The 57671-nt window shown below is 75.1% G+C and carries 28 protein-coding genes (2 of these 28 cut by a window edge); 8 read left to right on the plus strand and 20 right to left on the minus strand.

From position 1 onward, the window contains the following. The 15 genes from ACQP2H_RS19210 to eccD all read right to left on the minus strand — a co-directional run. Positions 1-1963, minus strand: partial view of an AAA family ATPase gene (locus ACQP2H_RS19210; RefSeq protein WP_433228324.1) — the 5' portion only. Its footprint begins 1406 nt before the window's first position; the window shows 1963 of its 3369 coding nt (coding positions 1-1963); its start codon is at positions 1961-1963; its stop codon lies beyond the left edge, outside the window. A gap of 109 nt (positions 1964-2072) precedes the next feature. Next, positions 2073-4643, minus strand: a complete 2571-nt coding sequence (locus tag ACQP2H_RS19215) for a hypothetical protein (RefSeq protein WP_433228326.1) — start codon at positions 4641-4643, stop codon at positions 2073-2075. 6 nt (positions 4644-4649) lie between these two features. Then, the gene (locus ACQP2H_RS19220) at positions 4650-5732 is read right to left on the minus strand and encodes a hypothetical protein (protein WP_433228328.1); all 1083 of its coding nucleotides are present in this window, start codon (positions 5730-5732) and stop codon (positions 4650-4652) included. Further along, a complete protein-coding gene (locus ACQP2H_RS19225; protein WP_433228331.1) occupies positions 5729-6817 on the minus strand; it encodes a hypothetical protein in 1089 nt (362 codons plus the stop codon). Before ACQP2H_RS19225 ends, ACQP2H_RS19220 begins: the two co-directional genes overlap by 4 nt. Positions 6818-6848: 31 nt before the next feature. Next, a complete protein-coding gene (locus ACQP2H_RS19230; protein WP_433228334.1) occupies positions 6849-30500 on the minus strand; it encodes a toxin glutamine deamidase domain-containing protein in 23652 nt (7883 codons plus the stop codon). Positions 30501-30889: 389 nt separating this feature from the next. Continuing rightward, the gene (locus ACQP2H_RS19235) at positions 30890-32293 is read right to left on the minus strand and encodes a hypothetical protein (protein ID WP_433228337.1); all 1404 of its coding nucleotides are present in this window, start codon (positions 32291-32293) and stop codon (positions 30890-30892) included. A 151-nt stretch (positions 32294-32444) separates the two neighbouring features. Further along, a complete protein-coding gene (locus tag ACQP2H_RS19240) occupies positions 32445-32777 on the minus strand; it encodes a hypothetical protein (RefSeq protein ID WP_357534114.1) in 333 nt (110 codons plus the stop codon). Continuing rightward, positions 32777-33223, minus strand: coding sequence for a YbaB/EbfC family nucleoid-associated protein (locus tag ACQP2H_RS19245; protein ID WP_219463178.1), 447 nt, complete (start codon positions 33221-33223; stop codon positions 32777-32779). The genes ACQP2H_RS19240 and ACQP2H_RS19245 overlap by 1 nt, the downstream gene beginning before the upstream one ends. Positions 33224-33305: 82 nt before the next feature. Then, positions 33306-35393 (minus strand): hypothetical protein, encoded by a 2088-nt coding sequence (locus ACQP2H_RS19250; RefSeq protein WP_433228340.1) that lies wholly within the window; start codon positions 35391-35393, stop codon positions 33306-33308. Between the two features lie 24 nt (positions 35394-35417). Further along, the gene (locus tag ACQP2H_RS19255; protein ID WP_433228342.1) at positions 35418-37553 is read right to left on the minus strand and encodes a hypothetical protein; all 2136 of its coding nucleotides are present in this window, start codon (positions 37551-37553) and stop codon (positions 35418-35420) included. 4 nt (positions 37554-37557) lie between these two features. Continuing rightward, positions 37558-37944 carry a hypothetical protein gene (locus ACQP2H_RS19260; protein WP_433228344.1) on the minus strand — a complete coding sequence of 129 codons (387 nt, stop codon included), beginning with the start codon at positions 37942-37944 and terminating at the stop codon, positions 37558-37560. 61 nt (positions 37945-38005) lie between these two features. Then, positions 38006-38302 carry a WXG100 family type VII secretion target gene (locus ACQP2H_RS19265; protein ID WP_208567484.1) on the minus strand — a complete coding sequence of 99 codons (297 nt, stop codon included), beginning with the start codon at positions 38300-38302 and terminating at the stop codon, positions 38006-38008. Between the two features lie 31 nt (positions 38303-38333). After that, positions 38334-38630, minus strand: coding sequence for a WXG100 family type VII secretion target (locus ACQP2H_RS19270; RefSeq protein ID WP_204923310.1), 297 nt, complete (start codon positions 38628-38630; stop codon positions 38334-38336). Between the two features lie 66 nt (positions 38631-38696). Beyond that, on the minus strand, positions 38697-40091 hold the full coding sequence (eccB, locus tag ACQP2H_RS19275) for a type VII secretion protein EccB (protein WP_219463187.1): 1395 nt from the start codon (positions 40089-40091) through the stop codon (positions 38697-38699). Between the two features lie 4 nt (positions 40092-40095). Continuing rightward, complete coding sequence (gene eccD, locus ACQP2H_RS19280) at positions 40096-41487, minus strand: type VII secretion integral membrane protein EccD (RefSeq protein ID WP_433228347.1); 1392 nt, start codon at positions 41485-41487, stop codon at positions 40096-40098. A gap of 148 nt (positions 41488-41635) precedes the next feature. Between eccD and eccCa the strand changes: the two genes are divergently transcribed. Then, entirely contained in the window at positions 41636-45643 is a 4008-nt protein-coding gene (gene eccCa, locus ACQP2H_RS19285; RefSeq protein WP_433228350.1) for a type VII secretion protein EccCa, read from the plus strand. On the opposite strand, the gene ACQP2H_RS19290 is transcribed toward eccCa, so the two are convergent. Continuing rightward, positions 45609-47024, minus strand: a complete 1416-nt coding sequence (locus tag ACQP2H_RS19290; RefSeq protein WP_357534100.1) for a S8 family serine peptidase — start codon at positions 47022-47024, stop codon at positions 45609-45611. The genes eccCa and ACQP2H_RS19290 overlap by 35 nt on opposite strands. A 252-nt stretch (positions 47025-47276) precedes the next feature. Between ACQP2H_RS19290 and ACQP2H_RS19295 the strand changes: the two genes are divergently transcribed. From ACQP2H_RS19295 to ACQP2H_RS19320, 6 genes are all read left to right on the plus strand, one after another. Further along, positions 47277-48128, plus strand: coding sequence for a LysM peptidoglycan-binding domain-containing protein (locus ACQP2H_RS19295; protein ID WP_433228353.1), 852 nt, complete (start codon positions 47277-47279; stop codon positions 48126-48128). Continuing rightward, positions 48125-48775 carry a hypothetical protein gene (locus ACQP2H_RS19300; protein WP_433228355.1) on the plus strand — a complete coding sequence of 217 codons (651 nt, stop codon included), beginning with the start codon at positions 48125-48127 and terminating at the stop codon, positions 48773-48775. The genes ACQP2H_RS19295 and ACQP2H_RS19300 overlap by 4 nt, the downstream gene beginning before the upstream one ends. 100 nt (positions 48776-48875) lie before the next feature. Beyond that, positions 48876-50537 (plus strand): S8 family serine peptidase, encoded by a 1662-nt coding sequence (locus ACQP2H_RS19305; RefSeq protein ID WP_363820782.1) that lies wholly within the window; start codon positions 48876-48878, stop codon positions 50535-50537. A gap of 32 nt (positions 50538-50569) precedes the next feature. Continuing rightward, a complete protein-coding gene (locus ACQP2H_RS19310) occupies positions 50570-51721 on the plus strand; it encodes a S8 family serine peptidase (RefSeq protein ID WP_363820785.1) in 1152 nt (383 codons plus the stop codon). Between the two features lie 162 nt (positions 51722-51883). Next, complete coding sequence (locus tag ACQP2H_RS19315) at positions 51884-52828, plus strand: acyltransferase domain-containing protein (protein ID WP_363820788.1); 945 nt, start codon at positions 51884-51886, stop codon at positions 52826-52828. Positions 52829-52957: 129 nt separating this feature from the next. Then, positions 52958-53434, plus strand: a complete 477-nt coding sequence (locus ACQP2H_RS19320) for a hypothetical protein (protein WP_219463203.1) — start codon at positions 52958-52960, stop codon at positions 53432-53434. A gap of 69 nt (positions 53435-53503) precedes the next feature. Here the strand turns inward: ACQP2H_RS19320 and ACQP2H_RS19325 are convergent, their stop codons facing one another. After that, a complete protein-coding gene (locus ACQP2H_RS19325; RefSeq protein WP_363820794.1) occupies positions 53504-54010 on the minus strand; it encodes a MarR family winged helix-turn-helix transcriptional regulator in 507 nt (168 codons plus the stop codon). Positions 54011-54041: 31 nt separating this feature from the next. On the opposite strand from ACQP2H_RS19325, the gene ACQP2H_RS19330 reads away from it, so the two are divergent. After that, complete coding sequence (locus ACQP2H_RS19330) at positions 54042-55106, plus strand: bifunctional NAD(P)H-dependent oxidoreductase/GNAT family N-acetyltransferase (RefSeq protein ID WP_363820797.1); 1065 nt, start codon at positions 54042-54044, stop codon at positions 55104-55106. On the opposite strand, the gene ACQP2H_RS19335 is transcribed toward ACQP2H_RS19330, so the two are convergent. The 3 genes from ACQP2H_RS19335 to ACQP2H_RS19345 form a co-directional block, all read right to left on the minus strand. Beyond that, complete coding sequence (locus tag ACQP2H_RS19335; protein ID WP_363820800.1) at positions 55107-55817, minus strand: VOC family protein; 711 nt, start codon at positions 55815-55817, stop codon at positions 55107-55109. It lies immediately after the preceding gene. A gap of 99 nt (positions 55818-55916) precedes the next feature. Then, the gene (locus tag ACQP2H_RS19340) at positions 55917-57053 is read right to left on the minus strand and encodes a Gfo/Idh/MocA family protein (RefSeq protein WP_219463210.1); all 1137 of its coding nucleotides are present in this window, start codon (positions 57051-57053) and stop codon (positions 55917-55919) included. After that, a protein-coding gene (locus tag ACQP2H_RS19345) for a ThuA domain-containing protein (RefSeq protein WP_219463212.1) crosses the window boundary here: on the minus strand, positions 57023-57671 show its 3' portion. 62 nt of this gene lie beyond the right edge of the window; only the last 649 of its 711 coding nucleotides appear in the window; the start codon falls outside the window, past its right edge; it ends in the stop codon at positions 57023-57025. Before ACQP2H_RS19345 ends, ACQP2H_RS19340 begins: the two co-directional genes overlap by 31 nt.

Raw genomic sequence — 57671 nt, forward strand, 5'->3', positions numbered from 1 at the left:
GGGCCACCTCGACCAGTTGCCCGCCGGGCAACACGCCGAGGGCGGCCAGGATGCGGCCGTAGAGCCGGGCCACGGTGGTCTTCCCGGTGCCCGGCGCACCCGCGAAGATCATGTGCCGGGACATGGGTGGGGCGGGCAGCCCGGCGGCGGCCCGCCGCCGGCTGATCCGGTGCAGCCCGACCAGGGTCGCCACCTCCCGCTTCACCCCGGCCAGACCGACCAGCGCGTCCAGTTCGGCCAGCAACGGCGCGGCCGGGTCGTCGGCGGGCGAGCCGGCGGGTGGTGTCGCCGACACCACCGGGGCGGGGTCGGCGACCCGCACCGGGCCGGTCGGGTCGGGGCGTGCCGCGGGTGGCGGCGACGGGGACACCGGCGTCGCCCCGGTCCCGTCCGCTGCCGGGCCCGGCGGCGTCTGCCCACCGTCGGTACCGACGAGTTCGACCGCGGTGGCGTCGACCGTGGTACGCAGCCGACCACCCCCGTTGCCCCGTAGCTCGGTCTCGACCAGCCGCACCGGCCGGCGCGTCTGCACCAGCACCCCCGGGCCGGTGTTGCCGAACACCTCGCACCCGGTCACCTCGCCCTGCGACTCCCCGGCCAGCCACACACCCGGCCCGTCGCTACCCCGCACCCGGCTGCGCCGCAGCTGCACCGTCGCCCCGCGCTGGGCGGTCAGCCCGGCACCCCGGCTGCCGAGCACGTCCACGCCGGTGGCCCGCAGCCGCCCGGCCGACACGACGAGACCGGTGCCGCAGTCGCGCAGGGTCATGCCCTCCACGGTCAGCTCCCCGTCGGTCACCGACACACCGGCCGACCCGGCGTCGGTCACCGCTCCCCCTCGCGCCCGCAGCCGGGCCGACTCGGCGACCCGCAGCCCCTCCTGCGTCGGCGCGGTGACGGTCAGGTCGTCGACCTCGGGCCGGGAGGTGCCCCGGGCCAGCAGCCCGGACCGGGCCCGGACGACCGTCACCTCCCGGGCGCTGCCGGTCGCCGCGTCGGCGAAGAGCAGGCCGACCCCGTCGGTGGCGCTCAGCGTGCCGCCCTCGATCCGGGGCGCCGCCGTACCGCTGACCACCACCGCCGCCCCGGTCTCCACCTCGACCCGTAACCCCAGGTAGCTGCCGGTGGCGGCGGCCTGGACACTCAGCCCGTGCCCGCTGCCGGCCCCGACGACGCAGTCGCGCAACGTCGGGTCGGCCGTCCCGTCGACCAGCACCGCCGGGCCGGTCGCCGTGCGGATCTCGCAGCCGGTCAGCTCGGGGCTGCCCCCGGTCACCAGCACCGGGGTGCCACCGGTGTCCACGATCCGGGTGTCGACCAGCCGGATCGTGCCGTCCTCGACCACCACGCCGGGGCCGTCGACGGCGGAGATCACACACTGCTCCACCAGCCCCCGGCCGCCGCCGGTGCACAACAGCCCGCTGCCGCGTACGTCGGTGATCGTGCAGCCGCGCAGCACCGGGTCACCGCCGGTGACGGCCACCGCCACGGTGCCGATCCCGGCGACCGTGGTGCGGACGACCTCACCGGTGCCGGCGCGTTCGAACAGCAGACCCGCCCCGGCGGGGTTGCCCACCCGGCAGTCCCGCATGGTCAGCTCCCCCCGGGGCACGTGCACCGCGACGACACCACCGGCCCGTACGCCACACCGGGTGAGGTCCAACCGACCGCCGCCGACCTGAACGGCCGGCATGTGCCCGCCGCCACCGAGCAGCTCGATCCCGTGCAGCGTCACCTCTCCCGCGCCGACGTGCAACGCCACCCCGTCGCCCCCGTCGATGGTGACCGTGCCCGGCCCCTCCTCGGCGATCAGCGTGACGTCGCCGCCGAGCTGGAGCTGTTCCCGGTACACCCCCGGCTGCACGACGACGGTGGCGCCGAACGGGGCGACGGCCAACGCGCCGGCGATCGTCGGCGGGCACCCCGGTTCCGTCTGGGAGACCGCCATCACGGTGCTGTTCACCCCTCACCACCCTCTCGTCTGGTTGATCCCCCGCCCACCGCACCCCGCGCGCCGCCGCCCGGCCGACGGTGGGCGGGTTTCGTCGTACCGGCCCGCCCCGCCACCGGCATCACCCCGACGGCGGGGCGAACAGCCGCCCCGCCCCGTCGACGCCGACCCCCACCGGCAACGGCGGGGTGCCGCCGCCCGGCACGTCCCCCACCCCGGCGACCGCCCGCAACCGCTGCAGCGTCTTCTCGCCGCCCGGGGCCGGCCGGCCGGCCGGCAACTCCCGCAGGAACACCTGCCGCAGCTCGCGGTCACCCACCGGCTCGTCCGCCAACACCTGGAAACAGGTCCCGGCGGGGAAGACCGCCGTACCGTCGGTCCGGGGTCCGGTGTGGACGCCGGCGGATGTGGTGCGGGCCCCGGTGCCGGCCGTGCCGAGACCACCCAGCCGGCGGGCGCCGACGGACCAGATCACGAACTGCACCCCGGCGTCCGGCACCGGCGCGGGCGTCGGGTCGACGTCGAGGAAGGCCGGCTCCACCAGCAGTGTGCCGGGCGGGTAGCCGCCCGGCGGTGCGACGGCCGCGGCGCGGAAGACCGGACCGAAGACCACCGGCAGGCGACGCAGCCCGTACCCCACCCAGCGGGCCAGCACCGCCGCATCGTCGGCCGGCACGGCGTCGCCCCGCAGGACCGCGTTCACCGTCTGCCGTTCCCCGACGCAGTAGGCGCGGACGGCGACCAGGCCCGCCGGCAGGTCCGGCGCGCTCACCGCAGCCACCCGCAGGCCGGGTTCCTCCGCCAGGGTCCGGGTCACCACCTGCGTGTACGAGTCGTAGCGGCCGGCGAGGATCCGCCGCAGCGCCGTCCGGTCCCCGGCGGTGGGCGCACTCCCGTCCAGCCGGAACGTCACCGGGACCCGCGTCGGGCCCTGCGGGGCCGGTCGCGGTCCGGGGACGGCGGCCGGCGGCACGCCGGGGCCGCCGGGTGCCGGTTCCGGTCGGCCGGGTGCCGCGTCGGGGGTCCCGACCGGGGTGTCCGGACGACCGGGGGTCAGGGCCGGTCGGTCGTGGGCTGCGGCGGGTGGCACGGTCGGGTCGGGAGGCGGGTCGGGGCGGGGGCCTTCCGGGCCGGGCGGGGGCGGGTCCGTCGGCTCCGGGGCCGGCGGACGACCGTCCCCGGTCACCTCCGGCGACCCGACCCGGATCAGGTCCAGCCGGGGAGCGGCGAGGTGCCGCCACCGGTCCGCACCGTCCGCCGGCACGGCTGCCGGGTCGACGGCCGATGCGGACACGCCGACCAGGAGCACGCCCGGGGTGTCGCGGGCCGTACCGGAACCGTCCGACGGCGCGGCGACCGGCCCGACCGGGCGGGCGGTGGTCACGACGGGCCCGGCACGGGTCATGGCGGGCGCGGCACCGGTCGTGGCCTGCGCGTCGTCAGGTGGTTCGGAGGTGGCGGGCGCGACGGGTGGCGTGGGGGACGCGGCGGGCAGGTCCGCCGGGGCGGGGAGCACCGGGCCGAGGTCGGTCACCGTGCGGGCGGTGCCCGCCGCCGGCCGGGGACGCCACCGGCGGAACGTGCCCGTGGTGGTCAGCAGCCCCGTGGCGGTGACCTCGACCCGGGCGTCACCGGCGACGACCGGAGCGCCGAGGGCGTCGGCGAGAGCCCCGAACAGCATCCCGGCCGTGGCTGGGTACGGTGCGTCACCGCAGAGCACCACGGGTCGCCCGGCACTCCGCAGGGCGGCCAGGTGACCGGCGAGCACCCCGGGTGGCACCGGCCGCCCGTCCACCTGGAAGCCGCCCGCGCCGAGCGCCACCTCGACCAGGTAGACGTCGAGCGGCACCGGAGCCTGCCGGCCCGGGCCCGCGACGTCGTCCCGCCCCACCGGCGTGCCGGCGGTCGGCGGGCCGACGGGGTCGGGCAGGAAGGACCAGCCACCGGGGACCGGTCGTCCCGGCGGGCGGCCCCGGTCACCGGACGGCTGCCCGCCGGGAGCACCCGGACCGCCATCACCCGTCGGTTCCGGCCGTCCCGCGTCCTCAACGGACCGGGCGGGCCCGACGGACCGGGCGGGCAGGGTGGGTTCAGCGGACAGCGCGGGCACGGCAGGCAGGGCGGGTTCGGCGACACCGGGGCGGCGCGGCGCGGCGGGCGGCGGCGGCCAGGCGGCGGGCAGCCACGTGTAGCCGTCCCCGACCGGGGCGACCAGCCAGCCCTCGGGGCCGCCGACCGGCCGGGACGGCCCGGCAGGCGGCGGGCACCAGGCGGCGGGCGGGTGCTCCGGTCGGGCGGTGCCGCCGTCGGCGACGATCCACCGGCGGGCCGCCGGCACCCCCCGGGTGGACACGGCCGGGGCGTCCAGCGGAACCGCCCCGTCGATCCCGAGATCCGTGGCGAGCCCGGCCGCCAGGTCCGGCACCGCCACCGGGTCGGCGTAACCGCCGAGCGGGGCCAGCCGGAACCCGGCGGCCGACCCGCCGAGCTGGCGGGGCAGCAGGTCGGCCAGGAGCCCGAACAGGTCCGGTCGGGCCGACACGGCCGCCGAGCAGAGCACCACGGTACGGTCCGGGTCGGTCGGCAGCCGGGCGGCCACCCCGGCCAGGGCGGCGTACGGCTCCGCGGCGGCGTGGACGAGGAGCACGGCACCGACGACGGCGGCGTGTACGGGTTCGGGCGGGTCGGTCATCGTCGGTCAGCCCGCCGTCCGTCGGACCACGCCGGTGGCCTCGACCAGCGCCGCCCGGGACCGGTGCACCGCCACCGCGTCCACGTCGGGGGGCGCGTAGCCGGCCGCCCGGATCGCCGCCAGCAGGCCCTCGTCCGGGGCGATCCGGTACCGGGTGAGGTAGTGCGCGGTGGCGGCGGACCAGATCCACCGGCCGTCGCCGAGCAGGTCCACCGGCACCGTGCGGCCCGGGGTGACCACGTCGGGCACCCCGGCCGGGCCGGTCAGCAGGGGGAACCCGGCGGCGAGGTAGCCGGCGACCCGGTTCGCCTCCGCGGTCGACAGTCGGGCCCGGTCGGAGCCGAACGTCGGGTTCCCGGTCGCGTCGAGGGTGTCGAAGGTCGCCGCGACGCGTACCCGCTCGGCCGGTCGGGCGGCCCAGAGCAGGACGGCCTCCGCGAGCGCCCGCCGGTGGTACGCCGGCAGCCCGGCGAGGTGCCCGAAGACCTCGACCAGCGGTTCGGTCTCGCCCACCGCCGCCAGGGCGGCCTGGAGCCGCGCGGTGAGCGCGACCGCCCCGGTACGGGCCTGGACCAGATAGACCCGGGTGGCCGACGGGTACGGCGTGGCCGACGCCGGGCGTCGCCAGACCCGCCACAGCCCGGCGGGCTGTGCCGCCCCGCCACCGAGGGCGTCGACGGCGGCCCGGTCGACCTCGTCCACGCCGTCGGACGCGACGTCCCCGACGGGCGGGTGCACAGCGGAGCTGGCCGACCCGGGCGGGCCGGCGGCGGGACCGTTGCCGGGCTGTTCCGGGTCGGCGGGTGGGTCGGGTGTCCAGAGGTAGGGCGGGGTGCGGTCGTCCCCGGCGCGGGGCAGGTCGGCGAGCAGGTCGTCGGGCGCACCGGCGGCGACGAGCACCCCGCTGAGCAGCAGCACGTCGGGGTCGGTCAGCCGGATCTGCCGGGCGACGGCGGCGAAGGCCACCATCCGGGCCACCTCGGTCACCGCACCGTCGGCCAGCCGGGCGCGGGCGGTGCCGAGCAGCGCGGCGGGGGCCTGCCCGGCGATCCGCAGCAGGAGCCGGTGCATCGCCGACGGCACGCTCATGCCTCCACAACGGGGGGCCCGCCGTGATGGTTCACCCCGGTCCGGTCGGGGTCGCACATCGCCGCGAAGAGGTACGACAGCGAACGGTGCACCGCCACCGCGTCGAGGGTCGGGGCGGTGTAGTCGGCGGCCCGGATCGCCGCGAGCAGGTCCGGTTCGGGGGCGAACCCGTACTGGTCGGCGTAGTAGGTGACCGCCTCCGACCACAGCCACCGCCCGTCGCCCCGGACACCCGTGGGCACCGGGTCGACGGCCGACGCCGGATCGAAGCCGTCGGCCGACCGGTGCGGGCTGGTCAGCAGCGGCACCCCCGCGCCGAGGTAGGCGACGACCCGTTCCGCCTCGTCGTCGCTGAGGGTGCCGGGTGGGTCGGCGGGGTCCGGTGGGGTGGCCGTCCGCAGCGGCCCGGCGGGGCGGTCGGCCCAGAGCAGCGCCGAGTAGGCCAACGCCCGCCGCTGGTACTCCGGCAGCTCCACCGGCTCACCGAACGCCTCCACCAGCGGATGCTGTTCCCCGGCGGCCTCCAGGGTGGACCCGATCCGGGCGGCGAGGGCGACCGGTTGCGCGCCCTGCACGAGGTAGAGCCGCTTCGGCACCGGATACGGCGTGTCCACGGCCGGGTACCGCCAGGCCCGCCAGAGCCCCACCGGCCCAGGCGAGGCAGCCACCGTGGCGATGGCGGCCCGGTCGAGGTCGTCGGGCCCGCCCGGGCCGTCCCCACCCACGGTCAGGTCCATGCTGTACGGCACCCGCCCACCGACCCCGGCCAGCACCTGCGGGCCCACCGGGGCCATCCCGTACGCCACCGGCGGGGCTTCACCGGTGGACAACCCGGCGAGCACGTCGCCGTCCGCACCGGCGTCGGCCAGGAGCCCGGCGAGCAGTACGTGCTCGGGCGCGGTGAGCCCGACGCCCCCGGTCAGGCAGGTGAACACCACCGCCTGGGCCACCTCGGCCAGCTGATCCGCCGCGAGCCACTGCCGGGCCGCGCTGACCACCTCGTCCGGGGCCTGCCCGGCGAGGCGCAGCAGCAGCCGGTGCACGGCGGTACGCCGATCGGTGGTCGGCCCGGTCGTCGTGGTCATGCCCCCACAACGGCCCCCGGGGCGTGCCGGTTCACCCCCGATCGGCCGCCGGTCGCGGGGTGCGCCGTCGGCGGCGTGGCGGGCTGCCGGGGCGGTCCGGTACCGGGGCGGGTGTGGTCGACCGCGCGCCGGGCGGGTACACCGGCAGTCCGGGGAGTCCGGTGACCAGGATGTCACCGAGTCCCGGCACGACGACGGTGTCCGGCAGGGCCATCCCCGCCAGGACCATCCCCGCCAGGACCACGCCCGGGGGCACCGTGCCCGGCGGGACCGGACCGGCCGGCACCGTGCCCGGCGGGACGGCGGCAGCCGGACCGGCGTTCCGACGGACGACCGGGGGGACGGCGGTGCCGGCAGGTCGGTCGCCGGTGGCGACCGGGGCCGGGTCCGGGCGCGATCGGTGTCGGGCGTTCGGCTCCCGCGTCGGCAGCATCCGGCTGGCCTCGTCGACGGTGACGACCGGGGTGTCAGCGGGGGCGAGCGCGTCCAGGGCACGGGTGGTGTCGTCGACCGCTTCCGGGTCGGTCGCGTAGCTGTCCAGCGAGCCGGGTTCGGCCCGGCCGACCAGGGCCGCGAAGTCACGGGCCGGGAAGACGTACACCTGCGCGTCGTCCGGGGCGGTGAACGCGTCGGCGTCGACCACGAACCGGCGTACCACCGGGCCGTCGCCGGAGAGCAGACCCACCTGCGCGAGGTGGTCGGCCATCCCCCGGGCCACCCCGTACGCGGTCTCCGGCCGGGTGAACACGGCGACGGGGGCGTACGGGTCACCGGTCGCGACCTGTACCCGTCCGGTGGCCGGGTCCTGGTACAGGTCGGTCGACACCGGCTCCGTGGACCCGCTCTGCTGCCCCCGGGGCACCTCGACGACCAGATGCAGCAGGACCTGACCGGGGCCCGGCCGCACCGTCCCGGGTCCGGTCACGCCCGTGGCAGACCGGACCGGGGTGGCCGGACGGCGGGCCCCGGCAGCCGGCGCGTCGAGCACCCGGTCCGACACCGCACGCGGGTCGCCACCGGGATCCTCCCGGTTGGCCAGTCGGACGAAGTCGGCCCGACCGGCCGCGATGCCGTCGCGGACCTGTCCGGCGAGGCCGTGCATGGCACGCAGCCGGGGCCGGTCCGGCTCCCCGCCGTTCCAGAGGGCGCTCATCTGTTGCAGGGTGCGCAGCAGCGTCATCCAGTCGGCGAGCGGGCCCGGCGCCCCGGGGATCCCGGCGAGAGCGCCACGGCCGGGGTCGCGGCTGATCCGGAACGTGTCCAGGGCGGCGGTCGCCGCGTCGAGGAGCCCGTCGAGCATCGCCTCCCGGGTGTCCAGGGCGAGCCGGTCGAGCTGCGCGTCGGTGCGCAGACCCACCACCGCCAGCGCGTCGTCGAGCCGGGCGAGCTCCCGGTCCGTCGCCGCCTGGTCGGGGTGGGGACGCAGCCAGCCTGCCAGCACCCCGACGGCCCCGGCGGCCCGGTCGAACGCCGCGAGATCGGCGGTGCCGGCACCGAGCCCGCCGACCACCTCGTGGTACGCGTCGAGCGCCGCAGCGGCAGCCCCGAGGGCGCGTGAATCCGCGACCGGTCCGGGACCCTCGGTCACGCCGAACCACAGCGCCCCGAGTGCCTGGGTCAGCAGTTGCCAGCCGTAGACCTGCATGATCGGCCCGTCCAGCGCGATCCCGGTGGCGTCGCGCAGCCGGGCCAGCTCGGCACGGAACCGGGCCAGCGCCGCGACGTGGTCCGCGTCGTCCGCCTGGTGGCCGTCGACCAGCGGTGTCAGGTCGAGGTCGCGATGGGCGGCCGGGGCCAGCTCGATCAGCGGCGTCAGGTCGACGATCGCGTCGAGCGTCCCGGTCGCGCGGGTGACCAGCTCGGCGACCTCGACGTCGCCGGTGCGCCACTGCTGCGCCCACCGGCCCACCAGCCACCGGAAGTCGTCCAGCACGCCGCGCACCCGTACGGCGTGGGCCGCGAAGGGGACGGCCAGGGCCGGCGTGACGAGCACCGGCAGCAGCCGGACCAGGACGCTGCCGAGCTGGTGGACGACGACCGCCGCCGCGGTCTCCGGTTCCCCGGCGGGCAGCCCTTCGAGGGCCTGCCGCGCCTCGGTGACGCGCAGCAGCACGTCGTTGCGGAGGTCCCGACCGTCGTGGACTCCGCCGACCGCGCTGCCGGACGTCGGGTCGTCGGCGTACACCGGGCCGGGGAGCACCCGGCGCAGGGACAACTCGACCTGCATCCGGATCTGGTCGCGGACCCCGTCGACGACCCCGTCGAAGTCGGTGACCTCGACGAGGACCCGTACCGGGAGCATCCCGACGGGGAGCCGGGCGTCGAGCTGGCCCCGGAGGAAGTCGGCAGCGGCGTCGGCGAGGACGCGGGCCACGGCGTTGTCCCGGGAATCGGCAAGCAGCTCCGGGGGCACCCCCAGCACCAGCCCGAACTCCACCGCCGTGCCGGCTGTCGCCGGCTGCGGCAGGCCGGCCAACCAGGAGGTGACCAGCGCGGCCCGCCGGGCGATCGCGTCGCGGGTCGGTCCGGTCAACACCGCCCAGTCGGCTACCGGTTCAGCCGGGGTGAGCCGCTGGTGGTCCCCAGCGGCCGCCGACGGCAGGTTGTCGCCGAGCAGTTCCAGGTCCCACGGCCGGCGGAGCAGCTCCACCCGGTCGAGAACCGCCCGGACGGCGTGGTCCGCGGCGATCCGGACCGGGGCCTCGACGTCGAGGCGCTCGGGCCGGGTGCGCCAGGTGCGTTCCAGCTGGGCCGCCCTGACCGGCGGCACCGTCGGATCGGCTGCCGGAGGCTGCTGCCCCGGCTGGTCCGTCGTGGTCTGCGGTGCGAAGGGCGCGACACCGATCGGTCGGAGCACCGGGTCCACCGCCCGGTACTCCCCATCGGTGTCCGGTTCGCCGACCAGCGCCGCCAGCAGGTGGAGGTGACGCGAGCGCAGCCCGGCCCACCGCATGCCGCGCAGCTGGGCCTTCTCCTCGTCGGACAGCGCCGCCCGTTCCTCGTCGGACAGGGCGTCGGTGGGACGACCCGCGAGGTCGCCGAGCAGGCTGCCCGGCACGTGCGGGCGGTGCGGTGCGGTGTCGTCGCGGTACTCCTCGCGCAGGCCGAGCTGGTGGGCGAACTCGTGTACCAGGTCCTCCTCCAGGGCGTCGCGACGCCAGTGGAACTGGTCGGTCGGCCCCTCGTCGATCACCTGGACCCGCAGGTGGGCGTCGTGCGGGGCGGCGGCCCGCTCCACGGTCACGTGCAGCAGGTCGCCGAACCGGTTGGGCAGCCGGTACGCCGTCGCATCGGCGCTGCTGTTGAACACCCGGTCCACCCCCCGCTTGAGGGCGGCGAACATCGCCCGACCGGTGTCGTCGTCGAGCCACACCCGCACGGTCAGGTCGGTCACCGGCTGGCCGCCGTAGTGGAACCGGCGGGCCTCGAACCGCGACACGACCTCGTAGCGGTCGTCCCGGGCGGGTCCGGGCCGGCTGACCGGGTCGACCCAGTGGTGCTCGCGGACCGCGACCTGTGCCATCGCGCGCCGGATCGTCCACTCCAACGGCTCGTCCTCCCCGCGCGGCACCGTGCGGGGTTCATTGCGGGGCGGGGCCGGCTCCGCCCCGTCGGGCCCCAGCGGGTCCGCGGTGTCCTGCGGCTGTTCCGGTGCCACGGTCGGGGTGGTGATCACCGCGCGCAGGTCGTCGGGGACGGCACTCGTGCGGCCCTTCTGGTCCGGCCGGAACACCCGCCATCCGCCGAGGCCGTCGTCGGTGGACACCATCCGGGCCGCGCCGGCGCGCGTCGTGATGTCGATGTCCGCCCCGTGGGTCAGGACCACCGGTGTGACGAGAAGTCCCGGCTGCTCGGCCACCGCCTGTCCGAGCACGTCGACCAGGGTCTGCGCCGCCGCGTGCGGCAGCGGGTGCCCGACGAGGACGAGACCCTCGACCGGTGTCGACTGGGCGATGACCGTCTCGACGACGGTCGTCGCCCAGCCGGGCAGGTACGTCGGTGCGTCGGGACCGGCGAAGATCAGCTGGCGGCTGTCGGACGCCTGGATCAGTGGCACCAGGTCGAGCACGTCGGGGTCCTCGGTGCCGAAGAGGGGCGGCAGGACGTGCGCCACGTCCGGCGGATACAGGTTCAGGTGGACCGTCGTCGGCTCCAGCAGGTCGACCCGGTCGTCCAGCGGGACGAGCACCCCGTCGGGGTCGACACCCCGCCGGATTCCCCGGTCGCTGTCGGCGTCGTACAACGCCGGCAGGAACTCCAGCCAGGGCCGCGTGCCGTCGGGCCAGTCGACCCGCAGCTCCCCCGCATCCGGATCCCACCTCGGCGTCGCCTCCCCGGCCAACGCGTAGACGGGCCGGCCGGTGAGGTCCGCGAGGCGTTGCAGGAAGACGTAGTGCTCGGAGAGGCTCACGTGTTGGACGACCCGGATCGCCGTCACGTCGTCGGCAACCGGCAACAGGGGGCGTAGCGACCAGTTCGGCGCGTACAGCGGCAACTCGACGGTGAGCAGGCCGGGCGGGCCGGCGTGCCGCCACATCGGCCAGAGTTCCCGGTCGGGCAGGGCCAGCTGGAGGCCCCCCGGACGCTCCACCGCCACGCCGGTGACCTGCAGCGCCTCGTCGAAGGCCGCCCCGGCCTCCCGGCGCAGGACCGCTGCCTCCACCTGGGCGGTGGCGCCGTCGACGTGCTGCGCGCCGAAGTACCGGACCTCCAGCACCATCAGCGGCAGCGCACCGTTCGACGTGTCGAAACCGTTGATCACGGTCATTCCGCCGTACCCGAGATGCTGCCGCACGTCTCCGCGGAGGTAGTCGATGATCGACTGCTGCTTGTTGTTGTTCTTCTTGTCGACGAAGGCGCCGTTCTGGAAGAAGTCACCGGCCAGCTTGACCCCGGTCCTCAGCTCGAAGCGCTCTTCGAGATCCGGGAACCGGTCCGTGAACATCCCGCGGAACAACTGCGCGATCTCCGTGAAGTTGGCCTGGAAATAGGCCTGTGCCGCCGGTGACAACGCGTCGAGCAGCATCCGCATGTCCTGCCGGGACAACGCCGCGACGTTCTCCTTGACCAGACCCCGGTGGAGCCAGGCTCCGGCGACGCCTGCGGTGTTGGAGTACAGCACGGTGGCGAACCCGCGTAGCTCCGCGACGTCCCGAGGGCTGCCGCCCCCGTCGGCGAAGTGGTCGGCCACGGTGTCGGCGAAGGACAACGCGTCCTCCAGGTGGGGGCGGGCGTAGGAGGGAGACACACTCGTCGGGCTGCGCCAGGTGTGCCGGGCGACGTAGCTCAGGAACGAGTGGGCACCGGCGAGCGGGACCCCGATGCTGTGGTGCACCCGGGCGCCGGGCTCGCTGTCCGACGGGCGCGGGCCGACGTTCGCCTTGCGACCGAGCGGTGTCAGCACCACCTGGGGGAGGTGACCGGCGGCCTGCACCGTGCCCAGGAGCTGGGCGAACGGGACGGGCCCGGTGAGCGCAGACAGGGCCTGACCCAACGCGGTCATCGCCGGGTACAACGACTCGCCGCCGTGGTGGGCGTCCATCTCGGCGTCGGTGTCGGGCACGACGCCGACGATGACCTCCAGGATGGCGACGGCCTCCTTGGTCCGTTTCGGGGCCGGTCGCCGGTAGAGCTGGCCGTCGCCGCTGTCGCGGAAGTAGGTCTTGGTCTCCACCTCGATGACTGTCGTTCCCGCGGGGTCCCTGGCGAGCGCTCTCGTCCGGGCCAGATCGGGCAGCGTCTCGGCGGTGGCTCCCGTGAACATGTCGGCGGCCGCGCTGAGGTCGAGCATCTCGAAGAACTCGAACTCCGTGCCATGGCCCAGGAAGGTCCGGTTCACCGGCGCGTCCACGATCGCCCGCGCCACCGAGGTCGAGGCGACGGGCGCGAACGTCCCGGCGTCGACAAGCGCCGCCGGATCGACAGTGCCCTCGGGATCCACCAGGACCGCACGGGCGGCGACCTCCGGGCCGAGGGCGTTGAGCCGGGGCAGCCGGTTGTCCGCTGCGGCCCGGGGCAGCAGCACCGCGCCCCGGTCGCCGCCGAACTGCACCCACCGCACCGGATCGGTCTCCCGGTCCAACCGGTACCCCGCGAAGGCGTGCCCAGGGGCGCTGCCCGGACGTTCCAGCAGGACGAAGACGGCGGTCCCGGGCACGGCGGCGACGAGTGCCCGCTCGACCTGCGCCCAGGAATCCACCACCGCCCAGTCGGACCGGTCACCGGCGAAGTCGCCGGCCCACCGGGCACCGATCGCAGCGTCGTCCCGGGTCCGACCGACCCGCAGGCCCGGCCGGACGAACCCGTCGATGCCCGGATGCAGGACGACCGCGAACCGACGGGCCAGAGCCAGACACGACAACGGATCCTCGGGCGGGCGCCAATCCGTCACCGAGCCGGCCGGACGGACGGCGGCCTGAACGTCCTGGGTCTCCTGCACGGCCGTCTCCAACCCCGCCAGCGTCAACGGGTGCCGTCCCCGGCCGGTCGACCGGGGTACGCCGGGGTGACCGCCCGGATGGCCGAGGACGGCACCGTCGGACCCGGCACCGCTCTCGGCGTCGCTGTCCGTGTCGCTGAGCACGACGTCGCTGTCCGCAGCGCCGTACCCGGGATCGCTCCCGGTCGTCGTGGGTCGGCGGGTCGCCGGATCGGTGCTCTCGCGCCAGAGGTCGACCGTCGGGCGGGGCAGTTCGAGCGCCTCCTCCCGGGCCCGGGCCAGATCGAGCACGTCCGGTTCCGGGAGCCACGCCCGGTAGTGGCCGTTCGCCAGGTAGAGCAGCACCGGTCCCTCGCTGATCCGGGCCTCGGCACCGTCGAAGCGCGGGTTGTAGACCGTCCGGATCGACCAGCCTCCGACGTTCGCCTGCACGTCGTCGGCGGCCTGATCACGGACCGCCGTCGCCGTGTCGCCGGTCGACCGGGAGCCAGCGGCCGGACGGGCCGACGGGACGGGGGTGGCCAGCACCACCGGCCGGCGCAGCGCCGCTCCGACCAACAGGACGAGGTAGTCGCCGGTGTCGGCCGCCCAGTCCGCCTGCCACCTGTTGACCGTCCGCGCGAGTTGGACGCGTACCCGCCGCTGTGCCCTGACGCCCCGGCCCAATAGTCCGCCGTCGGCGATCACCTGTTCCACCTCGGCGAGCCGGCCGTCGACGAGCAGGGCATGGATCTGGGCGCGCAGGCCGTCGGCAACCCGTAGGACCAGGGGGCGCAGGCGGGAGGGCAGGGTCACGTCGACGGGCCCACGGGCGTCCCGCCATGCCTGGATCTCGTCGAGCTGCCCGTGGTACCCGTCGGGCAACAGGCCGCGCACCTCGGGCAACGCGCTGACGACCACGGATTCGAGCAGGCAGAGGCCGTTGCGGTTGACGTCGACGACCTCCCCGACGGCGGGGGGAGGAAGTGCGGTGAACTGGTTGTCGGTGCCCGCACGGACCATCGACGGTGACGGTGACGGTGACGGCCCGGCCGGGGCTGCCGCTACGACCGACCCGGCCGGCGCACGGTCGTCGACGACCGGGTCGACGGGGGCAACCGGGTCAACCGGGTCGACGGGGGCAACCGGGTCAACCGGGTCAACCGGGTCGACCGGGTCGCGCCGCCCGGCCGCTGGCGGGGCGGGTCGCCCACCGGGCGACGTCGGATCGGTGCCGTCGGTCGGGGGAAGCAGCACCGGGTCGGCTGCGGAACCCCGGCCGAGGTGTCCGGCGGCCAACGCCACCAGTCGTTCGACCTCGGCTCGGGCCTCCCACCAGCGGCGACGGGCCGACGCCTCCGCCTCGGCCCGTTCCGCCGCGTTCTCGGCGGCGGCCCTGGCGAGCGTGTCGGCGGTGCTGCCGGCGTCCCCGGGGAACTCGGCGACCAGGGCGATCCGTTCCAGCTCCCGCCAGGACTTCAGCGCCTTCTGCGCCTGCTTCGCGGCGTGGACCGCCTGCTCCAGGAGCGCGGCCACGACCACCCGGTCGACGGGCGCGCTCCCGGGGGCGTCACCGGCCAGCAGGTGGTCCAGGGCCTCGGCCTGATCGACCAGCACCGGCTGCGAGTCGGGCATGGTCACCTGCAGCGCGGTACGGCGGGTGCCGGTGAGGTCGGTGTGCTCGGCGACGACGACCGTCTCGGTGCTCCACCACACCTTCGCCCGCGCGCCCTCGTCGTCCAGTCCCAGCCGCAGCACGTCGGTCCGGTGCGCGGCGGCCTCCTGGTGGCTGGAGTTGCCCGGCACCGAGACGCCGAGCGCCGGCACGACCCCGACCGAGGTGCCGAGGGTGTCCGGCAGGGCGGCGTCGGCGCGGGCCACCAGGCGGGCGTCGCCGTGCCGGCCGGCCCCACCGACACCGGAGTTTCCCTCGGCGGGCACGAGCACGGTGTCCAGCCGTACCGCGGTGACCCGGGTGTGCAGGACGAGCCGGTACCCGTCGGCGAGGGTGATCTCGTAGGGGCCGGCCATCCGGTGTGGGGTGGCGGCCCACAGGTGGGTTCGTCCCAGCAGGGTCATCAGCTGGTAGTTGAGTGTCGTTCCGGGCATCCCGATCGTCGCTGCGGTGCCGACGATCCGCAGCGCCCGCAGCGCGGTGGCCTGGAGGGCGGCGGCGCCGTTGAAGCCGAGCGCCGCATAGCGGTCGGGCACCGGCACGGCGTCGCCCCGCCAGGCCAGCCAGTTGTCGGCCGGGATCGGCACCAGCCGCAGCGGCCCGTCCGTTCCACCCAGGGTCAACGGGGCGTCGGTCACCGCGGCCGGGTCGGGCAGCACGGCGGCCGGGCCGGTCGGCCGGTAGGTGAGGTTGAGGTGTTCGGCGGCGGTCTCGGTGCGCAGCGGCACGGTGATCTCGTGCCGGCCGATCTCCTGCCGGCGACGGTGGGCGGTGAAGACCAGCCGTTGTGGCCCGTAGTCGACCGGCAGCCAGGGGCCGGTGGTCTCGACGGCGCTGACCGCCCGGCCGAGGGTGACGTCGCTGGAGCGGCCGGCGGCGGTACGCCCCAGCGCCCCGAGCGCGTTGAGCGCCGCCCGCTCTCCGACGTGCGCCACCGGGACCACCTCGTCGGTGACGGCCTCGCCCGACTGGCGTCCGCCGCCGACCTCGCTGACGGTACTCAACTCGAGGTTGCTGGTGCCCGCCCGCAGCTCACCCACCTGTGGCGGGTCGGTGGCCGGTACCGCCCGGACGATGATCTGCACCGCCGGACGGCTGAGCAGTCCGGGGTAGCGCAGCACGAAGCTCAGGCCACCGTCGAAGAGGTCGCCCAGGTGCGCGGCCACGGTGACCGGGTCGGTGTGGTGCAGGACGGTGCTGATGTTCATGCCGGTGTTCCGGTCGTGGCCGACCAGTTCCATTCCCTCGTCGCCGCCGAGGCGCAGCGAACGCAGCCAGCCCAGCATGGCCTGACCGATGGCCGGGACGTCCACCAGCCGGCTGGTCTGGTGCATCACCTGCGCCGCCGGCGGGGTGACCTCGCGCGGCAGCCGCCAGCCACCGGGGGTCAGGCCGAGGGCCTGCCGGTACTCCTCGGCCGACATCTGACCCAGCAGGGACACGTCACCCACCTGCCGGTAGCGGGTGAAGGACCGGTCGGGCAGCACCCACTTGGGTTCGGTGAGCACCACGGCGAGGTGGACCCGCAGCCGACCGTGCACACCCAGCAGGACGGTCCGGGACTCGGAGTGCTTGACGGTCCGTTCGACCTCGGCGACGGCGAGGACCGTCTCGCCGTTGGTCCACTCGATCTGCCGCCGGCCGAACAGCCGCAGCGCCAGGGTCGCGGGCGGCTGGGTGGGGGTGCGGGCGGCCGGCTGGGTGGGGTTCGGGGCGGGTGCCTGACCGCCGGGCGTTCCCCCACCCGCGTCACCGGGCTGGGCGGGGGCGCTGGGCTCGTCCGCCCGCCACGCCGCGCCGCCCCCGCCGACCTCCAGCCGGAACTGTCCACCCCGGTCCGCGGCCGAGCGGCGGACCGCGTACCCGGCGACCGCGCTCTCGTACCCGTCGCCGGTGACCGCGCCGGTCGGCGTCTGGTCGTGGCCGATCACCTCGGCGAAGACGAAGACCGTGACCGGCACGTCGTCGCCGACGACCACGCTGGGGGCGTGCACCGGCTGGGGTTGCTGGGTCGCCGGTGCCAGCAGCGCCGCCAGGTGGCCCTGGTCGACGAAGGCGTTGAGCCACTGGTGCAGGGGGGTGCCGGGGATGTCGCCGCTGAACGCCGTGCCCCGCCGACGACCGCCGGTGCCGGACGGCAGGTGCCCGGCGTCCATGTAGTCCGCGGTGGCGCCCCGCAACGCGTCCAGCAGTTGCTCGCGCAGCTCGGGCAGGCCGTGGACATGGTGGGCGACGGTGTGCTGGGCCAGTGCCGCGCCGAGGTGGCGTAGCCGTTGCCGCTGCGGGGTCACGGCTGCGGGCAGGAGTTCACCGAGCGCCTCGCGCAGCACGATGCCCGCACTCGGGGCGCCGGCCGGCGTGGGCAGCACGACCGGCTGCGGCTGCCCGACCGCGATGGTCTGGGTGAACGGCACCGAGAAACCGAGTTCGAGGTCGATGGTGGCGTCGCCGGCGAAGCGCAGTGGCTGCGCCTGCACGGGGTGGTCGGCCAGCCACCGCCAGGCGTCGGCGAGGAACCCGCGGTACTCGACGATGACCGACGCCGACAGTTCCAACCGGACGTCGTCGGCGAACACGGCGACCGCGCCGCCGCCGACGCCGACGACGCCCGCCTGGCTGCCCTGGGTCACCTCGATGACGTCCCGCCAGACGCCCTGGAGTCGCAACCCGATGCCGGCGGCACCACCGAGCGCGTCGCTGCCCACCGACGCGCCCGCCTGCACGCCCGACGCGACGCTGCGGACGGCCCGGTTCGTCGCCGCCTGTGCCCGGCCCTGGCTGGTGCGCAGCTTCACCGTCGGCTCGTCGTCCTCCGACTCGCTCGACCCGCTGTCGCTGGGCTCGGGGAGGTCGGCGGTGACCGGGTCCGGGTGGGTGCCCCGCCGGCCGAGGTACCGGGGTGCGGTGTCCGGGTGGCGACGCCGGACCCCGATCCGCACCTCCAGCGTGCGGCCGGAGAAGATGTCCCGCACCCGCAGCTCGATCAGCAGTTCCCCGTCGGCGGTGGCCAACAGGCGTGCCGAGTAGCGGCTCGGGCTGTTCTGCGCCGCGAGGCGTTCCTCGTTGCCGAGCCGGTCCAGGGCCCGCCGGATCCGGTCGGTCTGCACCCGCGGGTTGTCCCAGTCGGGCAGGTACTGCCGGTACACCGCGTTGCGATCGTCGTCGAGCAGTCGCCGCAGCCGGTCGGCGACCAGGCCGGCGACCAGGTCCCCGCCGTGCAGGAAGCCGCGTCCGATCCGCAGCCGGTCACCCTGCCACAGGTAGTCGGGCAGGGTACGCGGGTCGTCCGGGTCGTCCTCGACGGTGCCGGCGAGCAGGGCCACCAGGTCGCGGTCGGGCCGCGCCGACGGGGTGACCCCGGAGAGCGCCGCCGCGTGCTGTTGCGGCACGACCAGCAGTGTCCGCACCGACACCGGCTGCGACCCGCGCCGCAGCCCCCGGTACGCCAGCGACCGGGTGACCGACCGGTGCATGCTCCACTGCACCGTGCCGGTGTACTCGGCCAGGTAGAGCCCCAGGACGTGGTCGCCCGTCTCCTGCCCGGCGGTGGTCTCGACCTGCGGGGCGAGGGCCTGCGCCCGGCGGTCGACGACCGAGACGGTCGGTCCGGCGGAGAGCCGGAACAGGCCGAACGCCCGACCGATCAGCACCGCGAGGAAGCCACCCCGGTCCGAGGCGGACTGCACCGACTGACCGGTGGTGACCGAGGCCGCCGCGCGCAGCAGCGCCGATTCGGGCAGCTCACCGATCGGGGTCAGCCGGGTGAGCCGCAGGGCGGGCCGGACCCCCTGGGCGTAGGCGGGTCGGCGCAGCCACGACGAGCTGGTCGCGGTCAGGCCGGTCGCCCCGGGCTGCACCGCGTCGAGTGCCCGCTGGCCGCCCCAGAGCCGCCAGACCCGCAGGTTGCTCCCCCGGCGGACCACGTCGGGAATGCCGGACTGCACGGTGGTCGCCAGGGCGCCGTCGTCGACGACCTCCACCGGGTAGCTCGCGTCCCGCAGGAGCGCCGCCCCGGCGCGACTCACCGTCAGCGCGGTGCCGTCGCTGATCGGCCGCATCGTGGCCAACACCTCGGGGGTACGGAACCAGAGGCGGTCGCCGTCGCCGGGCACCCAGGTGGCCGGGACGTCGGCCCAGGCCGGTGGGGCGGGCCGCTCGGTGATCTCGACCTGGACGAACACCGCGCTGCGGGTGAGGAACGAGTCGGGCACCCCGATCACCATGCCGTTGTCACCGGTGGTGAGGGACTGCCCGATCGTGCGGACCGCCCGACTGCTCAGCACGCCACCCAGGACGGCCACCCCGACACCCCCGGCGGGGATCGGCACCACGACCCGGGCGGTGGTGGCCTGTGGCTGCGCCCACGTCGACGCCGACACACCTGCGGTCCGCCGGTCCTCGATACCACCCAGGCCGGGGGCGAGCCGCACCTCGTCGGTGTCGCTCGGCCGGGGTACGAGGCGCACCCAGGCGAACCGCCTGTCCCGGCCCACCCGGACCGGGTGGCCGGCGCCGTGGTGCAGGAACCCGGTGGGGTCGGTGGCCAGCGCGTGCAGCAGGGGCCGGGCGCTGGCCATGGTCACGCCCAGTGTGCCCAGTCGCCGGGTCACCTGGGCGGTGAGCCTGTCGCTCCAGGCCGGGTGGCCGGTGTGCGGCACCCCGATCAGCAGGGGCTGCGCGGTGACCGCGGTTCGTACCGCGGTGACCTGCTCCGCCGTGGGTTCCCGACCGGGCACCTGGCGGGCCTCGCCGGTCGCGTCGAGCAGCAGCACCTGGGCCCGGCCGGTGGACAGCGCCTCGGTGAGGTCGGCGTCACTGAGCCCGACGGCGTCGACCCCGACGACCATGAGCTGGGCCGGCACCGTCGCCAACCCGGGCTCGACGACGAACATGAGCAGATGTCCCGGCTCCTCCGCCCGGGGCAGGTACGCCAGCGCCACCGAGCCTGGTGCGGCGCGCAGCGCGGTGACGGTGGCCTCGACGTCGTGCAGCGGTTCGAACTGCCCACCCAGCGCGGCGGCCAGGGTGCCGGGGATGGTCTCCGGGGTCACCGTGAGCTGTGCGCCGAGCGCGCGCGGGGTCCGTCCGAAGTAGTCGTCGACCAGCCGCACCATGGCCTGGACCAGGTCGGTGGCGTCGGACACGACCAGCGCCGGATCGGCGACGGCCCGGGTGAGGCCGGCCGGCGACGGGGTGAGGAAGTCGGCCAGGTCCATCGCGTCGCCGTGGGCGTCCACCGCCAGCACGGTGGTGCCGGCGCGGGTCAGCGCCGTGGCGGTGACCGGGTCAGCGGCGGCGGACCGGGCGAACGCACCCGGCCGGGCGGGGTCGACCACCCGGGGCACCACGGCACCGTCCCGGTCGTCGGCGACCAGCCAGAACACCCGGCCGGGCGCGTCCGGCGGCTGCTCGTGGACCAGGAGCATCGCCCCCGGCCGGCGGGTCAACGCCTGGATGAGCGAACCGGGACGGTCGACGTCGGTTGCCACCGGCCGCCCGCCCAGTGCCTGGTGGAACCCGGCCAGGCTGAGCGTGGTCACCGCCGTTTCGGTCACCGGGAGGTCGCCGATCCGCCCGTGCAGGACGAGGTGGGCGCTGACCGCCCGGACCCGGGAGCTGTCCTCGGTGGCACCGGCCTCGTCGGTCTGCACCGCGTCGACCCACCCGGCGAGGCGGGGCAGGGACGGTCTGCCCCGGCGGACCTGCCGACCGACCGCGAGGCGGGCCGCCGGCAGCCGGCGCAGCGCCTCCCCGGCGGCGTGCAGCGCCGCCGGGGACGGGCCGGCTGCGGCGGCTGTGGTCCCCTCCGTCGAGCTGGTCGACACCGACGCGGTGTCGACCGGGCCGGGCTCCGTCCCCGCCGCGCCGGTCGACGTGGAATCCGAGTCCCGGTCCGACGAGGCATCCTGATCCGGCTCCCGGTCCGACGACCGATCCTGGTCGGCGTCCGACGACGGGTCCTGGTCGGGCTCCGACGACCGGTCCTGGTCAGAATCCGACGACCGGTCCTGATCCCGCTCCCAGTCCGACGACCGGTCCTGGTCGGCGTCCGACGACGGGTCCTGGTCGGGGTCCGAGGGCAGGTCCGGGTCCTGGTCCGCCGGCCGCTCCCGGGCGGGGTACGGGGGCGGGTCGGATACGACCTGGCCGCCGAGCATCCGGTGGCCACTCGCGACGCGCACCGCCACCAGCCGTCCCTGCGCCAGCAGCATCCACGGTGGTTCGGTCAACCCGTCGGGGTCGAGCGCGGTCAGCCGGTCGGCCGACTCGGCCTGCGGCCGCACGAGCGTCAGCGTGCCGTCGGGAGCGCGATGGACGAGGACCACGGCGTCGCCCAGCCAGACCAGGGCGACCGCGTTGGCCGGCAGCAGCCCCAGGGCCGTGACCGGCACCGGGGCGAACTGCAGCGCGTGCAGCCGTCGGGCCAGCAACGCCGGGTGCTGCCCCGCCGCTCCGGGCAGACCGAGGTGGGTGAGCACCCGGCCCACCGACTGTTCGCCGGAGGGGCCGTCCACAGCGGCCCTCAGCCGGTCCATCCCGAACAGGGCCGAGGCGAGCCGGGCGGCCCGGTCCGCCAAGGTGCTGGCGGGCAGCCCGGACAGCCGGCCCCACAGGTTGACGCCGTCGGGCGGGATGGTCCCGCCCCACTCCTGGCCCAGGTCGTTGACCGCGCCCGCCAGCTCGGCCAGCTCGGCGGTGACCACCGCGACGGCCCGGTTTGCCAGCTGGTACGCCTGAGGTCCCGTCATGACGTCGGGAACGCCGGTGCCCGGCCGGGGATGGTGGGCCTGCCACTGTCCGTCGCCGGTGCGGACCAGCACCACGGCCGACCGCGCGGCGAGCGCCCCGGCGAACTCCTGGGCCGCGGTACCGGTGTCGAGCAGCACGACGACGGGGAGGCCGGCGGCGGTGTCCGGCAGGATCGCCCGGTAGTCGTCGGCGGGCAGCGCGCCGCGCCCGTCGGGACGCCCGGTGGTCACCCCGTCACCGCTCACCACGCCGGGTTCGACGAGGACGCCCCGTTCGCCCAGCAGCGGGCCCAGCCCCCACGCCCAGACCTGGTCGGGCATGACTCCCAGCAGCGGTCCGTCCCGGTAGGGGACCGCCACCAGCTGCGGCGGCGGCACGTCGTCGGACGGTTGCCCGGTGCCGGTGGCGGGGGGTGTCACCTCCCACGCCAGCACCCGCCGGGCGGGGAGCCGGCCGGCGGGGGCCGACGTGATCTCGATGACCGACACGTCCGCGCCGACCCACCAGGCCGGTCCGCCCGGCGGGCCGACCGGCACCGTCCAGTCGGGCACGAAGGTCCGGTCGGCCGGGCGGATCCCATGCTGACGCAGCGGATTCTCGGTGACGGGCTGTCCGACTCCGACGAGACGGGCCAGTTCGAGCATCGCGAGCCGCCGGTCGTAGGACAAGTCGTCGGCGAGTTGGCTCGGCAGGGAGGTAGCCAGCGATCCGTCCTCCTCACCCAGGATGTCGTGCTCGGCCTCGGCCAGGATGTCCCCGTCGATGAACCAGCCGTGCAGGACGTGCTCCCCGTCCGGACCGGGTGCCATCACGCGCATCACCGAACCCTCCGGCAGGGTGTACACGCGGTCGTCGGCGCTGATCTCCTCGACGGCGACGAAGGCGACATCGGTGACGGCGTGCCCGACGGGTGGGTCGGCGTCTCGGGCGGCCACCCGGTCGGCCAGGAACCGCACGGCGGTCTGCGGCAGCGCCAGCATCGTCGGGGCCGGCACGACCTGCTCCCGCAGCGCCGGGTCCGTGGCGGCCACGCCAGCGACGACGTACGACAGATCCGCGCCGGTCAGCACACCGATCCGTTGTTCGTCTTCGGACCACGCGTACGCCGTCCACGTTCCGGGGTCGCCGACGGTGGAGCGGGTCACCACCGCGAACACCGCGTCGAAGATCTCGGGGATCTCCGCGATCGACTCGACCTCGCCGGGCACCACGATGATCCGGGTCCCCTCGGGTAGCCGCTCCGTCAGGACGGCGACCGCGTCGGACGCCGGGAAACCCGCCCGCACACCGTCGACGATGTCGTCCAGCTCGGACAGTGGCACCACGGCCACCCGGAACGCCGCACGCAGGGAGGCCGGCAGCCCGGAGCGACCGGCCGACCAGAGCACCGCGCCGTTGCCGTACCGGTCGGCGGTGGGCACGGCCGACGCCGGCATGCCCACGGCGAGCAGGGATTCACCCCCGTCGACCGGGAACTCCATGGCGGCCATCTCCGGGCCCAGCCACACCAGGGCATCGTCGTCCGCATCCGGGTCCACCGCCCAGCCCAGGCCGCGCCACGACGGGTTGTCGCGGGTCGTCCGGATCAGGTCGTCGACGTGGCCGGCCGAGATCGGCAGCCCGCCCAGCGTGACGTGGTCCGCATAGGGCTGGCCCACGTCCGCCGCCCGCGCCGCCCGGCCCAGGTCGGGCGTCCAGCGGACGACGGGGCCGGTCGCGATCCGGTCGCGGAGGAAGTCCGTGACGGGGGCGATCGTGGCCGGGTCCACGGTGACCAGGTGAAGCTCCTCGCCGGACCAGCGCTGGAACACCCGGACCTGGTCGACGGGGACCCGCAGGGTCAGGTCGTGCTGGTGCTGGTCGGAGTCGCCGACGAGGAGCAGCCCGTCGTGGCCGGCCTCGGCCGCGAACGCCTCGGCCGAGGCCCACCGGTCCAGGTGCAGGTGCAGGTGACCGTCGACGACCTCCTGCCCGTACGGCCGACCGAGCAGGTCGAAGACCGCGCGGACCAGCGCGGTCTGTGTCGGGGTCCGGCGGTGGGCCTCGGCCGCGCTGAGCACCACCGCGTCGAACTCGTGCCGGAGCTCGCGCAGCAGGTCCGCGCTGTCCGGGCCGGTCAACTCCAGCTGCCAGCCGGGGAGCTGATAGACGGCGGTCCAGCCGGCCAGGTCGGCGTCGGGCGCGAGCACGCCGACGCCCCGCTCCAGCAGCCGCTCGACGAACGGGCTCCCCTCCGGCGGCGACCGGTCGAGCAGGACGACCCGGGGGTGCGCCCGCAACGCCTCGCTCCCGATCACCTCGTCGGCGGTCACCTCCCAGCCGTCGCCGGTCAGCCGGTCGCCGTCGAGCTGCCCGGTGGCGACGACCAACCCCCGGCCGCTCAGGTCCTCGCGCTGCGGGATGGTGACCACCGCCCGGGCCTCCGGCGGCTGCGGGACGAAGTAGACCATCGGATGATCGACGATTCTCCGGGCGGCCGCGTCGACCAGCAACAACGTCGGGCTCGACGACTCGGCGGATTCGGTCCAGATCACCCCCTCCCGGTCGGACCGGCCGGCGAACAGTTCCTGCACCTGCGCCAGTGCGGCGGGCGACACCGGGGCGAAGCGGTGACCGGCCCCCGGCCAGGCGCCCGGGGTTTCACCGATGCGCCGCGCAACCTGGTCCCGATGTGCCATGGCCAGCAGGAACTGGTCCCAGGGATAGGTCCGGCCCGGGTCGAGGACGGCCAGCCAGGACTGGATGCGCGACCAGGGCTCGCTTATCACCCGCCACGTGTCGGGATGGTCGGCGGCGTACCTGCCGTCGAAGAGGAACTGCGCCCAGCGTGTCCCACCACGGGTGGTCTGGAAGGACTGCACCAGCTCCGGACGGGGATCGGTGATCTCGATCAGCACGCGGTGCCTCGGTAGCACGGCTGGATCGATCAACAGGACCCCGGCCTCCCGCAACTCCCTTAGGATGCTTGCGGCGTCTCCCCTTTCCGCCCGGGCGAGCAGCAGCCGCACGGGTTCGGTCGGCGTGGCCAGCAGCTCGCTGTCGAAGATCTCGGTGAGCCAGTCGTCGTCCTCGTAGATCCGCAGGGCGGGGTCGGCGAGCAGCGCCTGGGCCAGCTCACGGCCCTCGACCGGGTCCGCGGCGTGCAGGGTGGCCCGGGCGAGCGCTCCGTCGAGTTGGGTGACGAGCTGGCTCACCTCGGCGCCGGTGACGGCACTGGCGCCGAGCACGATCCAGTGCACGTCGGCGGGCAGCAGCGTCGGCAGGACGACGATGGCGGAGGCCCGTACCCCCTGGATGAAGGCGGAATCCACCACGGCGGCGTGGTCGAGGTCCGGGAAGAACAGCACCCGGGTGCCCCCGGTGGTCGGCAGCCGGGCCAGGTAGTCGGCTGCGGTGTAGCGGGTGCCGTCCGGGGTGACCAGCGCGTCGGACGACTCCGCGTCCAGCCGGCCGGGCTGTACGACGATCCGGTGTGCGCCCTGCCAGCCGTACCGGTCCACGTAGGTCACCAGCACCCCGGAGAGCAGCTGCCATGGACGCCGCAGGATCAGCTCGCGGACCGGTTCGTGCTGCCAGTAGTCGGCCAGGGGTGTGTCCTCGGGCATCTCGAGGAACGCGGCCAGCCCGGCGGCGTACGCCGGGGTCTCCCCGAACGTCTCCCAGAAGGTCTCCCGGATCGCGGCGAGGACCCGGGCCTGCAGCATCCGGCGCTCGATCCCGTCGAGCGGGCTGTCGTCGTGCTGGTCGGACCGCTCGGCCAGGATCCCGGCGGTCTCGGTCTGCTCCGTGTCCTCGATCACGTACTGCCAGGCCCGGCGGACCATCTCGGGCGGGTCCGTGATCGGCTGGGCCACCGGGCCGTCGACGAAGTCGTTGCGCCACAGCGGGACCACGGTGATCAGGCGTGGGTTGACGTCGAGCGACGCCCCTGCCGGCGGTTCCACCAGCGCGTCCACCTCCAGCGCCGGCTGGTCCTCGATCGCGGGCAACGACAGCCGGACCAACCGGGTGGTGTCGGCCGGGGCCGCCACGGCCAGCTCCACCGGGGCCGCCCCGGTGGTGTCCGCCACCGTCGACGGCCATCCGCCGCGCAGCAACCAGCCCCGGTGCCCGCCGAGACCGTCGGCCAGACCGGTGTCCGCGACGGTCACCCGCCGCACCGGGCCGGGCGGGGTGGACTCCGCGTGCGGCGGCGTCGCCTGCTGCGCCGCCACCCGCGGCTGCTCCCGCTGGTCCTGCGACAGTCGCTCGTACGCCGGGGCCGGGTCGCCGGCCGTGTAGTCAGGTAGCGCGACGTACGCCTGCCGGACCCGCTCGGGCAGGCCGGCGAGCTGCGCCCGGGACAGCCGCCCGGCGGGGGGTACGGGGAGCCGGAAACGGAGCCGGGGTATCCGTACCGGCTCGGCAGGCACCTGGGACTCCTGCATGACCACCACGCTCAGGTGGGCCGGTGCCGCCTGGCCCACGTCCAGGCGGCGGCGTAGTTCCCGCTCGACGGAGCGACCGAACGCCACCGCGTTCGCGTCGTCGTCGCTGACCACGGTGAGCACCAGCGGCGCCCGCGGATCGACGTCGATGGTCGGCGCCCACGGCCCGCCGTTGTGCCCGCCGGCGAAGAAGGCGTCCAGCATCGCCTCGGGCAGCACCCGCCCACCGAGCAGCAGTGCACGTTCGGCGTCGGCGAGCAGGACGAGCAGGTGCTGGCCGGGCAGGTCCACCGCGTCGACCTGCCGGATGAGCGTGGTCACCGTCGTGGCCAGTTCCTCGCCGTCCCAGGGCCACAGCACCCCCCGCCGCTTCGGGCTGCTGGCCACCCCTCGCCAGTCGGGCTCCTTGCCGCTGTCGCCGGTGTCGACGGTCCGGCCGCCGTCGTCGTCGGGGACGCCGACCGGGGCGGCCGGGGTGACGAGGGCGTCGGGGACCCAGGCGTCGTAGTGGTCGTGCCCGTTGTAGAGCAACCGCACCGGCGTCCCGTCGCCGTCCGGCCAGAGCACCGTCACCGACGGCGGGTCGAGCCGCCCCTGCCACACCGGCCGGCCCAGCGCCGCACCGATCACCAGGGGCAGCACGTCACCGACCCGGCCACCGTCGTCCGGATCGTCCTGGCCGGGCAGCAGCCGCTGCCAGTCCCAGGTGTCGACCGCGTCGAGCAGGGTGGTCTGCACGTCGTATCCGACCGGGAACAGCCAGGTCGTGGCCACCTGGTCGAACAGCTCCACCATCGCCGGGGAGGGGTCGGCCACCCGCCGCAGGATCTCCTCCCGCAGCGCCGTGTCGATATCGGTCAGGTCAGTGTCGTGGACGCCCGCGCGGCGTACCCGCAGCAGCCGGTCCACGGCGTCCGCCGGCATACCCGCGATGTCGGCCATCGCCTCGGGTGCCGCGACGGCGACCGCGCTGAGCAGGCAGAGCCCGTCGCCGATGATGCGGATCCGGTCCCACCCGGTCGGCGGCAGCGGGGCGTTGGTCAGCCGTACGCCGTCCGGGTCGGCGTCACCGGCCCGGCTGGCGTACCCGGCGAACGGCACGGCGAACGGCGCGTCCGACCGGTCGGGGTCGACGATCTCGTCGTTGACCACGTCCCACGCCCCGGTGCCGTCAGGCACGAACAGTGTCCACGGCCGGCCGTCGACCGACACCGGCAGGTGCCCCGTCGTCCCGGCCACCACCAGGTCACCCTCGGGCGCGTACACGTCGGTGTCGCGCAGGTCGGCCAGGCGCTGCACGGACCGCGCGCCGATCCGACCCGCCGCGCAGGACAGCAGCGCCAGTCGCCGGCCGTCCCGCTCGGGCGACTCCAGCATCGTGTGCAGCTCGTCGACGCTCAGCGTCACCTCGCCGGTACGGCCGTCGGTGTGCCGCAGTGGCACCCGGAACCGGTCGCCGGCCCCATGCACCAGCACCGTCACCCCGTCGGTCGCGGCGGGTAGCCGAGGGTCGCGGGCCAGCCGACGCCATTCCCGGTCCGACAGCAGGGCGATACTCCCCGGTCGGCCGGGGAGGTCGTGGGTCACGACCTGGGCGCCTCCGAACCACCAGGTCCCGTCAGGCTCCTTGCGCAGTTGACCCGGAGCGGACCGGTCCACCCGACCGGCCGGGGTGGATCTGCGCAACCGTCGCCCGTCCTGGTCGGTGCGGTCCTGGCCGGCACGGTCGGCCGGTGCGGGCCCCCGGCGACGGATCCGGTTGGCGTAGGCGGGCCCCGGCTCGGTCCAGAGCACCGCCCGGCGGCGTTGCCGGGGTGTCGCCGGGCGCTGCGTGCCGCCGGGTGCCTTCGACCGGCCGGCACCCCGGCTGCTCTGGTCGACCCGCACCATCCGTGGCGGAATCCCCTCGGTCCGCAGTCGCGCCGCCACCATCGTGCCGACCAGCTCCGCCAGCGAGGCCGCCCGCCGCCGTCCGGTGCGGGCGGCCCCCCGCCGCAGCAGCCGGCCGCCGTTGCCGCCGCCCTCGATCCGGACCCGCACCACCCGGGGCCGGTCGGATTCCCACGCCCGGCGGGCCTGGGCGACGACCTGGTCGACGAACAGGTCGAGTTCGGGCCACTGCCCGTCCTCGGCCGCCCGCTGGCCGGGGGCGAAGTCGACGGTGACGGTGGCCACCGGGTCGGCGTCGTCGGGGGTGTGCCGGACCACGGTGACGTCCCGGTCGAGCCGGTCGCCGACCGTCGCCGCGACGGTGCCCAACCAGCCCTGCACCTCGTCGGGGTGCACCGTCGGGCGGGTCGCCCCCATGTACTGGGCCGAACGGTCGTCGACCTGCCAGCGCCGGGCCGACTCGTTCCAGGTCAGTTCGCCACCCACCCGGGCGTGCCGCTCGATGGCCCGGCCCCGCGCGTCGAAGCCGACGGCGAGGCCCGCGTGGCCCTGCCCGCCGAGCTGCTCCCGCAACCGCTCGGCGGTCAACTCCGGATCGTGCTGCCGCATCCCCGCCAGTAGGGCTTGGAAGTCCCGTGGCCGCATCGCCGCGGCGGCGTCGGCCGCACCGAGGTAGATCTCGCCGTCCTCGGCCACCACGTAGCGCCAGGACCGCGCCCGCGCCGGGTCGAGCAGGTGGGCGGGGAAGTCCGCCAGCCGGTACCAGAGCGGATTGAGGCGTACGTCCCCGGCGTCGTCGCGTTCCCCCGGCGTGATGCGGGCCGCCCGTACCGCCGGCCCGTAGGTCTCGTCGAGATCCACGCCGACCGGCGACTCGTCCGGGACGTCGGCGGCGGTCAGTGAGTCGGGAGTGGCGGGGGTCACCGGTCGTGCCGGGGTGCCCGGCACGCCGAAGAGGTCGACCACGACCGGGGCGGCCGGAGCGTCGGCCGTGGCCGAAAGGTCGACGACGACCGGAGCAGCCGGAAGGTCCGCGACGACCCGGGGAGCCGAAGCCTCCGGGGAGACCGGCAGGTCGGCGACGACAGGAGGGGCCGAATCGTCCCGGGCCGCCTGGCGGTGGGGAGTGGCGGTGGCAGGGAGACCGCTGGTGGCGGGGGTGTCCGGCCCGGCGGACGAGGCGTCGAAGTGGTCGCGGTCGTTGTGGTACACCGACACCGCTGCGGCGTCGGCCGGCCCGTAGACCGCGCGGACCCGGCCGTCGGCACGGCTGCGCACGCTCAACGACACGTCGAGCGCGTAGGCCAGCAGGGGCAGCAGGGCCACACCGACCGGTTCCGACCAGGAGCGGGACCAGTCGCGTACGGCGGCCAGGAGCACGTCGAACTCCTGGTCGGTCAATGGCCCGGCATGGAAGCCGTACCAGTCGAGGTAGGTGGTGCGCAGGTCGTCGTCGGTCAACCCGGTCAGGTCGGTGAACCCGTCCCGCTCCAGCACGGCGATCCGGTCGGCGCGGGAGACCAGGTCGGGTTCCACCCGTTCCCGGTCGGCCAGTGCCTGACGGACCTCGGGGATCACCGACGGTAGGGCGTCGCGGTGCATGGTCAGATATCCGGCGACGAGATCGATCATGGCGTCGGCGGTGCGGTCCAGTGGTGCGTCGGCGGGGACGGGCACCGCGCCGATGGAGAGCTGTTCGGCATGCCAACCCACCGCCGCACGCACGTCGTCGGGCTCTGCCAGCCACCCACCCACCTGCGGCGACAGCAGCTCGGCAGCCGCCAACCGATGCGACACCAGCCCCGGCGCGGACGTCAGGACCGCGTAGGGCAGACACCGCCCGTTGGCCGGCACCCGCACCAGGTCCGCCGGCAGCTCCTGGACGGTCCGGGTGGCCGGCTCGACCGTCGGCACGGTCGCCGGCTCGACGGGTTGGCTGGTCGTGGTGGGGTCCGGGGGTGTCGGGTCCGGCCGGGACATGCCGTACCGGCTGGTGCTGGCGGGGTCCACCAGGGCACTCACGGTAGCCGTGCCGCCCGGCGTCACCGGCACCGGCATTCCCTGCCCGTCCCGCACGATGACCCGAGCGCCCACCGGCAGTTCCGGCGGTTCGCCGACCGGCCGGACCCGTCGGCCCTCGGTCGCCTGGGTCTCCACCCAGAACAGCTCGCCACCCTCATTGACCAGGGCGAAGGCGTGCCGTGGGGCGTTCGGTGGCTCCACCAGCACCGCCGCCACCGCGTTCGGGCCGGCGGCACGGACCGGGCCGAGCACCTGCGCCCAGTCGGAGACCGGCTGCCACTCGGTGCCGAGCTGCGCGGCGAGGTCCCGCTCCGGACGCGCGGGGTCGACCGCCGTGTCGTCCCGGGTCACCCGGGGCAGGGCCGAGAATTCACCGACCACCGCCGCCAGCCGGATCACACAGTCCAGCGCCGTACCGTCGTACGGGGGAAGTACCCCGGTCAGCCGCTGCTCCAGGACGGCCCCACGGCCCTGGACCAGCGTCCCGGTGGCGTCGGGCACCGCACCCACCGGCACCGGCTGTGGACCCGCCGCCGGTACGCCCGACGACGCACCGGGCCCGGAGGCGTTCCCCGGCTGCGCCCGGGACCCCGACCCGGCAGCTGGCTGCGCCCCGGGCTGCGATCCGGCCGCTGGCTGCGATCCGGCCCCCGGCTGCCCGCCGGGCTGCGATCCGGCTGCTGGCTGCGTCCCCGACCCGGCCCCGGGCGACGTGCCCGGCGGTTGGGTGGCAGGTCCCGACCCGCCCGGCACCTGTGCGCCGACCGGCTGCGGTCCACCCGCCCAGGAACCGGCCGACGGGGACAGGTCCACCGGCGCGGACGCACCGGGCGCCGCGGACAGGTCCGAGGCGGTGGACGGGCCGGGTGCGCCCGACAGGTCGGGTGCGGTCAACAGGTCCGCCAGGCCGGGGCTGTCACCGGCGGTGAGACCGCCCGGGTCCACCGGCGCGGGCCCGGCCGGCTCTCCCGGCGGTGTCGACACACCGTCGGCCGGCCGGGGCCCGGCCGTGCCGGCGTCGCCAGCGCCACCGCCGGTACCCGGACGGGCCGTCGGCCCGGTCCCGCCGGCCCCGGAGCCCGCGCCCCCACCGCACCGCCCCGGCCCGCACCGCCCGGTGTCGCCCCGCCGGGCGTCATCGCGCCGGGGGTCGCCCCACCGGGCGTCATCGGGCCGAGGGTCGTGCCGTCGGTGCCGGTGCCGCCGGCACCCGCCTCGGGCACTGCGGCCACCGCCTCGGCGTACGACGGTGGTTCGTCGTACGCCGGCAGGCGGACCGGGTCGTACGCGGGCAACTGCTCGTCCGGCACCGGGTCCGTAGACGCCGACGGGTCCGCCTTACGGTCCCGGTCACCGGCGGTGGCCCTGTTCAGCTGCTGCCCGATGGCGGTGCCGGCGACACCCGCCACCCCGGACAGCACACCGGCGACGACGGCCGCCCCGTCGGCGTCCCACTCGCCGGTCGTCATGCCGTTGTAGAGGAACTCGGTGAGCCACTCGCTGACGCCCTCGTTGGCGATCTCCTGGGCCGCCTCACCCGGCCGGAAGCCGTGCGGTTCGGGGGTGTTCGACGATGCCGTCAGCCCGACCCGCCGGCCGATGTTCGTCGACCGGACCAGCCGCTCCAGCCCCTGCATGAGCCCGCCGAGGCCGAGGCCGACCGCGCCGCCGAGCGAGCCGACCTCGGCGGCGGCACGGGTCAGCTCGTTGTTCCAGCCGTCGCGGGTGTGGTTGCGGATCTGGTAGAGCTGCACCAGCCGGTCCATCACCGTCTGGAGGCCGATCCCGACGGCCTGCGCCATGGCCACCTGGAACAGGACCCGGGTGGTGACGTTCTGGAAGATGACCCGCATGATCACCCGGCCGACCGTCAGTCGGGCCAGCGCGGCGCCCGGGTTGATCCAGGCGATCGCCAGCGCCGTCAGCAGTTCCACCATCAGGGCGAGCAGCGCCGCGATGATCATCAGCTTGGCGTACTGCACCTCGGTGGCGGTGCCCCGGTAGCTGTCCCCCATCCGGTTGGTGTACTTCGACACCAGACCGAGGTAGCCGGGGCTGTGCAGGACGTAGCGCTCCATCGTGTCGACGAAGGAGTCCTCGGCCTGCCCGTTCACCCCGGCCCGGTACGCCCGTACCCCGTCGCCGAACGTCTCGCTCGACGTGGCCACCTGCTCGGCGGCCCGCCGCAGCGCCTCGGCGGTGGCGAAGAGGTTGGTCTCGTCGGCCTTCGGGAACTTCTCGCCGACCAGGAACCGCAGGAAGTTGGCCAGTTCGGCCGAAACCTCGATCGCCACCGGAGACCACCCCTCGTCGTCATGCCGTTGTCAGGTGTTGCGCCAGGGCACTGCCCGGCCACGCGCCGGAGCACTGTCTGCCCGGCTGCCGGAGCACTGAAGGCCCGTGCGCCGGAGCACTGCCCGCCGGGGCGGGCAGTGCTGTCGGCCGTTAGGTGTGCCGCCCGCTGTTGACCCCGCCGGAGATGTCGGCGTTGGTCGCCTCCATGCTCGCCAGGAGTCGGCCCAGTTCCCGCAGGTCCTCCTGGTAGCCCTGGGGCACCGCACCCAGCAGCCGGATGAGGTCCGCGCCGACCGACGCCTTCGGCAGGTTCGCCACGATCTCGTCGATGTCCGCGTACGGTTCCCCGACGAGTCCGGGATGGTCGGTGTCGCTGCGCCGCAGCGCCCGCTGCACCCGGTCCAGTTCCTCGGTGAACGGGTCGAAGTTCGGGTTGGTCAGCCGGCCGGTGTCCGCACCGATCGGCCCCACGGCCGGGGGCATCAGTGGGCTCCGGCCGGGGGCGTCGGCGTCGGGTCGTCGGCCGGCCCGGCCGTCCGGAACATCTCGTTGAGCAGCTGGTCCATCGGCAGCGGGCCGTGTTCCGGGTCGACCCCGCCGGTCAGCAGGTCCATCATGGGCAGGCCGGCGGGGAGCAGCGACTCGAACGCCGCGACGGTACGGGCCATCGCCTCGCCCCGGGCCGCCTCGATCGTGTCGACCAGCAACTCCCCCAACTCCGGACCGGCCATCGTCCGGTACGCCGAGGTCGGAAACTTGATCGCCGTGACCGCTCCCCGACTGTCGACGGTCACCGCCACCGCCCGGTTCTTCGCGGTGACCGTGCTGTAGACGGTGTGCAGGCCACCCTGGATCTCGTCGATCGCGGCCTTCTGCCGTTCGAGTTCGGCGAGCGCCTGCTCGACCTGGTTGGACAACGGACTCGACATCTGTCCTCACCTCCGGTTGTCTCTGCGGTTCGTCTGCTGCGGGGCACCACGACGGTCGACCCGTCGTGCGTGCCGACGGCGGTCAACCCCGGCCGCGCGCCTGTTCCCGGCCGTGCACCACCGGGCCGGTGGCGGGGGTCTGCTCCGCCTGCACCGGCGTCGCCACCGGCTGCCGCCTCGGCGGATCGGTCCGGCCCACCACGGCCGCCGTACACGTCGGGTCGGCTCCCCATGCCTGCTCGTCCTCGGTCAACCGGGTGGTGCGGCGGGCGCCCGCGTCGCTGTCCCGACCACCAGGTGCGCCGATCGACGGCACGACGGGCGGCCCGAACGGCCGGCTGCCGAGCTGTCCTGGTGCCGGGGATCCGCTGCCCGCCGTGCCCGACAACCCCGGGCCACCGGCCGCACCGGACGACCCGGCACCGCCGGGCAGCCCCGTGCCTGCGGGCAACCCGGTGCCCGCAGGCAGCCCCGCGCCGCCGGCACCGCCGAGCGGGCCGGCGAGCAGGGCGGCGAGTTCCCGGCCGACGGCGGAGCCGCCGACGGCCGCCCGCGACGGCGGGGCGACCGGCCCGTCCGCCAGGTCACCGATGTCGACGCCGCCGGCCCAGTCGCCCAGCGCGCCGCCGGAGCGGCGGTCGCCGTCCGGAGCGCCACCGCCGGCCCGTCCGCCGATCACCGGACCGACGCCGCCGGCCAGACCACCAACCCCGGCCAGCGCACCGCCGCCCCAGCCGCCCACGCCGGTACGCCCCAGGGCACCGACCGCGCCGACGCCGTCGCCGGCCACACCGGAGGTGCCGAGGACGCTGAGGTCTGCGGAGCCGCCGGCCAGGCTCGCCGCACCGAGCGCCGACAGACCCGCCCCGCCGAACCCGCCCCCGCCCGACGCGCCGATCGCACCGATGGCTGTCGGGCCGCCGCCCAGAGCGGCGCCCGTCCCGCCGGCTCCCGAGGACGAGAACGAGGACGACAGGTCCGGCACGCCGCCACCGGCCCCGTCGAATCCGGCACCACCGCCGCCGGTCCCGTCGAATCCGGTGCCGCCGAACTGGGTGGTGGAGTGCACCTCGTTGGGAGGTGGACCGCCGGTGGGGCCGTCCGAGGTGCCTGGTGGTGGGGGCGGTTGGTCACCGCCGCCGGGCGGGCCCGCGAACCGGTTGACGATCCCGCTGCTCTCCCGCAACGCGGTGACGAGCTGCGCCAACGCGTCGCGCATCGCCAGGTCGAGCCGGACGAGCTGGCGTAGCCAGGCGGTGCGCAGCAGCACGTCGAGAGCGGTCCAGCCGGCCGCAGTGGTCAGGTCGAAGGTGCCGCTGACCGGCCCGGTGCCGTAGGTGTCCGGGATGGTGACTCCGACCGCGTTCAGGCTGCCCTGGTCGACCTGCGCGAGGATGCTGCGGACCGTGCTGAACAGCGCGGTCGGGTGGTACGTGTTGAACCACTCGTGGGTGTGGTCGCTGAACTCCCGCCAGGCGTCGTTGATCCGCTCGCGGAACATCAGCAGGTCGTTGGACTGCCGGAAGACCCGGTCCGACCAGGCGTTGGCCTCGTTGGTGGCGTTCATGTCCCGGGTGAGCCGGTCGATGTCGGCGTGCAGGGTGTTCAGGGCCGCCACGAAGACCGCCGAGGCCGAGCCCTCGAACCCGGAACCGGCCCCGCTGATCCCGTCGCGCAGCACCCGCAGCTCGGCGGCGGTGGTGAGCAGCGTCTGCTCGACCCGCCACAGCAGGTTGCCGGCGTCGGTGAAGCTGCGTTCGCTGAACCAGCCGTTGGTGCCGGCGTACAACCGGGTGAGGGCGTTGACGCTCGCCCGGTAGAAGCTGTCGAACGCGGTGGCCGGTGGCGGGCCGCCGGTCCCCTCCCAGAAGGTGACGTGGCCCCGCACGATCTCCCAGAGGTCCCGCTGCGGGTCGTCCACCCCGGGTCCGACCCGGCGGTAACCCATCAGCTCCCGGTCGCCCGGGTCGACCGTGGGGCGGGTGCCCCGGTCCAGCTCCTGGGTCCGTCGTTCGACGAACCGGACCCAGGAGACCCCGTGGCCGGCGACCAGGTCGCGGTCGATCAGCGTGCCGCTGCCCTGGTCGGTGCCGTCGCGACCCTCGTTGAGGACGTCCTGGAGCATCCGTTCCCAGGTCCAGCCGGCGTACTGCGGGTTCGGGGCGGTCACCGCGCGACCCGCCCGGGTCGCCGGTCAGCCACGGCGACGTCCCGTCGTACGGGTGGGGCCGGGCGACTGACCGGGTCGGCGCGGCGCAGCCGGCACCGTGACGGTCGGCTCCTCGGACTGTCCGGACCGGCCGATGACGGCCATCCCGCACTCCGGGTCGGTGCCCCAGACGTCCTCTTCCTCTTCCAGCCAGGTCTTGCGCTCACGGTCCTTCTCCCCCTGTTGACCGCCCCCACCCATGCCACCCATGCCGCCCATCGGCGGCATCATCGGCAACCCGCCGGCCGCCGAGCCGGCGGAGTCGACGCCCCGTGCCCCGCTGCCGCCGGGCCCGACGCCGGCCGGTTCGCCGAGCAACGCGGCCAGTTCGCTGCCGAGGGCCACCCCGCTGGTCGAGGACTCGCCCGCCGGTGAGCCGCCGCCCAGGTTGCCGACGTCCACGCCGTCCACGTCGGTCGGGAACTGCGCCGACGGATTGGTGGTGTCGTCGCCGAGGCCACCCGCCCCGCCGCCCCTGACCCCGCCCACGCCACCCGAACCGCCGGAGGAACCCAGGCTGCCCGGCCCACCCAGCACGGGGGGCAGGCCGGGAACGACGACACCGCCGCCCAGGCCGGGGCCGCCGAGCCCACCACCGAGCCCACCACCGCTGCCGCCACCGGCCGAGCCGGAGCCCGTGCCACCGCCGAGCAGGTCGTCCCAGTCGGTGCCGCCGAGCCCGCCGGCCGACCCACCGGCACCGAGGTCGCCGCCACCGAGTCCCAGGCCACCCGTCCCGCTCCCGACGCCCGACCCACCACCCAGGCCCAGATCGCCACCGAGACCGAGGCCGGACCCCCCGCCGAGGTCACCCCCACCGCCCACGCCCAGATCACCACCGCCACCGCCCACGCCCAGGTCACCGCCGCCACCCATGCCCAGGTCACCGCCACCGCCCATACCCAGGTCACCGCCACCGCCCAGGTCACCACCACCGCCCATACCCAGGTCACCGCCACCGCCGATGTCGGGGCCACCACCGCCGTTCAGATCCGGACCGTTGAGGTCGGGGGTGCCGCCCGGCGGCGGGGTGGTGCCGGTGGTGGTCGGTGGGGGCGAGATGACGCTCACCAGGTGGGTGACGGACCGCAGCCGGGTGGTCAACCGCGCCAGCTCGGTACGCATCGTGGCGTCCAGCTCCCGCAACTGGCCGAGCCAGGCACCCTTGATCATGTTGTCGACGCTCTGCCAGCCGGCCTCGGTCATCAGGTTGAAGGTGCCGCTGTTCACCGTGCCGTTGCCGTACGCGTCCGGCAGGGTGACCGTGACCTGGCTGAAGTTGCCCGTCCTGACCTCGGTGACGATCTTCTTCAACGAGTCGATCAGCGTGGTCGGGTTGTAGCCGTTGAACCACTGGAACGTGTGGTCGCTGAATTCCCGGAACGAGCTGGCGATCTTGTTACGGAAGGTCGTCATGTCGTCGACCACGTCGTCGACCTGATCGGACCAGGCCCGGTCGGCGCTGTTCGCATTCATGTCGACGGCGAGCCGGTGGACGTCCCGACGCATGTTCGCCACCGCCCCGATGAACACGCCGGAGGCGTTGCCCTGGAACCCGGAGGCGTCGTCGCCGACCCGGTCCAGGATGGTCTTCAGCTCCCGCTCGGTGCTGATCAGGCTGTTCTCCACGTCGTGCAGCATCTTGGCGGCGTCGGCGAAGCTCTTCCAGCTGAACACGGGGTTGGTGCCGCTGGTCAGCCGCTGCAACGCCCCCTCGCTCGACTTGTAGAAGGTCTCGAAGGCGCCGCGCGGGGAGGGCGCCCCCTCGGTCTGCGAGTCGCTGAAGACGATCTTCACCTGGATGAACTGGGTCCGGGTGGTGTAGTGGGGTTTCCCGTCGCGCACCGAGCCGACCGAGCTGATCCGGTAGAGGAAGAACTCGTTGCCGTCGAGCGAGTCGATCCGGTTGGTCACGTCGCCGTCGCTGGGTGGCTGTGACGACTCGGTCACGTCGTCCAGGTGGTCGACGAGACGCAGCCACCGCACGTCCGGGCCGGCCACCAACCTACGGTCCAGCATGGTGCCACCGGTGCCGTCGGGACCGTCCCGGCCCTCCCCCAACACGTTCTGGAGCATCGATTCCCAGGTCCACTGGGACATGTCCTGGTACGGCGCGGTCACCGGATCACGCCGTCGGGTTCGGGGTGGGGTTGGGCGGGGTGCCGGTGCCGGTGCCGGGCAGGAACTCCAGGAAGCGCTCGGCAGTGATCGAGTTGAGCGACTCGATGTACTCCGAGTTCGCCAGCAGCTCGGTCAGCCCCACGGCGAGGCTGTTCATCGTGGTCCGGTGCGTGGTCATCCGGGCCAGCAGCGTGTCGCCGGTCTTGTTGAGCTGGTCGCGGATGGTCTTGCCCGGCTCGAAGTTGTTCGTGCCGGCCGAGACGACCAGGTCACGAAGCGTCTGTGAGACGTACTGGCCCTGCCCGGAGGTGGCGGTGTCGACCGCGTCCCGCAGGCTGTTCAGCTTCGCGACGAGCTGGGTGATGTAGGGCTCGTCGATGACGATCGGCATCTGGTGCTCCGTTCCGTGAGGTGGGGGGCGGGCGGCCCGGTACCGCCCGCCACACCGAAGGTCAGACGTTGCCCTGGAACAGCGCGGCACCCCGCGCGTCGCCCAGCCGGTAGTTGTCGTGGATCTGGTCCAGCCGGGACGAGGCGTCGGCGAGCGCGCGGCGCATCTCCTCGATCCCGGCGTTCCACTTCGCCTGCGCCGCGGTGAACGCCTCCCGGGTGTCGCCGGAGTTGGCGCTGACGTACGTCTGGACGACGGTGTTGAGTTCGTCGATCGAGTTCTGGATGCTGTTGGTCACGCCCTGCAACTCGGCCGAGCTGTCCAGCAGACCGTTGGGGTTGAGTCCGTACGACGGCATGGGTCGTCCTTTGTGAGGGGTCGGTCGGTGGTCAGGTCCAGCTCGCGGAGAGGGCGTTGTCCTGCTCCACCTGCGCGCTGGTCTGGTAGTGCGAGGTCATCGCGGTGTTCAGGTCGAGCAGCCCCTGCTTGACCTTGCTCAGCCCTTCCAGCCACTGCTGGATGGAGGTGGTGAAGGCGGTCTTGGCCTCCCCACGCCACTGGGTGTCCAGGAAGCTGGACGTGTTGTCGACGGCGCGCTGCGCCGCGTCGCACTGGGCGTCGGTCTGGTTCATCGCCGAGATGGTGCTGCGGATAGTCTGCTCGTCTACCTCATTGCCGAGTGGCATCGGCGCTCCTTCCGGTTGGGGCGGCCGCGGCGGTTCCGCGTCGCCGGTTCCGCTGACCGGCCGGTCTCACCCGACGACCCGGGCGGGGTCGAGGGCGGGTCCGGTCGGCAGCAGATCGATCAGGTCCGGTGACACCACGGTCGCGGTCGCGGGGGCGTAACCCAGCCGCTCCGCCACCGCCGCACCGGCGAGGGGGTACTTCACCCCGGCGTCGGTCACCAGGTGGTAGCCGGTGCCGGGCTGTCCGGCGCGACCGGTGACCACCAGCCCACCCCGTCCCGGCGTGACCGCCACCGCGTCGGCGGTGTGCGCCGTCCGGGTCACCCCGACGCCGCCTCGGACGATGCCGGTCGCCGGCACCGGCCGGGCCGCCACGACCCGGGGGCGACCGTCGGCACCGAACCGCAGGCACCAGGCCAGGCCGGCGGCCCGGGAGGCCGCCGCCGGCGCCACCGCCGGCAGTTCCTCGGCCACGGGTGGTCGGGCCGCGAGGGGCAGCCGGGCCAGTGCCGCCGGACTCAGCACGGTCGGGACCACCGCACGGCCGCCGTACCCGGCGACGGTCGCCGGGTCGGCGGCCAGCAGCGCGTACGCCAGGGGGGTCAGCCGGGCCAGCCCGTCGCGGCGCAGCAGGTAGTGCCGTTCCGCTCCGTCGGCCGGTCGGGCGGTGAACAGCTGACCGATCCGGGTCGGTTGCCCGTCCACCTCCGGCCCGGCCTCCCCGCGCCCCGGCACCGCGACCGGCCCCAGGTCCACCCCGGCGGGAATCAGGTCCAACCAGGCCGCCGGTACGGTGACCGGCGGCCCGTCGTGGCCCAGCACCGCCGGCAGCCACGGCGCGGTGAGCCGGAACCGGTGACCGTTCCAGATCAGATAGCCGGCGGTCGGGTCACCGGCGGGCCGGACCAGCACCGCCCGGTCGGCGGCCAACGGGGTCCCATCGGCCGCCGGGGCGACGGACAGGGTCAACGCCGTCGTCTCGGTGCCGGCCAGGTCCGTGGCGCTGGGCGCGCACGCGGTCCACCCGACCCCGGCCAGGCCACCGGCCGGCAGCACGTCGGGAGCGCCGACGATGCCCAGCGGCTGCCCGTGCGCCACCCCGCGCAGCGACTTCGCCGACACGGTGACGACGGCGAGTTCCTCACCGAGCAGCAGCCGGGCCGAGGCGTAGTTGAGCACCGGGCGCAGCCGCCCGCCCAGGTAGAGGTAGCGCGAGCCGGTCTCCTTCTCCACCACCAGCGATCCGGCCTTGCGCCAGGCGGTGGCCCCACCGGGGGAGAAGAAGCCGTACAGGGTGAAGCCGCCCATCACCAGTGCGGCGACCAGGACCCCGGCGAGCAGCCCGACGGTGGTACGCCGGTGCGGCGTCTCCAGGCCGTCCGGTTCGCCGGCCACCAGTGCGGCGGTGAGCCGGCCCAGCAGGTGCGACTGCGCCTGCACCTGGTCACGTCGGGACTGCACGACGTCAGCCCCCGATCGCCCGGAAGTAGTCGTACACGTGCAGGACGGCGAGGCCGATCGGCAGCAGGGCCACCGCCGCCGCGGTCAGGGTCAGGTCCCCGACCCGCCCCCAGTACGGCGTCAGCCGCCGCCCGGTGAGGCTCCGACCGGCCAGCAGCAGCGCCGGTACGGCGACCGGCAGCACCCCGAGCGCCACCACCCGCCCCAGCGGTCCCGCACCGGCCAGGGCCTGCACGGCGACCGCGGTGGGTCCGACCAGCGCGGGCACCGCCTGGGTCAGTCGGTGCCAGGCGCTGGTCATCGGTCGGGCGTTGAGCGACCAGACCAGCGCGACCAGCAGCACCAGGGTCGTCTCCGCCCAGCCCGCCCGGTACGCCACCGGCAGCAGCGCCACGGCGGTGGCCGCCGCCAGCCCGGCGTACAGGGCGGTCATCAACCGGTCGACGGCCCGCGCCCGGTCCATCAGAGGGCCGGCCGGTTCCGGGTCGATGTCCTCCTGGAGGTGTTCGGGTCGGGTCGGCAACGGGGCGAGGCGCAGCCCGGCGAGGCGGAACGCGAACAGGGGCACCATCAGCACCAGCGCGGTCGCGGCCACCGCCACCACCGCGCCCGCCTGCGGCCCGGTGCGCCCACCCACCGTGGCGACGGCCCCGCCGAGCACGCCCAGCAGCAGCGCGGTGGACCCGGCGACGAAGACCGGGGTGGCCGCGCCGAGCAGTACGGCGGCGAGCACCGCCACCGCCGCCCCGGTCGCGGTCCCGCCCAGCACCTGCGGCCCGGTCAGCCCCGGCCCGACGGCCGCGCCGTCACCGGGCAGCACCAGCCCGGCCAGACCGGCGTAGCCGGTAGCGGCGACGGCCAGCAACACGCCGAACCCGCGCTCACCGCCGGCCCGGACCACCGCGGCACCGCCACCCAGCGCCACCGTCGCCACCGCCAGCGCCGCCACCGCCCGCAGCAGCACCGGTCCCGGCATGAGCAGGGCCACCAGGCCGACGCCGAGCAGCAGACCGGCCAGCGCCAGCACCACCGGGCGGATCAGCTCGGGACGCCACCGGCCGGGCCGGTCCCGCACCCCCGTCGCCATCCCGTCGACGAGGTCGTCGAAGTCGACCTCGGGCAACTGGTCGGCGCGCGGACGCAGGTGGACCAGGTCACCGTCGCGCAGGTCGAGCGCGGTGACGGTGCTCTCCTCGTCCAGCGGGGGTGAGCCGGCACGTTGCAGGACCCACCCGCCGTGGCTCAACCCCGTGTCGGCCAACCCGTCGCCGAGGTGGTGCAGCAGCGCCGGCAACAGGTCGGCGACGACCACCCCGACCGGCACGGCCACCTCGATCTGCCGGCTCGGTCCGCGTACGACCAGCCGGCACATCTGCTCGGTCTCGGTGCCCGTCACGGCCCCTTCAACGACAGCCGCCCGGAGATCGTTCAACGGCTCTGCGGAATTTTCTTTTCGCCGTCACCCCGGGAAACCGGATCGACCCGCAACGGCCCGCGCTCCGTTGTGGAGGGGGGCCGACGGCCCCGGGTGGAGGGAGACGACCATGGGTACGGTGCTGTTCCGGCGGCCGGCGCGACGCAGCGGGCCGGAGATGCCCACCGGCGAGTTGACCCTCCAGGAGCCGCCGGAGCTGAGCGAGCCGCAGCAGAACGGTGCCCGGCAGGCGATGATGGTGCTGCCGATGGCGCTGATGACCGGCGTGATGATGCTGATGTTCATGGGCCCGTCGCGGGGCCCGTTGACCTGGGTGATGGCCGGCATGATGGCGGTGGCCATGGGCGGGGTGATGATCGGCTCGGTCATCGCCAGCAGCGGGGAACGCAAACAACGCCACGGCGGTGACCGCCGCGACTACCTGCGTTACCTCGCCCAGCACCGCCGCCGGGCCCGCCGGTTCGCCCAGGACCAGCGCGACTCCAGCCTGTGGCGGCACCCCGACCCGGCGTCGTTGTGGTCGCTGGCGATGACCACCCGCCGCTGGGAGCGCCGCCCCACCCACCCGGACTTCCTGGAGATCCGGGTCGGCACCGGTGAGCAACGGTTGGCGGTCCGGATCGCGCCGATGCAGACCAAACCGGTGGAGGATCTCGAACCGGTCGCCGCGAAGGCGCTGCGCCGGTTCATCCGGGCCTACAGCACCCTGCCCGACCAGCCGGTGGCGTTGTTCCTGCCGGGCTTCGCCGAGATCCGGGTGACCGGGGACCGGGCGGCGGCGCGGGCGTTGCTGCGGGCCCTGCTCACCCAGCTCGCCGCACTGCACGCGCCCGAGGAGGTGCGGGTGGCGCTCTGCGTCGACCCGGACGGGTCGGCGGCGTGGGAGTGGGTCAAGTGGCTGCCGCACGCCCAGCACCCCGCCGAGCAGGACGCCGCCGGTGGGCTCCGGCTGGCCGCCGACGGCATCGAACGCCTCGAACGGCTGCTCGGCGCCGAGTTCACCGGCCGCCCCCGCTACGAGTCGGGCGCCACCCCCGACCGGGACGAGCCGTACGTGGTGGTGATCCGCGACGGCGGCCGGGTGCCGACCGGTCACCGGCTGACCACCGGCGGCTACCGCAACGCGGTCTTCGTCGACCTCGACGACCCGCCGGTGGCGACCGGGAAGGGCATCATCAACCTGGAGGTCGCCGACGGCACGCTGACCATGCTCGGGCGCGACCGGGTGGGCCAGGAGACCCGGCAGGTGCTCGCCGCCCCCGACCTGCTCGGTCCGGCGTCGGCCCGGTCGGTGGCCCGGCTGCTGTCGCCCTACCGGCTGGCCGTCGCCACCGAGCTGGCCCCCGAGCCGATGAAGGCCGACTTCGACCTCGGCACGTTGCTGCGTATCCCCGACCTGGAACGGTTGGAGCTGGCCGCGCTACGCGAGCGGCGCGGCCCCGACGAGCGGCTGCGGGTGCCGATTGGGGTCGACGCCACCGGCACCCCGGTCGAGCTGGACATCAAGGAGTCCGCCCGGGGTGGCATGGGTCCGCACGGCATGCTGATCGGCGCGACCGGCTCGGGCAAGAGCGAGCTGCTGCGTACGCTGGTGCTGGCGCTGGCCGTGACGCACTCCTCGGAGACGCTCAACCTGGTCCTGGTCGACTTCAAGGGCGGCGCCACCTTCCTCGGCCTGGACCGACTGCCGCACACCTCCGCGGTGATCACCAACCTGGCCGACGAGGCGGCACTGGTCGGGCGGATGCGCGACGCCCTGCACGGCGAGCTGGTACGCCGGCAGGAGCTGCTGCGGGCCGCCGGTGGCTTCAGCTCGGTGCTGGACTACGAGAAGGCGCGCGCCGGTGGTGCCCCGCTCGACCCGCTGCCCACCCTCTTCGTGGTCGTCGACGAGTTCTCCGAGCTGCTCGCCGCGCACCGGGACTTCATCGACCTGTTCGTCATGATCGGCCGGCTCGGCCGGTCGCTGGCCGTGCACCTGCTGCTGGCCAGCCAGCGCGTCGACGACGGCCGGATCGGGCAGTTGGAGTCGCACCTGTCGTACCGGATCGGGTTGCGGACCTTCTCCGCGATGGAGTCCCGCTCGGTGATCGGGGTGCCCGACGCCTACGAGTTGCCGGCCGCCCCGGGCAACGGCTACCTGCGGATGGACGTGTCGACCCTGCTCCGGTTCAAGGCCGCGTACGTCTCCGGGGAGTACCGCCCCCGCCGGGCCCGGGTCCGCCAGGACGTGGTCCAGCGGCAGGTGGTGCCCTACCGGCTGGACCTCGTACCGGCGGAGAACCCGACCCCGCCGGCTCCTGCCGATCCGCCGACCGACCCGGACGGGCCGCCCGTGCCCGACGCGCCCGCCGCGCGCAGTGTCTTCGCGATCGTCACCGACCAGCTGGTCGACTCCGGGCCGCCGGCCCACCAGGTCTGGTTGCCGCCGCTGGCCGACTCCCCCACCCTGGACAGTCTGCTGCCGGCCCTGGCCCCCGATCCCGACCTCGGGCTGGTCGCCACGGACTGGCCCGGCAACGGCCGGCTGGTGGTCCCGCTCGGCTTCATCGACAAGCCCTACGAGCAGCTGCGTGACCTGCTCACCGTGGACCTGTCCGGGGTGGGTGGGCACATCGGGGTCGCGGGCGGCACCCGCAGCGGCAAGAGCACCCTGATCCGTACGCTGATCTGCGCGCTGGCGCTCACCCACCGCCCCACCGAGGTGCAGTTCTACTGCCTGGACTTCGGCGGCGGCACGCTGGGCACCGTCGCCGGGCTGCCGCACGTGGGCAGTGTCGCGGGTCGGCTCGACACCGACCGGGTCGGCCGGACCGTCGCCGAGGTCACCGGCCTGATCAACCAGCGGGAGCGGCGCTTCACCGAGCAGGGCATCGACAGCATCCAGACCTACCGGCAGCTGCGGGCCGACGGCCGGGTCGCCGACGACCCGTACGGCGACGTGTTCCTGGTGGTCGACGGCTGGTTCACGTTGCGGCAGGAGTTCGAGGCGTTGGAGGTGGCGCTGCGGCAGATCGCCGCCCGGGGGCTCAACTTCGGCGTCCACCTGATCGTCAGCGCGGCCCGCTGGTCGGAGGTGCACCACAGCATGCGTGACCAGCTCGGCATCAAGCTGGAGCTGCGCCTCGGCGACGCCGTGGACTCCGCCATCGACCTGCGGCTGGCGGCGACCGTGCCGCGTGCACCGGGGCACGGCCTCACCCCGGAGAAGCTGCACTTCCTGGGGGCCCTGCCGCGCATCGACGGCAACCCGGACCCGGACAGCACGGCCGACGGGGCACGGGAACTCGCCGGTACGGTCGCCGAGTTCTGGTCCGGGCCGGTGGCGACGCCGGTGCGGACCCTGCCGGCGGTGCTGCCCGCCGCCGAGCTGCCGCCGGCCGAGGGTGACCTGTGGGTGCCGCTCGGCTTGGACGAGGCCGACCTGAAGCCGTACTGGCACGACTTCTCAGAGCTGCCGCACCTGACCGGGCTCGGTGACAGCCAGAGCGGCAAGACCAACCTGCTGCGGCACCTGGCCCGCCTGATCGTCGGCCGGTTCAGCCCGGCCGAGGCCCGGATCCTGATCGTCGACTACCGGCGGCAACTGTTCGACTCGGTCCCGGCCGAGTACCGCCTCGGCTACTCGGTCTCGACGGACTCCACCCGGGAGACCGTCGCCGACGCGGTGGTGGGGCTCAAGGGCCGGCTGCCGGGTAAGGACGTCAGCCCCGAGCAGCTGCGCCGCCGCGACTGGTGGACCGGGCCCCGGCTGTTCGTCCTGGTCGACGACTTCGAGATGCTCGCCGGGCAGGACAACCCCCTGCAACCACTGATCCCGTACGTCCCGCACGGCGTCGACATCGGGTTGCACGTGGTGGTCGTCCGGGGCACCGCGAACCTGATGCGGATGTCGATGGACCCGTTGCTGCGGCGGCTCCAGGAGGCCAGCAGCCCGGACCTGGCGCTGTCCTGCCCACCCACGGAGGGGCCGCTGCTGGGCGGGGTGAAGGGTCGGCACCTGCCGCCGGGGCGGGCGATGGTGCTCACCCGTCGGGGACACCGCGTGATCCAGACCGCATACGTCGAGCCTGATCCCGGGGTCAGTGGCGGCGGCGCCGACGCAGGCCGACGGTGAGGGTGGCGAGCGTGAGGATCGTTGCCAGCACGGCGATCGCACCGGCAGGGCTCCTGCGTTCCACGGTGGTGGCGGGGCCGGCCAGTGTCGCGTTCACCGCCGCCGCCGGATTGATCATGCCCCAGCCGTACCACGGGTCGGGTCGGCCCGCCGCCGCCGTCGAGGCCCCGTCGGCCGTGGCCCTGACCCGGGCCGCCGCCGCGACGGCATCCAGCCGGGGCTCGCTGGCCCGGACCAGGGCCACCAGACCGGCGACGAAGGCGACGGCGTAGTCCGTACCCGTGCCCTGCACCTCCCCCGAACCGATGCCGAGGCTCACCACGTCCACCCCCGGTGCCACCACGTCGACCTCGCCCGACCGGTAGACCTCGGCCAACCGGTCGTCCGGGCCCACCGCGCCGACCCGCAGCACCCCCTCCGGCAGGGTGGTGCCCGCGGGGGCCGTCGCCGCCCGGGCCGCCACCACCACGGTGGTACCCCGGGCGACCGCCGTGCGCAGCGCCGCCACCACCCGCTTGTCGGTGGTGTCCACCGACGCGCCGATCAGGGCCACCCCCGCACCTGCCGCCGTCGCCACCCGCAGTGCGGTCACCAGGCTGGCCGAGTCGGCCGTCCCGGCGGACCGGCCGATCCGGACCGGCACGATGGTCGCCTCCGGGGCGAGGCCGACGAAGTCGGTGCCCCGCTGCCGGCTGGCGGCGACGATGCCGGCCATCGCGGTGCCGTGGCCCGTGCAGTCCCGGTCTCCCCGGGAACCGTCGGTGGGGTCCACGGTGGCGTCCGCCCCGGGCCGCACCCGGCCGTCGAGGGCCGGCAGGGCACCGTCCACCCCGGAGTCGAGGACGGCGACCGTGACGTTCGCCCCCCGACCCCGGGTCCAGGCCACCTCCGGGGTCAGCCGCAACTGCGCCCAGGGCACTCCGCCGATCCGCCGGCCCGGGGCCACCGTGCAGACCACCTCGCTGGCCGGCGGTACGGTCGGTCGGGGGCGGCGCGACGCCGTCGGGCTGGCCGGGGTGAACACCGGCAACGGACCGTAGCTGACCTCGGCACCGACCGCGTCCCACGGCACCACCAGCAGCCAGCCCCGCCGCAGCACCGCCGGATCGGTGACCGGCACGCCGTCCGGCTGGACGCGCCCCTTGTTCAGCGCGAAGATCTCCAGGTAACGCTCCGCGTCGCCGAGGACCCGCAGCGCGACCTCCCAGAGGTGTTCGACCCTCCCCTGCGCCGCGCCGACCACCACGTACTTCACGAAGCCGTTAGGTGCGACGGCCCCACCGGGCAGGTCCGGCGGGGCGGTGGTGGGTGCGGGCACGGCCGCCGCCGGCACCGCCGGGACCATCGTGGAGGCCAGGAGGCCGAGCCAGCACAGCAGCACTGCGGGCAGTGGGCGGGGCCACCGGACCCGGTGGCGTCCGGTCACCGCAAGCGGGCGGGACAGCGCTACCTCCCAGCGTCGTCGTGGCCCGCCCAGGCTACGGCGTCCTGCTCGCGCCCCCGATGTCCGGTCGATTGCGATTCGACCAACCCCCACGGATGGCGGGAACCCGTGCTGAACAGATCGCCGGTCGCCGCCGTTGTAGGCACCGGCCGGGGAAGGGCTCCCCCGGTGCGGACGGAGGAGGGAACCGTGCACATCCCGACCGCCCCCGGTGGCGGGCGACCACCGGAGCAACAGGCGACCCGGCACGCCACCCACCACGGGTGGCTCGGCACACTCCTGCCGGTGATGGCGGTCCTGGCCGCCCTCACCCTCACCGCCGGTCCCGCCGCAGCCGGTGCGGCGTCGGCCGGCCCGACGCCGGCCAGCGCGACCCCGAACGGTCCGACGCCCGCCAGCGCGACACCGGCCGGGCGGTACTACGTGGTGGGGCCACCGGTGGCCGGCCAGCGGGAGTACCTCTACCAGATCGCGGCCAACACCCTCGGCGACGGCAACCGGTACCGGGAGATCTTCGAGTTGAACCGGGGCCGCCGGCAGCCCGACGGGGGGCGGCTCACCGACCCGGCCGAGCTGCGCCCCGGCTGGGTGCTGGCGCTGCCGCCCGACGCGCGGGGGACGGGCGTACGCACCGGTCCGCTCCCGCCGACCGGCGGGGCCGCCCCGCACCACCGGAGACTGCCGACCCCGGGCAGCACGGTCGACTGGTCGGGCTCGCCGGCCTCGCCGCCGTCGCCCTGCTCGTCGCCACCCTGCTGCGCCGGCCGGTCCGGCGGCGTGCCCTGCCCGGACGGCCCCCGCCGCTCGCCCTCGACGCGGGCCGGGTGGCGTCTCCACCACCGACCGTCGAGGTCGACCCACCCATCGAGGTCGATCCGCCCGCCGAGGTCGATCCGCCCGCCGAGGTCGATCCGCCCGCCGAGGGGGTGCCCACCGTCGTGGTCGTCGCACCTCTGCCGGAGGGTCCGCCGCAACGGGCGGGTCGGCCGGCACCGGCGGATCCGGTGCACCGGCCCGGCCCGGTGCCCGTCGCCGCCGTGATCCCGCAGCCCCCGCCCTGCGTGGCCGACGACCTCGACACCGAGGTGACCTCACCCTCGGGCACCCTCGCGGTCCGGGTGCCCGGGGGCGCACCGGGCGGCCGGCCGCACTACGCCTGGCAGCTCCCGACACAACCCCCGCCGTCGATGCGGCTGCCGGTCCGGCTGGGCCACCGGCGGGGCTGGGCGCTCTGGATCGACCTGGCCGGCACCCCGGACGTGTTCACCGTGACCGGCCCGGGCGGGGCCGCCCGGCAGCGGGCGCGGACGCTCGCCGAGCAGGTGTACGCCGCCGGGCACACGGTCACCGTGGTCGGCGACCTGTTCGGACCGGACCTGCCCGAAGGCTGGGCACACCGGGCGGCTTTCCCCACCGACGAGGCGGATCTGCCGGACGGCCCCGGGGTGTTGTGCATGGCCGCCCTGTCCGGCCCGGAACTGACCTTCGCCCACCGGATCGCCACCCTGACCGGGCACCGGCTGGTGCCGGTCGTCGTCGGCCGGGCGCTGCGGGCCCGCTGGGCGGTGACCGTCCGGCCGACCACCGCCCCCGCTGCTGTCGCCGAGCTCGTCGGTGCCGTCGTCCCGGGCAGCGGAGGTCGCTCGGCCCGCGAGGGCGGTTTTCCCGTCGAGCGTGGTGAACCGTGACCGGTCGCGCACCGTTGTGGGCCCGGGGGGCCGCGTCCACGGCACCTCCGGTCCGGGGCGTCACGCCGACCGCTGCCCACCCACGACGAGGAGACGGTGCATGACCCGGTTGCTGCTTTCCTGGGCCCGTTCGCTGGGTTGCCTCGTGGCGACCGGCGTGCTGGTGATCGCCCCCCTCACCCCGGTCCGGGCGGCCCCACCGCCGCCCCCGACCTATGTGAAGTACTACCCGGTGGGCGCGGGGTCGGAGAGCACGGGGTCGGAGGGCGCGGTGACGAACCTGGCCGGGGTGGCTGCCCGGTTCCTGGCCGACCCCGACCGGGCCGACGAGATCTACCGGCTCAACGAGGGCCGCCGTCAACCCGACGGCGGGCGGCTCACCGCCGTCGGGCAGCAGTTGGTCGCCGGATGGTTGCTGGTGCTGCCCTGGGACGCCTTCGGCGACGAGGTCCGCTACGGTCTGCTGCCGACGGACCCGCCGAAGGCGGCACCGGCCCGGCCTGTTCCCCGGGCGGGCACCCCGACGTGTGCCGCTGCCATCTCCGGCGGCGGCGGGTCGAACTGGGCCGCCACGAAACTCTCCACGGCACGCGCCTGGGAGCACGGCACGGGGGCCGGGGCGCTGGTGGCGGTGGTCGACTCCGGCGTCGACGGCGAGCTTGCGGCCCTGGCCGGGCGGGTGGCGCCCGGGTCGGACGTCATCACCGGCAAGGCCCGCGCCGACACCGACTGCCTGGGTACGGGCACCGCGATGGCGAGCGTGATCGGGGCGGACTCCGGTGCCGGCTCGCCCGCACCGCCGGCGGTCGGCGTGGCCCCGGAGGCGGCCATCCTGCCGGTCCGGATCGTCGCCGACGGCACCGGCGCCGATCCGTCACGAACCGCCCTCGGGATCGAGGTCGCCGTCTCGGCCGGCGCGACAGTGATCGCACTGGGCGGGTACGCCAGACTCACCGACCCGGCCGTGACGGAGGCCGTGCGCTCGGCGGTGGCGCACGACGTGGTGGTGGTCGCCCCGGCCACCACCGACGGCACCGCGGCCGTCGCCCAGGAGGGTCTGCTCCGGGTCGCCGGGGTCGGCCCCGACCTGCGGCCCGTGCTGGCGTACCCGGCTGGTGGGGTCGACGTCACCGCGCCCGGCCTCGACGTGGCGACGCTCGGTGTCGGTGACCCCGCCCCCCGGGCCCGTACCGGCACCGAGTACGCCGTGGCCTATGTCGCCGGGGTGGCCGCGCTGGTCCGCTCGGCGCGGCCCGGGACGAACGCCGTGCAGGTGGCGCGTCGGATCAGCGCCACCGCCGACCCGGGGACCCGGTCGAGTCCGAGCCCGGAGAACGGCTGGGGCCTGATCGATCCGCTGGCGGCGGTCAGCCCCGACCCGGCCCAGGCGGTGTCACCGGCCCGATCCGGTTCCGCTCTCTGGCCGGCGTTGGTGGCCGGCGGGCTCGGGCTCTTCCTGCTGGCGGTGGTGGGGGTGTTCGCCAGACGGGCCCGACGGCTCACCCACCACGGACCGGCCACTGTCGAGGTCGCCGCACCAGTGGTCCTTCCGGTGCCGGCGACGCACCACGAACGGCGGAGCCTGCACGTGCCGGACGTCCGGCACGAACCGGCGGCACCAGTCGCTGCGCAGGTGCCGGCGGCACCGCAGGCACGGATGACACCACAGGAACCGCTGGTGCCGCAGGAACCGCTGGCACCACAGGAACCGGTGGTGCCGCGCGAGCCGGGGGCACTGCGCGAGCCGGGGGCACTGGCGTGACCGGTGCGGGCCGCCGTCATGGTCGCGCCGTCGTGGCCGGGGCACTCGTCACCGTCGGGGTGCTCGTCGCCCCACCGGTCCCGGCCGCCGGTGCCGGGGAGCCGCCGCCGCTACCCACGACGGCGGGCGGTTGTGTCGGGCCGTCCCCGGTGACGGCCCGGGAAACCCCCTGGGCGTTGCGCCTGCTCGCCCCGCAGACCATCTGGCCGTTGACCCGGGGCGCCGGGGTGCTGGTCGCCGTCGTGGACTCCGGCGTCAGCGCCGCCGCACCCGCCCTGGCCGGTGCCGTACGACCGGGTGTCGACGTCACCGGCGGGCGGGCGGACAGCGACTGCGCCGGCCGGGGCACCGCGCTGGCCGGGATCGTCGCGGCCCGGCCGGCCAGTGGCGAAGGCCCCACCGGCCTCGCCCCGGAGGCCGGGATCCTGCCGGTCCGGATCACCGACGCGAACCGCCGGATCAGCCCGGCCCGGCTCGCCACCGGCATCCGGCGGGCCACCACCGCCGGGGCGGACGTGATCCTCGTCGCCACCGGGGTCACCACCGCGACCCCCGACCTGGCCGCTGCCGTGCAGGCCGCGGTGGACCGGGACATCCTGGTGGTCGCCGCCGTCACCGACCGGGGTGGGGACAACGGTGGGGACCCGCCGGTCGGCTATCCCGCCGGGTTCGCAGCGGTGCTGGCGGTGAACGCGGTCGGTGTCGACGGGGGGTCCGGTCCGGTGGCGGCCGGCGCGGGCACCGACCTCGCCGCCCCGGGAGCCGGGCTGGGCGTCGCCCCACGCGGGTCCGGCCACTACACCGTCGGTGGCGCGGCCGTGGCCGCCGCCTACGTCGCCGGGGTCGCCGCGCTGGTCCGGTCGTACCACCCGGAGCTGTCCCAGGCCGAGGTCCGCGCCCGCCTGGAACGGACCGCGATCCCCCCACCGGGCGGCGGGCCGGACCCGGGCGTCGGCGGTGGGACACTCGACGCGTACGCGGCGGTCGCCGCGCTCGCCCCCCGTCAGGCCGGCCCGCCGGTGCCGGTCCCGGCGGGGCCGGTCGACGTGCCCACCGTCCCCGGGCCGTCCCGCTCGGCACGGGTGGCCGGCCTGACCACCGTCGGCGCCCTCGTGACGACCCTGCTCGTGGCCGCCACCGCCCGCTCCCGCCGGACCCGGCCCGCCGGGAACGGCAACAGGTGAGGGTGGGAACGGCCGGTGTCGCGGGGATCAGTCGGCGGCCTCCGCGCGGTGCCGACCGTGCGCGCCCCACCACCACTGGCAGCCGTACGCCTGGCTGACGGCGGCCGTCTTCGCGCTCCCGCTCGCGGTCGTCGCCCGACGGCCGGCCGGTAGGATCAGCCGGTGGACCTGGACGACACCGCCGCCCGACTCGGGGTGCCCGTCGCGGAGGTCGAGCGGGTGCACCGGCTCGCCGGTGACCGGCCGGCGGCCCCGCTGCCCGCCAAGGCCGACGCGCCCCCGATCCTCGACCGGCTGGCGGTACGACCGGACGACGCAGCCGAGATCATGGCCGGCTGGCCGGACCCCGGCTCTCCGTTGTGGACGCCGGAGCTGCGCTGGCTGCTGGACCGTTCGACCGCCCTGGTCCGCGCCGACCTCGGCGGGCACGAGTGGCTGTCGCCCGGCCCGGAGCTGCCCCGCGACCGGGGGCCCGCCTGGCGGCACCTCTACGTGTACGCCTACCTCGCCCTGGTCGACGTGGTCCGCGGGTTCCACCGCGAGCACGGCGTCGCCGGGTCCGTCACCTGGGCGACCCTCGCCGACCTGGGTCGTAACCTGGCGATCGACAGGCGGATGCGCGGCGAGGGCTGGCCGGTCATGCAGAGCTGGCTCACCCTGCACGTCCGGGGCGGCCTCTACGAGCTGGGCCGGCTCCAGCACGAGCGGTCCGGCACGACAATCGGCCTGCACGTCCCCGATGCGGGGCCGATGAGCCCGGAGGCGGTCGACGCGTCGCTCGACGCGGCCCGCGAGTTCTTTCCCCGGCACTTCCCCGACGAGCACCACACCGCGTTCTCCTGCGGCTCCTGGCTGCTCGACCCGCAGTTGCGCGACTACCTGCCCGAGGATTCCAACATCATCCGGTTCCAGCGCCGGTTCGAGTTGCTCCCCTACGTGCCGGCCGACGGGCCGGACGCCGACGTCGAGGTGCGCCGGTTCGCCTTCCGTACGCTCAGCACGCCGCTCGACCAACTGCCCCGGCGCACGGTGCTGCAACGCGCGATCATCGACCACCTGGCCGCCGGCGGCCACTGGCACTGGCGGCACGGGCGCTTCCCGATCTAGCGCAGGCGTCCCGGGACCGTCCTCGTGGTCGGGAGGTGCCCGGTGTGCGGATGCCTCGGACGACGGCGTGCCGCGGACGTTGCGGTGCCGGGTGGCGGTAGCCCGGCCGGATGCTGTCTACTGCACGCCGTGGGTGGGACGGCGTTGAGCGTGCTGAGTCCGTGCACCGCCGGGTGTGTCGAGCCGGTCCTGCTGGAGGAGATGGCGGCCGAGGGCCTCGTCCGGTACGAACCCGACCCCGACTACTGGCTGTCCGCCGGGGGTCTGCCCTACGGATACGACCTTCAGGCACCGGACCGCGAGGTCGACGCCGCCGAGCTCGAGTTGCTTGCGCGGGTGGCCGGTGCCGTCATGCGCTGTGACGTCGTGCTGCACATCCTCGTCAACGATGTCGCCGGGCGGCCCGCCCTGGCCCGCGTCGCCGAGCGGGTGGCACGGCGGACCGACGGCTGGGTGTTCGTGGAGTTCCGCACTCCACCCTCGGCGGAGCTGCTTGCGCACCTTGCCGGCGCGGGCCGCTGCGTCCGCGTCGGCGATGCCGTCTATCTTGACGCGCCGGCGATGACCGCCTGGATCGCCCACCCTGAGTTTCACGTCGTCAAGTGAGCGTGGGCCCGGCACTGCTCCGGACGCGGCGTGGGGTCCACGACGGACGATGCCGACCCGGGCGGGTGGTCATGCCGGGGGGTGTCGAGCGGGCGGTGGTCCGTCGGGGTCGTCGTCGGGCCGGGGCTGCGCCAGTCGACCGGCGATCCGTTCCAGGGCGGCGAAGTCCTGCGGGGTGAGCCGGTCGACGAGGTGCCGCCGTACCGACTCGACGTGGACCGGTGCGGCGTCGCGCAGGGCGGTCATCCCCGGCCCGGTCAGCACGAGCAGGCAACCACGTCCGTCGGCCGGGTCCGGTGCGCGGCGCAGCAGTCCGCGCGCTTCCATCCGGCTGGCGTGCCGGGACAGCCGGCTGCGCGACCAGCCCATCTTGTCGGCCTGCACGCCGAGGGTGCTGGTCTGCGCTGGCTGTTCCGACAGGGTGCTCAGCACCTCGTAGTCGGCCTCGGACAGGCCGATCGCCGCCAGGTCGTGCGCGGTGCCGGCCTGGACGGCGACCATCACGCGTCGCAGGGCCCGCCAGGCGCGTTCCTCGGCGGGCGTCAGCCACCGCACCGACCCCGACTTTGTTGACATGTAATCAATCTAGCATCTAGCCTTCGTTTCCATGTCAACGAAACCGCTCCGTATCCTCGCGCTGACCTGCGCCACCCGTCCCGGCGCACTCGGTCCCGCCGTGAGCCGGTGGCTGCTCGACGCGGTCACCCCCCGGGCTGCGGCACTCGACGTCGAGGTGGTCCCGGTGGCGCTCGGCGAGCTTGACCTGCCGTTCCTCGACGAGGAGGAATCACCGTCGTCGGGCGTCCACCGGCACGACCACACCCGCCGGTGGAGCGCGACAGTCGACGCGGCGGACGGATTCGTCGCCGTCACCCCGGAGTACAACCACGGGATGCCGGCGACGCTGAAGAACGCGCTGGACTACCTCGCCGTCGAGTGGGCGTGGAAGCCGATCGGTTTCGTCAGCTACGGCCACACCTCGGCCGGCACCCGCGCCGTCGAGCACGCCAAGCAGGTGGTGACCGCCCTGCGCATGGTCCCGACGGGCACCACGGTCGCCGTCCGCATCAGCGACGCCGTACGCGACGGCCGGCTGCGGCCCGACGCCGACCGCGATGCGGCCGGTGCCGCCCTGCTGGACGAGGTGGTCCGGCTCGCCCACGCCCTGCGGCCGATGCGCGAACGCGACCGGGCCACCCCCGGCCCGCTACCCGGCTCCTACGCCCGACGGCTGACCGGTGACGACGCGCCCGAGGTCACCGTGCTGCAACGGTGCTGCTGGACGGAGGAGGCACTGGTCAACGACACCCTGGCCATCCCCCCGCTGCACGAGTCGGTGCCGGAGGTGCGGCAGTGGCTGGCGGACTGGCACACGATCGGCCTCTGGCGCGACGGTCGGCTGCTGGGCATGGTGCGGACCCGCACCGACGGCACCGACTGCCACCTCGGGCGGCTCGCCGTCGTACCCGACCTGCGCGGTCGGGGGCTGGGCCGGTGGCTGCTGCGCGCCGCCGAGGCGACCGCCGGGCCGCAGTGCCGCCGCATGCTGCTGTTCACCGGCGTCCGGAGCCGGCGCAACATCGACCTCTACCAGCGGATGGGCTACCGACCGGTGCCGGTGGCCAGCCCGGACGGCACCGTCTGCCTCGCCCGGGACCTGTCCGACGGCTAGCTAACCCAGGGTGGCTGCCAGCGCGGCGGCGTTCTCCCGGGCGGACGCGGTCCGTCGCGCCTCGTCGGCGGTGAGCACCACCCGACCGGCGCGGTCCAACAGCTCGGCCGCGGTCGCCGGGTCGTCCAGGCCCAGCGCCAGTTCCGCACGGTAGACCAGGGCCTCCACGTGGACGACCGGATCGTCAGCCGCGCCGTGGCGGGTCAGGGCGCCGTCGAGGATCCGGACGGCCTGACGCAGGTCACCCCGCGAGTCGGCCTGCACCACGGCGTCGGCCAACGCCCGGGCCAGCCGACCGACGGGCGGCGCCGACGAAGCGCCACCCCGGTGGACGACACGGACCCAGTTGCCGCCCGGGTCGACGATGCTGAACCCCGTCACCCCGTCGGCGTTACGACGCGCCCGGGGCCGGGTCATCCGGGGCCGGCCCGACACCGGCACCCTGCCGTAGGCGGCGCGCAGTCCGGCGGCGAACGCCCGGTGCATGCCCTCGATGTCGGGGGTGACGACCAGGCACGAGCCGTACGACTGCTCCGGGTCGAAGCCGGCGAGCTCGAAGAAGTGCAGGCACAGGTCCTCCCATTGGACGACCACGTACGGGTTGGGTCGGCGTTGCCGGTAGGTGGTGTGGAAACCGAGCGCCTCGTAGAAGGCGAGGGTGTCGTCGATGGAGGCACAGGGCAGCAGCGGAACGGTCACCTCGTCGGCCATGCCTCCGTTCTACGCAGGTGACGCCGCCCGACGCACATGGAATTGGCCTTTCGTCCAGGCCGGACACCCGGACGGTGGAGGTGGGTCGGGCGGTGCGGGTCAGCGGGAGCCCGCGCCGCCTCCTGTCGTCCCCGCACGGCCCTGCCAGTCCTCGGCCGAGGTGAACGGCACGGGATGGGGTCGCCGCACCGTCGTGCCCAGTGCGATCCGCCGGCCCTCGGCCGCCGACCGCAGCAGCCCGGTCATCGTGTCGAGGACGTGCAACGCCAGGTCACCGCCCGCCCGGGGGGCCCGGGTGGCGTCGGCCCGGACCGCGTCGATCAGCCCGAGGCCCCGGGCACCGGCCTGGTAACCCGCCGACGGGGCGAGCACCTGCCAGCCGTCGCCGCCGAGCGGGCACAGCCGGACCTCGCCGTCGAAGTAGTTCGGGTCGGGTACGGCGAGGGTGCCGGTCTCGCCGTGCACCTCGATCGGCGCGGCCGTCGTGGTCACCCCCTCGAAACTGGTGGTGATGGTGGACAGCACCCCGCTGTCGTGTTCGAGCACGCCCGACACGTGGGTGTCCACCAGGACGGGGACGCGCTCGCCGAGGCGCGGGCCGTTGCCGATGACCCGTTCCGGGCGCAGCCGGCTGGCCGCCCCGGTCACCGCGCGCACCGGACCGAGCAGGTGGATCAGCGCTGACAGGTAGTAGGGACCCATGTCCAGCAACGGGCCGCCACCCGGGGCGTAGTAGAAGTCGGGGTGGGGGTGCCACCGCTCGTGCCCGGGGGTGACCATGACGGCCGAGGCGGCCAGCGGACGCCCGATCAGCCCGCCGTCGATCGCCGCACGGGCCGTCTGGGTGCCGGTGCCCAGGACGGTGTCGGGCGCGCAGCCCACCCGCACCCCGGCCGAGGCGGCCCGGTCGAGGACCGTGCGGCCCTGCGGCAACTCCACGGCGAGCGGCTTCTCGACGTACACGTGCCTGCCGGCGTCGATCGCGGCGAGCGAGACCTCCACGTGGGCGGCGGGGATGGTGAGGTTGAGCACCGTCTGCACGTCGGGGTGGTCGAGCAGGCGCGCGACGCTCATCGCCTCGGCGTCGGGGAGGGCCGCAGCGGCCGCGGCCGACCGGTCGGCGTCGAGGTCGGCCACCGCGACGATGCGCAGCTCGGGGTGGTGGGCCAGGGTGTCCAGATAGGCGCGGGAGATGACCCCGAGCCCTACGACGCCGACGCGGTGCGGGTCGCCCACAGCATGCCCCTCTCGATGACGGTCCGCACGGACGGGTGCTCCAGCACGTCGAGGCTGTGCCCGGGGGTCGTCACGACGACCCGGCCGGCGCCCCAGCGTCGGGTCCAGATCGCCGGTGAGGTGACCGGCCGGTGCCAGGGGTGCCAGTCCCGGGTGGGGTGGACGGTGGTGGCGAGGACGTCGACCAGGTCGTCGTGCAGCACCCAGTACTGCTCGGTGACCAGCTCGAAGTCGGCGATCCCGGCGGTGATCGGATGCTCCCGGCCGAGGTCGGTGACCGTCACCGTGTGCGGCAGGAAGTTGTCCTGTTCCCCGCCCTGCCGCTCGCAGGGCTCCCGCCCGGGGTGGGTCGCGAACTGGCCGCCCACCAGGTGCAGGTAGTCCGACGAGGCGCGGAACGCGTCCACGATGCCGCCGTGCCAGCCGGTCAGGCCCGTCCCGGCGACGACCGCCGCGCGCAGGCCGGCCACCTCGTCGGCGGTGATCTCGGCCATCGTCATGCACTGCACGACGAGGTCGGTGCCGGCCATCGCGTCGGCGTCGGCGTAGACCGCGGTGGACTCCTCGATCCGTACCGTGTAGCCGTTGTCCGCCAGGAACGGCAGGAACAGCTCCGTC

This window comes from Micromonospora sp. CA-248260 (assembly GCF_050942205.1).
Taxonomy (GTDB): domain Bacteria; phylum Actinomycetota; class Actinomycetes; order Mycobacteriales; family Micromonosporaceae; genus Micromonospora; species Micromonospora antibiotica.

Excerpts from the sequence above, each read along its gene's own strand:
- ACQP2H_RS19215 (WP_433228326.1), bottom strand. The coding sequence starts at position 4,643 with ATGACCGACCCGCCCGAACCCGTACACGCCGCCGTCGTCGGTGCCGTG.
- ACQP2H_RS19220 (WP_433228328.1), bottom strand. The coding sequence starts at position 5,732 with ATGAGCGTGCCGTCGGCGATGCACCGGCTCCTGCTGCGGATCGCCGGG.
- ACQP2H_RS19225 (WP_433228331.1), bottom strand. The coding sequence starts at position 6,817 with ATGACCACGACGACCGGGCCGACCACCGATCGGCGTACCGCCGTGCAC.
- ACQP2H_RS19240 (WP_357534114.1), bottom strand. The coding sequence starts at position 32,777 with ATGCCCCCGGCCGTGGGGCCGATCGGTGCGGACACCGGCCGGCTGACC.
- ACQP2H_RS19245 (WP_219463178.1), bottom strand. The coding sequence starts at position 33,223 with ATGTCGAGTCCGTTGTCCAACCAGGTCGAGCAGGCGCTCGCCGAACTC.
- ACQP2H_RS19260 (WP_433228344.1), bottom strand. The coding sequence starts at position 37,944 with ATGCCGATCGTCATCGACGAGCCCTACATCACCCAGCTCGTCGCGAAG.
- ACQP2H_RS19265 (WP_208567484.1), bottom strand. The coding sequence starts at position 38,302 with ATGCCGTCGTACGGACTCAACCCCAACGGTCTGCTGGACAGCTCGGCC.
- ACQP2H_RS19270 (WP_204923310.1), bottom strand. The coding sequence starts at position 38,630 with ATGCCACTCGGCAATGAGGTAGACGAGCAGACTATCCGCAGCACCATC.
- eccCa (WP_433228350.1), top strand. The coding sequence starts at position 41,636 with ATGGGTACGGTGCTGTTCCGGCGGCCGGCGCGACGCAGCGGGCCGGAG.
- ACQP2H_RS19305 (WP_363820782.1), top strand. The coding sequence starts at position 48,876 with ATGACCCGGTTGCTGCTTTCCTGGGCCCGTTCGCTGGGTTGCCTCGTG.
- ACQP2H_RS19325 (WP_363820794.1), bottom strand. The coding sequence starts at position 54,010 with ATGTCAACAAAGTCGGGGTCGGTGCGGTGGCTGACGCCCGCCGAGGAA.
- ACQP2H_RS19330 (WP_363820797.1), top strand. The coding sequence starts at position 54,042 with ATGTCAACGAAACCGCTCCGTATCCTCGCGCTGACCTGCGCCACCCGT.
- ACQP2H_RS19335 (WP_363820800.1), bottom strand. The coding sequence starts at position 55,817 with ATGGCCGACGAGGTGACCGTTCCGCTGCTGCCCTGTGCCTCCATCGAC.